52 protein-coding genes, 1 tRNA gene and 4 pseudogenes (1 of these 57 running past the window's edge) are annotated in these 56,036 nt (G+C 73.5%); 30 read left to right on the top strand and 27 right to left on the bottom strand.

Annotated elements, in window-relative coordinates:
* The 4 genes and pseudogenes from HS99_RS16975 to HS99_RS16960 all read right to left on the bottom strand — a co-directional run.
* Positions 1-605: the 5' portion of a glycoside hydrolase family 15 protein gene (locus tag HS99_RS16975; RefSeq protein WP_030278928.1), read on the bottom strand. It extends 1,219 nt beyond the left edge of the window; only the first 605 of its 1,824 coding nucleotides appear in the window; it begins with the start codon at positions 603-605; its stop codon lies beyond the left edge, outside the window.
* 468 nt (positions 606-1,073) lie between these two features.
* A pseudogene (locus tag HS99_RS16970) lies at positions 1,074-2,362 on the bottom strand (dihydrolipoyl dehydrogenase family protein); the annotation flags it as partial.
* Between the two features lie 149 nt (positions 2,363-2,511).
* Positions 2,512-3,345, bottom strand: a complete 834-nt coding sequence (locus HS99_RS16965) for an SDR family NAD(P)-dependent oxidoreductase (protein ID WP_232543013.1) — start codon at positions 3,343-3,345, stop codon at positions 2,512-2,514.
* Positions 3,346-3,811: 466 nt separating this feature from the next.
* On the bottom strand, positions 3,812-4,426 hold the full coding sequence (locus tag HS99_RS16960) for an isochorismatase family protein (protein WP_167344923.1): 615 nt from the start codon (positions 4,424-4,426) through the stop codon (positions 3,812-3,814).
* Between HS99_RS16960 and HS99_RS16955 the strand changes: the two genes are divergently transcribed.
* On the top strand, positions 4,404-5,357 hold the full coding sequence (locus HS99_RS16955; protein ID WP_232543012.1) for an SDR family NAD(P)-dependent oxidoreductase: 954 nt from the start codon (positions 4,404-4,406) through the stop codon (positions 5,355-5,357). The genes HS99_RS16960 and HS99_RS16955 overlap by 23 nt on opposite strands.
* 62 nt (positions 5,358-5,419) lie before the next feature.
* The gene (locus HS99_RS44985) at positions 5,420-5,596 is read left to right on the top strand and encodes a hypothetical protein (RefSeq protein WP_157846554.1); all 177 of its coding nucleotides are present in this window, start codon (positions 5,420-5,422) and stop codon (positions 5,594-5,596) included.
* Positions 5,597-5,668: 72 nt separating this feature from the next.
* On the opposite strand, the gene HS99_RS16945 is transcribed toward HS99_RS44985, so the two are convergent.
* The gene (locus HS99_RS16945; protein WP_030278939.1) at positions 5,669-7,129 is read right to left on the bottom strand and encodes a carboxylesterase/lipase family protein; all 1,461 of its coding nucleotides are present in this window, start codon (positions 7,127-7,129) and stop codon (positions 5,669-5,671) included.
* 120 nt (positions 7,130-7,249) lie between these two features.
* Between HS99_RS16945 and HS99_RS16940 the strand changes: the two genes are divergently transcribed.
* Positions 7,250-8,227 (top strand): Lrp/AsnC family transcriptional regulator, encoded by a 978-nt coding sequence (locus HS99_RS16940; RefSeq protein ID WP_030278942.1) that lies wholly within the window; start codon positions 7,250-7,252, stop codon positions 8,225-8,227.
* Between the two features lie 261 nt (positions 8,228-8,488).
* On the opposite strand, the gene HS99_RS16935 is transcribed toward HS99_RS16940, so the two are convergent.
* From HS99_RS16935 to HS99_RS16915, 5 genes and pseudogenes are all read right to left on the bottom strand, one after another.
* Positions 8,489-8,695: a hypothetical protein gene (locus tag HS99_RS16935; RefSeq protein ID WP_030550754.1), complete on the bottom strand. Its 207-nt coding sequence runs from the start codon at positions 8,693-8,695 to the stop codon at positions 8,489-8,491.
* A 225-nt stretch (positions 8,696-8,920) separates the two neighbouring features.
* Positions 8,921-9,538 (bottom strand): PASTA domain-containing protein, encoded by a 618-nt coding sequence (locus tag HS99_RS16930; protein ID WP_030278944.1) that lies wholly within the window; start codon positions 9,536-9,538, stop codon positions 8,921-8,923.
* A complete protein-coding gene (locus tag HS99_RS16925) occupies positions 9,538-10,071 on the bottom strand; it encodes a SigE family RNA polymerase sigma factor (protein ID WP_267885510.1) in 534 nt (177 codons plus the stop codon). Before HS99_RS16925 ends, HS99_RS16930 begins: the two co-directional genes overlap by 1 nt.
* A gap of 296 nt (positions 10,072-10,367) precedes the next feature.
* Positions 10,368-10,649 (bottom strand): annotated as a pseudogene (locus HS99_RS46745) (response regulator); the annotation flags it as partial.
* A gap of 60 nt (positions 10,650-10,709) precedes the next feature.
* Entirely contained in the window at positions 10,710-11,258 is a 549-nt protein-coding gene (locus tag HS99_RS16915) for a MarR family winged helix-turn-helix transcriptional regulator (protein ID WP_232543011.1), read from the bottom strand.
* 31 nt (positions 11,259-11,289) lie between these two features.
* On the opposite strand from HS99_RS16915, the gene HS99_RS16910 reads away from it, so the two are divergent.
* The 5 genes from HS99_RS16910 (at position 11,290) to HS99_RS16890 (ending at position 14,301) form a co-directional block, all read left to right on the top strand.
* On the top strand, positions 11,290-11,670 hold the full coding sequence (locus tag HS99_RS16910; RefSeq protein ID WP_030278953.1) for a cupin domain-containing protein: 381 nt from the start codon (positions 11,290-11,292) through the stop codon (positions 11,668-11,670).
* Positions 11,671-11,686: 16 nt separating this feature from the next.
* Entirely contained in the window at positions 11,687-12,280 is a 594-nt protein-coding gene (locus tag HS99_RS16905) for a nuclear transport factor 2 family protein (RefSeq protein ID WP_030278955.1), read from the top strand.
* A 145-nt stretch (positions 12,281-12,425) separates the two neighbouring features.
* Positions 12,426-13,145 carry a signal peptidase I gene (gene lepB / locus HS99_RS16900; RefSeq protein ID WP_046385901.1) on the top strand — a complete coding sequence of 240 codons (720 nt, stop codon included), beginning with the start codon at positions 12,426-12,428 and terminating at the stop codon, positions 13,143-13,145.
* 428 nt (positions 13,146-13,573) lie between these two features.
* Positions 13,574-13,873, top strand: coding sequence for a DUF4193 domain-containing protein (locus HS99_RS16895; RefSeq protein WP_030278960.1), 300 nt, complete (start codon positions 13,574-13,576; stop codon positions 13,871-13,873).
* Positions 13,874-14,224: 351 nt separating this feature from the next.
* Positions 14,225-14,301 (top strand) — tRNA-Met (locus HS99_RS16890).
* A 304-nt stretch (positions 14,302-14,605) separates the two neighbouring features.
* Here the strand turns inward: HS99_RS16890 and HS99_RS16885 are convergent.
* Positions 14,606-15,091, bottom strand: a complete 486-nt coding sequence (locus HS99_RS16885) for a hypothetical protein (RefSeq protein ID WP_030278962.1) — start codon at positions 15,089-15,091, stop codon at positions 14,606-14,608.
* A 1-nt stretch (position 15,092) separates the two neighbouring features.
* Positions 15,093-16,376, bottom strand: a complete 1,284-nt coding sequence (locus HS99_RS16880) for a molybdopterin-dependent oxidoreductase (RefSeq protein WP_046385906.1) — start codon at positions 16,374-16,376, stop codon at positions 15,093-15,095.
* Positions 16,377-17,353: 977 nt separating this feature from the next.
* Here HS99_RS16880 and HS99_RS16875 point away from each other — a divergent pair.
* A complete protein-coding gene (locus tag HS99_RS16875) occupies positions 17,354-18,409 on the top strand; it encodes an NAD-dependent epimerase/dehydratase family protein (RefSeq protein WP_030278967.1) in 1,056 nt (351 codons plus the stop codon).
* A 2-nt stretch (positions 18,410-18,411) separates the two neighbouring features.
* Here HS99_RS16875 and HS99_RS16870 read toward each other — a convergent pair whose 3' ends face one another.
* Positions 18,412-19,569, bottom strand: coding sequence for a sensor histidine kinase (locus HS99_RS16870; RefSeq protein ID WP_030278969.1), 1,158 nt, complete (start codon positions 19,567-19,569; stop codon positions 18,412-18,414).
* Positions 19,566-20,321: a response regulator transcription factor gene (locus HS99_RS16865; RefSeq protein ID WP_063737868.1), complete on the bottom strand. Its 756-nt coding sequence runs from the start codon at positions 20,319-20,321 to the stop codon at positions 19,566-19,568. The genes HS99_RS16870 and HS99_RS16865 overlap by 4 nt, the downstream gene beginning before the upstream one ends.
* Positions 20,322-20,473: 152 nt before the next feature.
* Between HS99_RS16865 and HS99_RS16860 the strand changes: the two are divergent.
* A pseudogene (locus tag HS99_RS16860) lies at positions 20,474-20,827 on the top strand (glycosyltransferase family 2 protein); the annotation flags it as partial.
* Positions 20,828-20,993: 166 nt separating this feature from the next.
* On the opposite strand, the gene bla reads toward HS99_RS16860, so the two are convergent.
* Positions 20,994-21,941, bottom strand: a complete 948-nt coding sequence (gene bla, locus HS99_RS16855) for a class A beta-lactamase (RefSeq protein ID WP_030280630.1) — start codon at positions 21,939-21,941, stop codon at positions 20,994-20,996.
* A 134-nt stretch (positions 21,942-22,075) separates the two neighbouring features.
* On the opposite strand from bla, the gene HS99_RS16850 reads away from it, so the two are divergent.
* The 3 genes from HS99_RS16850 to HS99_RS16840 all read left to right on the top strand — a co-directional run bounded on the left by HS99_RS16850 (position 22,076) and on the right by HS99_RS16840 (position 25,104).
* Positions 22,076-23,023, top strand: coding sequence for a LysR family transcriptional regulator (locus HS99_RS16850; protein WP_030280628.1), 948 nt, complete (start codon positions 22,076-22,078; stop codon positions 23,021-23,023).
* Positions 23,024-23,124: 101 nt separating this feature from the next.
* Complete coding sequence (locus HS99_RS16845) at positions 23,125-23,973, top strand: serine hydrolase (RefSeq protein ID WP_030280626.1); 849 nt, start codon at positions 23,125-23,127, stop codon at positions 23,971-23,973.
* 264 nt (positions 23,974-24,237) lie between these two features.
* Entirely contained in the window at positions 24,238-25,104 is an 867-nt protein-coding gene (locus HS99_RS16840) for an NAD-dependent protein deacetylase (RefSeq protein WP_030280624.1), read from the top strand.
* Here the strand turns inward: HS99_RS16840 and HS99_RS16835 are convergent.
* From HS99_RS16835 to HS99_RS16815, 5 genes are all read right to left on the bottom strand, one after another.
* Positions 25,091-25,927 carry an ATP-grasp domain-containing protein gene (locus HS99_RS16835; protein WP_030280622.1) on the bottom strand — a complete coding sequence of 279 codons (837 nt, stop codon included), beginning with the start codon at positions 25,925-25,927 and terminating at the stop codon, positions 25,091-25,093. The genes HS99_RS16840 and HS99_RS16835 overlap by 14 nt on opposite strands.
* Before the next feature lie 74 nt (positions 25,928-26,001).
* Positions 26,002-27,126 carry a mechanosensitive ion channel family protein gene (locus HS99_RS16830; RefSeq protein WP_078867149.1) on the bottom strand — a complete coding sequence of 375 codons (1,125 nt, stop codon included), beginning with the start codon at positions 27,124-27,126 and terminating at the stop codon, positions 26,002-26,004.
* A gap of 474 nt (positions 27,127-27,600) precedes the next feature.
* Positions 27,601-27,996 carry an SsgA family sporulation/cell division regulator gene (locus HS99_RS16825; RefSeq protein WP_030280618.1) on the bottom strand — a complete coding sequence of 132 codons (396 nt, stop codon included), beginning with the start codon at positions 27,994-27,996 and terminating at the stop codon, positions 27,601-27,603.
* Positions 27,997-28,205: 209 nt separating this feature from the next.
* Positions 28,206-28,574 (bottom strand): PRC-barrel domain-containing protein, encoded by a 369-nt coding sequence (locus HS99_RS16820; RefSeq protein ID WP_030280616.1) that lies wholly within the window; start codon positions 28,572-28,574, stop codon positions 28,206-28,208.
* Positions 28,575-28,664: 90 nt separating this feature from the next.
* Positions 28,665-29,099, bottom strand: a complete 435-nt coding sequence (locus HS99_RS16815; protein WP_030280614.1) for an SRPBCC family protein — start codon at positions 29,097-29,099, stop codon at positions 28,665-28,667.
* Between the two features lie 225 nt (positions 29,100-29,324).
* On the opposite strand from HS99_RS16815, the gene HS99_RS16810 reads away from it, so the two are divergent.
* The 5 genes from HS99_RS16810 to HS99_RS16790 all read left to right on the top strand — a co-directional run bounded on the left by HS99_RS16810 (position 29,325) and on the right by HS99_RS16790 (position 34,364).
* Complete coding sequence (locus HS99_RS16810) at positions 29,325-30,278, top strand: RNA polymerase sigma factor SigF (RefSeq protein ID WP_030280612.1); 954 nt, start codon at positions 29,325-29,327, stop codon at positions 30,276-30,278.
* A 172-nt stretch (positions 30,279-30,450) separates the two neighbouring features.
* Positions 30,451-30,915 (top strand): STAS domain-containing protein, encoded by a 465-nt coding sequence (locus HS99_RS16805; RefSeq protein WP_050366363.1) that lies wholly within the window; start codon positions 30,451-30,453, stop codon positions 30,913-30,915.
* Positions 30,916-31,064: 149 nt separating this feature from the next.
* Positions 31,065-31,535 carry an ATP-binding protein gene (locus tag HS99_RS16800; RefSeq protein ID WP_030598248.1) on the top strand — a complete coding sequence of 157 codons (471 nt, stop codon included), beginning with the start codon at positions 31,065-31,067 and terminating at the stop codon, positions 31,533-31,535.
* 358 nt (positions 31,536-31,893) lie between these two features.
* Positions 31,894-32,595, top strand: a complete 702-nt coding sequence (locus tag HS99_RS42595; RefSeq protein WP_141763742.1) for a hypothetical protein — start codon at positions 31,894-31,896, stop codon at positions 32,593-32,595.
* A 128-nt stretch (positions 32,596-32,723) separates the two neighbouring features.
* Complete coding sequence (locus HS99_RS16790; RefSeq protein ID WP_078867145.1) at positions 32,724-34,364, top strand: multicopper oxidase family protein; 1,641 nt, start codon at positions 32,724-32,726, stop codon at positions 34,362-34,364.
* A 264-nt stretch (positions 34,365-34,628) separates the two neighbouring features.
* Here HS99_RS16790 and HS99_RS16785 read toward each other — a convergent pair whose 3' ends face one another.
* Positions 34,629-35,837, bottom strand: a complete 1,209-nt coding sequence (locus tag HS99_RS16785; RefSeq protein ID WP_046385512.1) for a 4-hydroxybenzoate 3-monooxygenase — start codon at positions 35,835-35,837, stop codon at positions 34,629-34,631.
* A 154-nt stretch (positions 35,838-35,991) separates the two neighbouring features.
* Here HS99_RS16785 and HS99_RS16780 point away from each other — a divergent pair.
* The 5 genes and pseudogenes from HS99_RS16780 to HS99_RS16760 form a co-directional block, all read left to right on the top strand.
* Positions 35,992-36,825, top strand: a pseudogene (locus tag HS99_RS16780) (SIS domain-containing protein); the annotation flags it as partial.
* Positions 36,826-37,003: 178 nt separating this feature from the next.
* Complete coding sequence (locus HS99_RS16775) at positions 37,004-37,762, top strand: DeoR/GlpR family DNA-binding transcription regulator (RefSeq protein ID WP_030554831.1); 759 nt, start codon at positions 37,004-37,006, stop codon at positions 37,760-37,762.
* A gap of 200 nt (positions 37,763-37,962) precedes the next feature.
* Positions 37,963-39,048, top strand: coding sequence for a peptidoglycan recognition protein family protein (locus tag HS99_RS16770; RefSeq protein ID WP_030554829.1), 1,086 nt, complete (start codon positions 37,963-37,965; stop codon positions 39,046-39,048).
* A 260-nt stretch (positions 39,049-39,308) separates the two neighbouring features.
* Positions 39,309-40,034 (top strand): aggregation-promoting factor C-terminal-like domain-containing protein, encoded by a 726-nt coding sequence (locus HS99_RS41305; RefSeq protein ID WP_078867144.1) that lies wholly within the window; start codon positions 39,309-39,311, stop codon positions 40,032-40,034.
* Between the two features lie 91 nt (positions 40,035-40,125).
* Complete coding sequence (locus HS99_RS16760) at positions 40,126-40,890, top strand: D-Ala-D-Ala carboxypeptidase family metallohydrolase (RefSeq protein ID WP_232543089.1); 765 nt, start codon at positions 40,126-40,128, stop codon at positions 40,888-40,890.
* A gap of 100 nt (positions 40,891-40,990) precedes the next feature.
* On the opposite strand, the gene HS99_RS16755 is transcribed toward HS99_RS16760, so the two are convergent.
* Entirely contained in the window at positions 40,991-41,464 is a 474-nt protein-coding gene (locus tag HS99_RS16755; RefSeq protein WP_051746684.1) for a helix-turn-helix domain-containing protein, read from the bottom strand.
* A gap of 368 nt (positions 41,465-41,832) precedes the next feature.
* On the opposite strand from HS99_RS16755, the gene HS99_RS16750 reads away from it, so the two are divergent.
* Positions 41,833-42,852, top strand: coding sequence for a DUF2690 domain-containing protein (locus tag HS99_RS16750; protein ID WP_030554824.1), 1,020 nt, complete (start codon positions 41,833-41,835; stop codon positions 42,850-42,852).
* 39 nt (positions 42,853-42,891) lie between these two features.
* Here HS99_RS16750 and HS99_RS16745 read toward each other — a convergent pair whose 3' ends face one another.
* From HS99_RS16745 to HS99_RS16730, 4 genes are all read right to left on the bottom strand, one after another.
* On the bottom strand, positions 42,892-43,857 hold the full coding sequence (locus HS99_RS16745; RefSeq protein ID WP_030554822.1) for a phosphatidylinositol-specific phospholipase C: 966 nt from the start codon (positions 43,855-43,857) through the stop codon (positions 42,892-42,894).
* Positions 43,838-44,131 (bottom strand): hypothetical protein, encoded by a 294-nt coding sequence (locus HS99_RS44980; RefSeq protein ID WP_030554820.1) that lies wholly within the window; start codon positions 44,129-44,131, stop codon positions 43,838-43,840. The genes HS99_RS16745 and HS99_RS44980 overlap by 20 nt, the downstream gene beginning before the upstream one ends.
* Positions 44,132-44,269: 138 nt before the next feature.
* Positions 44,270-45,613 (bottom strand): glutamate-cysteine ligase family protein, encoded by a 1,344-nt coding sequence (locus tag HS99_RS16735; RefSeq protein ID WP_050366362.1) that lies wholly within the window; start codon positions 45,611-45,613, stop codon positions 44,270-44,272.
* On the bottom strand, positions 45,610-47,142 hold the full coding sequence (locus HS99_RS16730; RefSeq protein WP_046387193.1) for a flavin monoamine oxidase family protein: 1,533 nt from the start codon (positions 47,140-47,142) through the stop codon (positions 45,610-45,612). The genes HS99_RS16735 and HS99_RS16730 overlap by 4 nt, the downstream gene beginning before the upstream one ends.
* 115 nt (positions 47,143-47,257) lie before the next feature.
* On the opposite strand from HS99_RS16730, the gene HS99_RS44105 reads away from it, so the two are divergent.
* From HS99_RS44105 to HS99_RS16720, 3 genes are all read left to right on the top strand, one after another.
* The gene (locus HS99_RS44105) at positions 47,258-47,572 is read left to right on the top strand and encodes a hypothetical protein (RefSeq protein WP_141763741.1); all 315 of its coding nucleotides are present in this window, start codon (positions 47,258-47,260) and stop codon (positions 47,570-47,572) included.
* Between the two features lie 265 nt (positions 47,573-47,837).
* Positions 47,838-48,242: a hypothetical protein gene (locus HS99_RS16725; protein ID WP_030554815.1), complete on the top strand. Its 405-nt coding sequence runs from the start codon at positions 47,838-47,840 to the stop codon at positions 48,240-48,242.
* A gap of 158 nt (positions 48,243-48,400) precedes the next feature.
* On the top strand, positions 48,401-49,024 hold the full coding sequence (locus HS99_RS16720; RefSeq protein ID WP_232543088.1) for a sigma-70 family RNA polymerase sigma factor: 624 nt from the start codon (positions 48,401-48,403) through the stop codon (positions 49,022-49,024).
* A gap of 48 nt (positions 49,025-49,072) precedes the next feature.
* Here the strand turns inward: HS99_RS16720 and HS99_RS16715 are convergent, their stop codons facing one another.
* Entirely contained in the window at positions 49,073-51,919 is a 2,847-nt protein-coding gene (locus HS99_RS16715; protein WP_050366361.1) for an AfsR/SARP family transcriptional regulator, read from the bottom strand.
* Positions 51,920-52,387: 468 nt separating this feature from the next.
* On the opposite strand from HS99_RS16715, the gene HS99_RS44975 reads away from it, so the two are divergent.
* The 3 genes from HS99_RS44975 to HS99_RS41295 all read left to right on the top strand — a co-directional run.
* Complete coding sequence (locus HS99_RS44975) at positions 52,388-52,858, top strand: hypothetical protein (protein ID WP_143174682.1); 471 nt, start codon at positions 52,388-52,390, stop codon at positions 52,856-52,858.
* 52 nt (positions 52,859-52,910) lie between these two features.
* Positions 52,911-55,622, top strand: coding sequence for an AfsR/SARP family transcriptional regulator (locus HS99_RS16705; RefSeq protein ID WP_051746681.1), 2,712 nt, complete (start codon positions 52,911-52,913; stop codon positions 55,620-55,622).
* Between the two features lie 238 nt (positions 55,623-55,860).
* Positions 55,861-56,036, top strand: a 176-nt coding sequence (locus HS99_RS41295) for a helix-turn-helix transcriptional regulator (RefSeq protein ID WP_141763740.1), incomplete at its 3' end; no start/stop codon positions are given.

Here is a 56,036-nt window from a genome sequence, read left to right as displayed (position 1 = left end):
CCCGCCCGCCAGCCCACCGGCTCCCTTTCCCACGCCGGTTCGACGTGCAGGGCGAATTCGAGGCGGTGCCCCGCCGAGAGCGGGATTCGGCCGTGCGCTGTGGAGCCGCTCACCCGCAGGTCGACGGGGCTCGACAGCAGCAGAACATGGGCGCCCCCGTATGCCGCGAGCCCGCCTCGCACGGTCGAGAGCAGTGGGTGGACGAGTCCGAACTCCGGGCGCGGGGCGTAGGCGATCTCGATGTTCACCCACCCTTCGGTGCAGGTGATCTGCCGCAGGAGCGTTCCGGGGGAATTGGTGCCGAGCGCGTGCCCGCGTTCGCGCCGCCCCAGGGCAAGGGCATCGTGCAGGACCGCCGTACCCGCGGTCGTGCGGAAGGTCGTCTCCAGAACAAGGGTGTCTTCGACGTAGCGGCGGCTGATGTCGACCGAGCCGGTAGGGCGGATGGACCAGTGGCCGGCGTCCTCGTCGAGGAGTCGGGCGAAGATCGCCGCGCTGTCGAACCGGGGCAGGCACAACCAGTCCACCGAGCCGTCGCAGGTGACCAGCGCGGCCGAGCGGCAGTCGGACAGCAACGCGTGGTCACCGATCGGTCGCGCACTCATGCGTCGCAGCCCGTCCACCTCGGACCGGACGCGGCCCCGCCGGGACGACGTGAGCAGTCGCCTGCGCCGCAGAGCTCTCCAGGCGCCTGACGAGTGTCATTGATCCCAGCCTCCCTGCACGGCGGATTCACCCCCACCCAATCACCACGATCGGTGGATCGCACGTGCCGGCCGCCGACGGCTGCCCCGACCGGGTGGCACGACCTGGTGCCGCGCCCCACTCTCGGTGCCGGGCCGGCCTACGTCGTATCTCCTCAACGTCATGGTGCGGCGTCACGACCCGCTGCGGGTCGTTTTGGTGGCGCGGGCGGCTCGATGGACGCGGCGGAGTTTGAGTGCGAGGGCCAGTGCGGAGGCGGCGAAGAGCACGGCGGTGATGGCCAGCCATCGGCCGAGGTAGACGTCTTCGGGCAGTCGTGCGGCACCGGCGTAGGGGATCGACAGGTCGAGGATGAGGGGGAACCAGACGAGCAGGACCTCCCGATCGAGGTCGACCACCATCCGCGCGTGACCACGGTAGTCGTCGGCGTGGAGATTGGCGCCCTGGGCGGCGGTGAAGTCGAGGTCGACGACCTTGACGCGGTGGCCGGACCGGGCCGCCTGCTCGGCGGTCAGGCCCACGGCGGCCGCCTCGGGGTCGGTGAAGAACACCTGGGGCACGGCGTGCTGGTCGGCGGTGGTGGCGTGGTCACCCCACGGGCCGTCGTCCAGGGGCGGGCCCGCGGCGCGGGCGCCGATGGCGTCGTCGGCGGTCCGCGCCTGGTACTTGCCCTGGTGGGTGAGCAGGGCCCGGTGGTTGACGTCGCCCACGGCGTACAGCCACGCGCCGTCGACCCCGCGGACCAGGCACGTGGTGTCCACCTCCAGCCACGTGCCCGGAAAGAGACCGACCGTGTCCAGGCCGATGTCCTCGGTGCCGGGGGCCCGACCGGTGGCGAACATGACCTCGTCGGCCCGCAGGTCGCTGCCGTCGTCGAGGGTGAGGGTGACAGGCCCGGCGGGGTCCGGGCGGCGCACGGCGGCGACCTGGGTGCCGATCCGCACGTCCACGCCCGCCTGGGTGAGGCTGTGTGCGACGAGCTCGCCCGCGAAGGGTTCCATGCGGGAGACCAGGCGGCGGCGGGCGAGCAGGGTGACCTGGGAGCCCAGGCCCTGCCAGAGGGTGGCCATCTCGATGGCGACGCCGCCGCCCCCGACGATGGCGAGCCGGCCGGGCACGGTGCTGGAGTCGGTGCCGTGCCGGTTCGTCCAGGGCCGGACCTCCCCGATGCCCGGGAGGTCGGGCAGCAGCGGCCGGCTGCCGGTGGCGATGGCGACTGCGTGCCGGGCGGTGAGGGTGAGGCGTTCGCCGTCGTCCCCGGTGACCGTGATGCGGCGAGGGCCGTCGAGGCGGCCGTGACCGCGGAAGAGGTCGGCACCGATGGACTTCACCCACTCGGCCTGTCCGGTGTCGTCCCAGTCGCTGACGTAATGGTCGGGCGGGCGAAGACCCGGTCGGTGTCGAGCGGACCGGTGACGGCCTGCCGGGCTCCGTCCACGCGGCGGGCGTCGGCGAGAGCGATGACCGGCCGCAGTAGGGCCTTGCTGGGGGCGCAGGCCCAGTAGGAACATTCGCCGCCGACCAGTTCACGCTCCACGACGGCCACGGTGAGGCCGGCGGCGCGGGCACGGTCGGCGACGTTCTGGCCGACCGGACCGGCACCCAGCACGACCACGTCATAGGCGCCGCTCTCCTGGTGATCACGTGCTTCGCTCATCGCTCCCTCACATCCGGTCGGGGCCGGCGGGGCCACATCCCCGGGTCATGTAACGCGCGGTGCGCGCACGGCCGTCATGCCTGGCCGCAGCAGCGGCCATCTGTGCTCCTCATAGCCGTACTCGGGCCGTGACCGGCCTCTGACCCGGTTCACGGGCTCGGGAACAGGGGCCCGCCGGCCATGAGGCCGCCGTCGACCAGGAGGATGTGCCCGGTGACGTAGCTCGCCTCGGCCGAGCCCAGGAAGCGGACAGTCTCGGCGATCTCCTCCGGGGTACCCGCCCGGTGCATGGGCAGCACCGAATCGACCGCGTCACGCGCCGCGTCGTCGCCGGTGAACCGCTCGTACATGGCGGTCCGGGTGAATCCGGGCGCGACCGCGTTGACGCGGACACCGTGAGCGGCGCCTTCGAGTGCGGCCGCCTTGGTGATGCCGGCGACGGCATGCTTGCTGCCGACGTAGAGGGCCGCCTCGGGGTAGCCCATCAGGCCGAAGCAGGAACTGACGTTGACGATGCTGCCGCCGCCCTGTTCCCTCATGACCCGGAACTCGTGTTTCAGGCAGAACAGCGTCCCCTTGACGTTGGTGTCGAAGATGCCTTGGTAACGCTCGTCGGTCACCTCGCCGACGGGGCACGGCGTTCCCTCGGTGCCGGCGTTGTTGACGGCGACGTCGAGCCGTCCGAACCGCGCGACCGCGCGGTCGACGAGCTCCTCCACCTCGGCGTCGAAGCGGACGTCGGCACGCACGAACTCAGCCTGGGCGCCGAGGTCGGCCAGTTCCCTGACGAGTTGCTCACCCACGTCCTCATGGCGGCCGGAGACCACCAGGTTCGCGCCCTGACGGGCGTAAGCGACGGCGGTGGCACGGCCGATACCGGTGAGCGCGCCCGTGACGAGGACGACAGGATCAGACAACGCGAGGGTCCTTTCTCCAACCGCACAGGTGAATGACGGGCCAGCGGTGCGGAACCCGGTCGACACCGGGCTCCTCTTCGGGCCGTGCTATCCCCCGGTACCCCCGTGCAAGGAAGGTGTCCCAACCGGACGACAGCCGCATCGGACCAACCGCCGCATCCGTCGAACGGCGGCACTTGATGCCCTGCATGGCCCACGGCAACCGGGGCAGAGGACCCACAGGCGGTCACCCGAGCGGAGGGAGACCGCGGCTTCGAAACGGAGCCGCCATGGGAGGCAGAGCGGGGAACGATCCGCACGCTGGAACGCGCTCGCGGGACAACTCTCCGGCTCTCTCGTTCCTCGAAGCCCGCGCGAGCGCGCCCTCCCGGTAGCGGCAGTCGCCCATCCAGCGCGGACGCGAGGGCGTCCATGAGCCCGTCACGCGCTCGCCACGTCGGCGGGATCCGCAGCGGTGAACTTTCCGCTCCGCGCGCGGGAGTACCGGACTCGCGCGAGCCCTGCCGGTCCTACATTGCTGCTTCCGTGGCCTCTATGCCTGGTAGGCCGCGGAGATCTGGCCGACCAGGACGGCGAACGGCATGTCGAGGGCGGCGTAGACGGCGCCGGACTCGGGGGCGGCGTTGTCGGCCAGCGCCTCGACCATGAGGGTGGCGTAGTCGCTGACGACCACGCCCGCCTGCTGCATGCGCAGCAGTCCGGCCTCCCGCTTCGTCCGGCTGAAGGTGCCGGAGGCGTCCACGGCGACGTACGCGTCGTGCCCGGCCGCTGTCGCGGCGATCGCCGGCAGTGCCGCGCATACCTCCAGGGACACCCCTGCGAAGATCAGTTTCTGCCGTCTGGTGGCCTCGACGGCCTCGCGGACCCTGCCGTCGTGCCAGGCGTTGACCGTGCTCCGGTCGATGATCTTCTGCCCGGTGGGCAGGGCCTGGACCAGTTCGGGGAAGGTCGGCCCCCACATGCTCTCGGCCGCGGTGGTGGTCACGACCAGCGGAACGTCCAGCGCGGTCGCCGCCTTCGCCAGCGCTACCACGTTGTGCTTCAGCTCGCCCAGGGGGATGTCCCGGACGCCGGACAGGAGGCCCACCTGGTGGTCGACCAGCACCACGGCGGCGTTCTCCCGGGTGATCGGTTCCAGGAACTTCACCACGCTTTTCGGCGCCGAGTCGACCGCCGCCGAGGTCATCGCGGGCGTCGACCTGACCGGCCGCCGCGCCGTCGTCACCGGCGGGGCCTCCGGCATCGGCGTCGAGACCGCGCGTGCCCTCGCCTCGGCGGGCGCCCAGGTCACCCTCGCCGTCCGGGACCTCGCCGTAGGCGCCCGCACCGCCGAGGACATCACCGCGACCACCGGCAACAAGGACATCCACGTCCATCCCCTGGACCTGGCCGACCAGGCCTCCGTCGCCGCGTTCACCGCCGCCTGGGACGGGCCGCTGCACATCCTGGTCAACAACGCCGGCGTGATGGCCTCACCCGAGCTCCGCACACCGGAGGGCTGGGAGCTCCAGTTCGCCACCAACCACCTCGGGCACTTCGCACTGTCCACCGGCCTGCACGCGGCCCTGGCGCAGGACGGCGGCGCGCGCGTCGTGGCCGTCAGCTCCAGCGCCCACCACCGCTCCCCCGTCGTCTTCGACGACATCCACTTCCGCGAGCGCCCCTACGAGCCCTGGTCCGCCTACGGCCAGTCCAAGACCGCCAACGTCCTGTTTGCGGTCGAGGCCGCCAAGCGCTGGGCCGCGGACGGCATCACCGCCAACGCCCTGATGCCCGGCGGAATCCGCACCAACCTCCAGCGCCACGTCTCCGACGAGGAGCTAGCCCGGCTGCGCGCCCAGGCCGCCGGCGGCACGGAGCTGAAGTGGAAGACCACGGAGCAGGGCGCGGCGACCTCCGTCCTGCTCGCGGCCTCGCCACTGCTGGAGGGCGTCAGCGGCCGCTACTTCGAGGACTGCAACGAAGCCGTCCGCGGCGAACTCGGCGCCCGCACCGGCGTCGCCGAATACGCACTCGACACCGAGGCGGCCACCCTGCTCTGGCAGGTCTCGCACGACACCCTGGGCACCCGCGACTGACTCCCCCTGCCCCGAGAAGGACGGCGGACAAAACCGCCCTGGTCGGGGTGGCGCGGCGGGCCATGGCCGCCGTCCACCGCCAGGCCGACCACCAGTCGTCCCTGTTCCCGCCGGACGCGCCACCGGAGGGGCGCGTCTTCGCCACCGTCGACGGCGCGCCGCTGCGGCCCCAGCACAGCGGTGGGGATCCGCAGCATCAGGTGGCCACGCACTGGCCGGTCTCGCGCTGGAGCCACTGAACCGGCAATGAGCCGCTGTCGGCACCAACGCCGGCCTCCTGGGACCCGGGAGGCCGGATGGCGAGGCGCGTATCAGGCGAAGTGCCGGATACTCGTCGGGTCTGCGGATGCGTACGGCTGCCACCCGTCCGTGGCGGGCCGCCCGGTGGCTGTGAAGGCCGCTGCCGCGCGGGAGAAGGTATCTCCGAGAGTGCGGGCGGCGGCGGTGGCCTCGCCGAGCATGGGGCTGTCGGGGTAGGCGTCGAAGGTGTTGAAGAAGAAGGGGAGTTCGACGCAGTGCGCGGCCCCCAGATGCGCGGGGTCGCCGGCCGGGGCGTGGTCGAACTGGTAGACGTAGGCCGGGTTGTCGGCCGCGGCATGGTGGTCGGCGATGGCGATGGTCCCGTCACGGAAGACGAGTTCCGTCGCGACCTCGGTCAGGACCTCGCTCGGTGCCGCGCCCGGGAGCCGGGCGGCGGCGCGGTCGAACCGCTCGGCGCCGCCGCCGGTCTGTCCGGCCACGATCGAGCGGGCCTGGCCGGCCGTGATGGCTCGGATGCGCGGGTCGAACGCGAAGAACGAGGTCATCTCGTTCCTGGTGGTGCCGGTCAGCAGGTCCTTGCCGTCGAGCCGTCCGGTGGCCACGGCCTGCTGCCAGGCCACCGGCATGCCGGTGGCGCCGAGGACGGGGTACATCGGCGGGGCGACGTTGCCCGGGCGGGAGAGGTCCTGGGAGAGCTGTTGGTAGGCGGCCAGGAGCTGCACGACCGGGACGGCGCGCAGCGCGGCGCGCGGGTCCGGGCTGCCGTTCAGCCCGAGGAGGTCGAGGTAACTGCGGGCGTGGTCGGCGGCCTCCTCGGGGTCTTGCGGGCCGAGCCCGAACGGGCCGCTCTGCGTGATGAGGCGGTTGATGTGCGGGCCGGTGACCGGGGAGAGGGCGAGGTAGAGGGCGGAGAACGCTCCGGCGGACTGGCCGCCGACGGTGAGGTTGTCGGGGTCGCCGCCGAAGGATGCGACGTTGCGACGCACCCAGGCGAGGGCGGCTGCCTGGTCCTGCACGCCGAGGTTCTCGATGCCGTGTTCCGGCAGGTAGAGGTAGCCGAGTGGGCCGAGACGGTAGTTGGCGGTGACGACGACGATCTCGCCGGCAGCGGCCAGGTTGCGGCCGTCGTACCAGTCCCAGCCACCGGATCCGCTGGTGAACCCGCCGCCGTGGAACCACAGCAGGACCGGCAGGGCGCGCGGGGCTGCGCCGTCGGCCGGCAGGCTCGGGGTCCACACGTTGAGGGTGAGCGAGCCGTCCTCGTTCCAGTCGGGCGTGCGCCGTCCCATGACCGCTTCCAGACGGGAGGGGCTCTGCGGGACGGACGGGCCGGGGCGGTCGGCGTCGCGCAGGCCCGGCCATCTCGGGTGCTGCGCGGGGGCGGCGAAACGCCGCTCTCCCACCGGCGAAGCCGCGTAGGGGACGCCGCGGAAGGCGGCGACGCCGTCCTCGGCAGTGCCTCGGACGCTGCCCGACTCGGTGGTCACCACGGGGCGCTCGATCAGGTTCATGGGTATCGCCTTCCTTGCCGGAGCGGGGATGGCTCTGGTCTATCGTCGAGCAACGGAAAGCCGCGATAGACCCTGCATCGCTGCGTGATGTACGCCAGAAGTCATGGGATTCTGCTGGATATGGGACATGTCAGAGCGGAGCTGGACGAGACGGAGCGACGGATCGCCGCGGTGCTGATGGCGTCGCCGCGAGCGTCCTGGCGAACGGTCGCCAGGACCCTCGGCCTCTCCGAGCGCACGGTCGTGCGCCGCGCGACGCCGCTGCTGCACGACGGCACGCTGCGGCCCACCGCGGTGCGCAATCCCGACCGCTTTCCGCACCTGATCCCGATGGCTCTGCGGATCCGGTGCCGCCCCAGCCGCATCAGGGCGATCGCCGCGGGACTCGCGCGCCGGGCCGACACGGTGTGGGTCGACATCCTCGGCGGAGGGGACGAGATCAGCAGCGTGCTCTTCCTCGACGGACCCCAGGCCCGCACCTCACTCCTGCTGCGCGACCTGCCCGCCACCACCGACGTCCAGTCCTGGGACGCCTACGACCTGATGAAGGTGTTCCCCGCGGGGTTCGCCTGGAGCGGGGGACTGCTGACCACCGATCAGTTCGACTCCCTCACCCCCATCCTGCGCGAGCCCGGCGCCGCGCCCGAGATCCAACCGCTGGACGAGGCACTCATCGACCAGCTGGCCACCAACGCGCGCGCCGGCTACGACGACCTGGCCACCCGACTGGGCACCTCGGCCTCGACCGTGCGCCGTCGCCTGGACCTGCTCACCTCCGGGCACATGGTCCGACTGGCGTGCGAACTGGACCTGAGACTGCTGGGCATCGGCACCGAGGCGCTGCTGTGGATCGCCACCGGCCCCGGCAGCCTGGAAGCGATCGGACACGAGCTGAGCCGGCATCCGCAGGTACGGTTCGCCGCGGCGACGACCGGAGCGGCGAATCTGCTGGTGGCCGTCGCAGCCGAGGACCTCGGCGGGCTCTACACCTTCCTGACCAGGACCGTCGGATCGATCGACGACATCCGCAGCCTGGAGGTGACCCGGATTCTCAGCACGGTCAAACGGACCGGTCGGATCCGCCCGCCCGACGCCTGACGACCGCCGCGCAGCCGATCTCGGGGCACGTGCGGCACCTGGGTGACGCGGCCGTCCGCCTGCTCCCACCTCGTCTACGACGGTGCGATCAGCCTGCCGTGGCCGGCGAGTTCACGGGGGGTGCGGAGGATGAGCTTTCGGAAGATCTCGCGCGGGCCCCCTCCAACGCGGTGCGCCGGTGGCCCGTCATGAGGCGTCCGCAGCGAGCCGGTTCATGAGCGCGGTGGCCTGCAACGGGGTCTTGCGTGGCGTCGTTCGTCTTCAGCTCGCGGTCGGTGGACGGGATGCGGGTAGCTTTCCGTGCCGCACGGTGAGGTATCCGGCTGCGAGGAGCGCCAGCACGGTTGCGCATTCGGTGACGATGCTGATGAGCGCCTGCGGCGCGGGTTGCAGGCCATGCTCGATGCCGTCACCACTCTCCCGGCGTCCGACCCCGGCGACGGCGACCGGGCCTCCGACCTGCCGCACCGGCCGTACGGCTCCTTGCCTGGTCCGGACAAGGAGCCGTACGGCACCTCCGCCCGCACCTCCACCAGCCCGCCGGGCAACGGGCCCGATTCGGCAGACCAGCGGCCCCGGACAAGGGGTCGCCGCCCCTTGGGCGCGGTGGGTACGGGTGGGCACGGGTCGGCAGAGACGGCCCGGGGCCCGCCGGGCACCGGGCCCGGCCGGGTCGGCGCCGGTTGAGCCTGCTCAGGGCTTCCCCTTCGAGACGAAGAGGACGACGGCCGAGTCCGGGGCGACGGCGGCACCGGGCCGTGGCTCCGTGTTGATCACCGCTCCGGCCGGGGTGTTCCAGTCGGTGAAGTCCTGGACGCGTCCGATCTTCAGTCCGGCCTCCGTGAGGATCTTCTCGGCCCGGTCCTGGGTCATGCCGAGGACCGCGGGGACGGTGACGGAGGCGTCGCCCGGCCCCGGTTCGCTGTGGGCGCTGGGCGAGGGCGTCCCGCTTCCCATCGGGACGCCGGGGGACGCGGTGGCGGTGGTGCCGGGGACGGGCGAGGGGGTGTTCGGGACGGCGGACGCGGTCGCGGAGACACCGGAAGCGGCGGCGTTGCGGCCGGTCGGCCGGCCGGAGTCGTGCAGGGCGAAGGCCGTGCCGGCCGTGAGCACGATGGCGGCCGCCGATGCCGTGACGGCGACGAGGCCGCGCCGTCGGCGAGTACGGTGCAGGATGGCGGTGCCGTCGAAGGCGGGGGGGTGTGCGTCGTTCGCGAAGTCGTCCATGGCCTGGATCAGTGCCTCTCTGAAGTCGGGGCCCGGCATGGGGCCGTGGTGTCCGGTCTGGTCGTCGGGCGGGAACGGGGTCATCACGCACCTTCGAACTGGGGCAGCGGGGCGGTTCGGTGGCCGTCCGGTGCGGGCGGAGGCGGTTCGGGCTGGGGCACCGCGGTGCGCAGTCTGGCCAGCCCGCGGGCGAGTTGCGAGCGTACGGAGCCGGGTGAGATCCGGAGCGCCTCGGCGATCTCCCGGTCCCCCATGTCGTGGAGGTAGTACAGCACCACGACGCTGCGCATCCCGATCGGCAGGGCGTGCAGTGCCTGCACCAGCTCGTCACGGAGATCCACCAGCCGGTACGGATCGCGGGGGTCGGCGTGCTCCACGTCGTGCGAACGCTCGCCGATCCGGCGGAGCCTGCGCCACCGGTCGTTGGCCAGGTTCACCACGATCCGGCGGACGTAGGCCTCCGGCGAGTCCGCGACGGCGACCCGGTTCCAGTGCCGGCACGCCTTTTCCAGGGCCTCCTGCAGCAGGTCCTCCGCACTGTCCTGACTTCCGGTCAGGATGTAGGCGGTCCGGAACAGCGCCGCCGAGCGCTGCTGGACGAACTCGACGAAGTCGATCCTCCGGGCATCCCTGCCGCGCCTGCCCAGCCTCACCAGCTGCACGCCGATGCACTCATGCTCTCCTCCTTTGATGTTCCCGCACCCATGACGGCCTTCCACCGCTGCATGCTGCACGGGCCCGCCCGAAGTGACACACATCACCCGCCCCAGTGGCCGGGACGGGAGCGGGAACGCCGACGCCCCCGCCGGGAACCTGTCAGGGTCGGGGGGGCGTCGGGCCGCTGCGGCAGGCTGCACTCGCCCCGGTCCGGCGCGACGCCGACCGGGGGACGGCCGATGGTCGAGCGGCGGCCCGGCTCGGGCATCCGGGCGAACTGCTCGATGAGGCGCTTGGTGATCCCGGGCTCCAGCAGCGCCTCGCCCCGGGCGATCACCCGGATCGCCGCGACGAGTTCGGCGGGTGGGGTGTCCTTGAGAAGGAAACCGCTCGCTGCGGCGCGCAGGGCGTCGTGGACGTATTCGTCGAGGTCGAAGGTCGTCAGGACGAGCACGCGGACGTTCTTGTGGGCCGCGACGATCCGGCGGGTGGCCTCCAGCCCGTCGAGCTCGGGCATGCGGATGTCCATGAGGACGACGCCGTCCAGCACGATCGGATCTGGGGCATCGCCTGCGCGGGGCCGCCGCGCGCAGTCCGCTCACCACACGGGTCTGAACGAAACTTCCTGATCCGCGTGAACTGCGGCGATGTAAGTCCGCAGGTCCCGGTCGAGGGCGGCCAGGCGCTCGGTGCCGATGACGTCGGCCAGCTGTCCCTCGACCGTCGTCCACAGTTCGTCGGCCAGTTCCAGGTACTCGCGTCCGCGGGTGGTCAAAGCGAGCACCTGGGCCCGTTTGTCGGTGGTGTGCGGGCGCCGTTCGACGTAGCCCCAGTCCTCCAGCTCCGCGACCGCCTTCGAGGTCGCCTGCTTCGTCACCCCGAGATGCGCCGCGAGGTCGACGGTCGTCGCATGCGGATGTGAGGCCAGATACCGGAAGGTGTATCCGTGTGCCGGACGCAGCGGCTCCCGGCCCCGCTCGGCCAGCAGGGCGTGGAACCGGTCGGTCATCGCGCGGTACGTCACGGCCAGCAGCAGCGGTACCTGGCCTGGGCGCGCTTCGGTGAAGTCGGGACTGGGCGGCACGGCGGCTCCCCAAACAAAGTAGTCAATCCAGTTGACCGATTCCTGAGATCGGCCTATCTTCATATGGTCAAGCTAGTTGACTATATCTCTGGGAGTGACCGGGCCCCTGACCCCCCTCGCCGACGCGCCCACATTCGAGCGCGACGGCTTCACCTTCCGCCCGCTTGCCGTCCCCTCCCGCGGCAGCACCGAGCTGGCCATCTGGGCGCTGGAACTGGCACCCGGCGTCCACAGCGAGACCCACAGCATGGACCGCGAAGAAGTCTTCGTGGTCATCGAAGGCAAGGTCTCGGCGACTGTCGCGGGCGAGGACGTACTCGCCGAGGCGGGCGACGCGATCATCGTGCCCGCTCACTCGACCCTGCAACTGCGCAACGGCTGCCCACACGATCCCGCCAAGCTCACGGCCGTGACCAGCGCTGGCATGAAGGCGACCGTCGGCGGGGTCACCTTCGCGCCGCCGTGGGCCCAGTGAACCGGCAGGAGCAACCATGAACGACGTCACCGCCGTGGCCCAGCTGGTCCTCCACGAACGCCGGGCTCGCGACCGCGGCTGGTGGGACCTCATGCGAGAGTTCCTGGCCCCGGATGCCGCAATACGCCTCAGCTGGTTCCGCGGACGGGGAGCGGCGTTCATCGCCGCGTCTCAGGAGATGGCCGCGCGCGGTGACGCCGCGACACATATCCTTTCCCCGGCGACGGTCGACGTCGTCGGCGACCGCGCAGTCGTCGAGATCGGCGCGGCCATCCACCTGCGCGGCGATCTCCACGGCGTCGAAGTGGACCTCACCTCACATGCGCGCCTGCTGTACCGCGCCGAACGCCGCGGCGGGCGCTGGCTGATCACCTCGCTCGATCCCGTATACGAGTACGACAGCCTCGCGCCCAGCACCCCTGGCACGGCCGTGTGGCTCGAAGCCGACGTTCTGGCACGGGCCCGACCCTCGTACCGCATGCTGACGTGCCTGCTCAGCGCCAAGGACTACACCATTGCCGACGACCTTTACGGAGACGACCGACCCGAACCGGTTCGCCAGCTGTACCGGACGCTGTTCGACTGGCTTCGCGCCGACACCAAGAAATGAACAACATCCCGGAAGCCTTGGCGCACGGCAGGGCCCCTGCCGCCTTCGCAGTCGAAGCCATCGCATCGGTCCTTACGGCCGGTCGACAGGCGGCCCTGGATACTCGCCGCGACCGAGACGGGGACGGCACGGAGGGGAGCCAGCGATGAGTGCTGGGTTGGAGATCGCGCCGGACGAGGGGCGGGAGAGCGGCCGGCGCCGGCGGCGGGAACGGAAGAAGCGCCCGTGGTGGCAGGAGATGCTGATCCTCGTGGCGGTGGCGCTGGTGCTGGCCCTGGGGCTCAAGACCTTCTTCGTGCAGGCGTTCTCGATCCCGTCCGGCTCGATGCGGAACACCCTGCAGGTGGGTGACCGGGTGCTGGTGGACAAGTTCACGCCGTGGTTCGGGGCGAAGCCGGAGCGCGGGGACGTGGTGGTCTTCCGGGATCCCGGGAACTGGCTGAGGGACGAGCCGACGCCGCGGGTGAGCGGGGTGCAGAAGGCGCTGAGCTTCGTCGGGCTGGCGCCGGCGGCCGACGAGAAGGACCTGATCAAGCGGGTGATCGCGGTCGGCGGCGACACCGTGGACTGCGAGGCGGGCGCCCCGGTGCGGGTCAACGGGGTGGCGCTGGACGAGCCGTACCTCTACCCCGGGGCGACGCCGTGCGGGGATCGGCCGGTGGGGACGGTCAAGGTGCCCAAGGACAAGCTGTGGGTGATGGGCGACCACCGCAACGATTCCCGGGACTCGCGCTACCACACGGACGAGCCGGGCGGCGGGTTCGTGCCGGTGCAGAACGTGATCGGGCGCGCCTTCGTAGTGGCCTGGCCGCTGTCGCACTGGGGGACGCTGCCGGTGCCGGCCACCTTCGATCGCCTCGGCTGAGCCAATCGCCTCGGCCGAGCGCTGGTACTACCAACGCCAGCTGCACACAGGCCTGCTCGCCCTCGCTGCCGGGGATGATTTCGTGGCTGCTGGCCTGCTCGATCTGGTCGGCCGTGATGTCCAGTAGCCTGCGGTGGAGCCGGTACTTCTGACGGGCGGCGAGCTGGCGCGCCCAGCTGGCCGCGGCCTGCCTGGTGTAGGCGGCGTGGTGGAGGGCGGCCGGTTCCTTGGCGCTCCCCGGCCGGTCGTTGTGCCGGGGCTCGGCGTTACGGGCGGGGATCGGCAGCCAGGACGGCGTAGGGTCGGCCCCAGGCGCGGTACTGGCCTTGCGACCGGCCCGTTCAAACTCGCGGCGTGCCGGCACTCCGCCACCCGGGCAAGCGGTACGACTCGCCCTCCGGAACCGACCCTTGACGAGAAGGTACGCCTTGGCAACCGACTACGACGCCCCGCGCAACACTGGTGACGACGCCAGCGACGACAGCATCGAGGAACTGAAAAGCCGGCGTGATGACAAGCAGGGCTCCGCAGTCGACGTCGACACGGAGGCCGCCGAAGGCCTCGAGCTTCCGGGTGCCGACCTGTCCGGCGAGGAACTCACCGTCCACGTTGTGCCCCTTCAGCAGGACGAGTTCACCTGCATGACCTGCTTCCTGGTCCACCACCGCGCCCAACTCGCCGGTGAGGACGGGAACGGCCGGCCCATCTGCCGCGACTGCGCGTCCTGACTGCGAAGAGAGGCAGAGCTGACCGCATCCTGAACGGCGCACAGCCCAGACACCGCGCTCCTGGACGCCCTGCAGGCCGTCCGTGAGGCCCATGCGAAGCGGCCACCGTGCCGGACGTGCAAGGGCCCGCTCGGCGGCCGTCCGGGCTCCGAGCCGGAGTTGCGTGAGGAGGCAACGGCCGAGGCCGCCGAGTTCCCGGACTGCGACGCGGAGCGCGCCACCGCGTGCGGCGAGCCGCTGATGCTGCCACTGCCCACCGACCGTGGGCGTCCAGTGTGGGCCGGCCCAGCGGCCCAGCGCGGGAAACCGATTTCGTGTTGGCACGGTCATCGCTTAGAGTGATCTCACCGACGCGGGGTGGAGCAGCTCGGTAGCTCGCTGGGCTCATAACCCAGAGGTCGCAGGTTCAAATCCTGTCCCCGCTACCACCAGGGCCGGGGCCGGCGCACGATTGCGCGGGCCCCGGCCCTGTTCGTTGGTCAGCGGTGGGGTGCGCCGCGCGGCACAAGACGTGGCGGCTGGAGGGAGCGGCCGGGGCCGCGATGGGGTGGCCGATGAGCAGCGGTCGGGATGGCGACGGGCAGCGGGCGCCGACGTAGACGTGCGAGGCGTCCATCACCTGGTCGGTCCGGGCCCTTGGCCGATGGCTGCTGGTGGGATGCCTGTGTCCGGTTCTCGGTGACGGGTGAAAACGGTTCAGGCACGGATTTCGTGAAGGGCACGCCGAAGCAGTTACGTTCTGTAGTCCGTCGAGTCGGCGTGAGCGGCCCGCCGGGCGCGGCGAAGCTTGAGGGCGAAGGCCAGTGCGGAGGCGGCGAAGAGCACGGCGGTGATGGCCAGCCATCGGCCGAGGTAGACGTCCTCCGGCAGCCGCGTGTCGCCCTGGTAGGGGATCGACAGATTGAGGATCAAGGGAAACCACACGAGCAGCAGGACACCGGACAGGAAGGCGGGCACGCGCAGATAGTTGATCCACGGCACCGCGGGAGTGCGTTCCGGGCGGTGGCGCAGCACGGACTGGGCCGAGAGGTCCGCGAGTGAGTACAGGGGCAGCAGGATCAGGTCGTGGCCGATGGCCGCGCCGACGAACCAGATCGCCACCCCGAGCGGGCGCTCGGCGAACAGGCGCACCAGGGCGTAGCCGGTGAGGGCGAAGGAGCAGATCAGGACGAGGAGATGCAGGGGCCCGGAGCCGTACCAGCGGACGAAGCGCGCCATGTCAGGTCCTGAAGGTGAGTCGGTGCACCCACTTGGTGTTGTTCACGCCGGGGTTGGCCGGGACGATGATGCGGGCCGGGTAGCCGTGGTCGAGTGAGAGGTCCGCGCCGTTGACGCGCAGGGCGAGCAGTGATCGGGGGTCGTGGATCTGGTTGCCCCGCAGTACCACCGAGCTGTAGGGGCCGGGTGGTTGGACGGACTCCACCAGGACGCTTCCGGCGTCCGGCAGGCCCGCCAGGGCGGCCAGGTCGGCTAGCCGAAGGCCGCTCCAGTGCTGGTCGGGGGTGGACCATCCCTCCACGCAGGCGATCGGCAGGGCGGCGGCTTGCTGGGGCATCGCGAGGAGCTGTGTGCGGGTGAAGACGAGCATCGGTCCGAGGCCGTGGACCTCCAGCCGCCAGTCCGGGCCGACATGCGCCGGGTTGATGCCGACAGCGGCGGCCGTCTTGTTGATCTGGAAGCCGTTCGGTCCACTGCCCGGTTCCCGGTTGTGCGGCGCGAGCAGGGCGGTGCCGCGCAGCCGACCGCCGATGCTCTGTCCCGCGGTGACCGCCAGGAGGAGCAGCGAGCCGCCGCCCACCATGGCGAGCGTGCCGCGCCGGCTCATGGTCGGCGCGGCGGAAGCGGTCGGGACCAGGCCATCCGGGTCGGGGAGCTCCGGCCGGGTGTCGTCGAGGCCGGTGCGCAGCTCCGTCAGCAGGTTGCGGGAGCGCAGCGCGCGGGTCATCCGGCCGAGTTTGAGGCACACGTGGACGATGAACGCGGCGATGAACACCCAGGCGCCGTAGAAGTGCAGGGTGTAGAAGGAGCCCGGGAAGACGTAGTAGAGCTGGGTGTTGAGGATCCCGGTGACGAACTCGAAGACAACCCCGCCCACCAGCGCCAGCAGCGACAGCCGCTCCAGCGCATGGGCGGCGCTGCGGGCCGGCGGCCACTCGAACAGCTTCGGGATCACCGACCACAGTTTCGCCAGCACCACCGGCACCAGGACCACGCCGAGGGTCACGTGCACGCCCTGGGTCAGCCGATAGAGCCAGTAGGGATGCGTGGGCCAGTCGAAAAGGTAGAAGCCCAGCAGGCCCTTGTCCGGTGTCTGGTCGTTGAGCCGTCCGAGGCCAGGGTTGTAGGCGGCGTAGGACAGCGCGCCGGTCACGAAGAGGACCGGGATGCCGAACAGCAGCACCAGGCCGAACACCGAGGTCAGCCAGGGGCCGCGGATCGGGCTGCGCCAAAAGCCGGGACGGAACGGCCCTGGGGGCGGAGGGGTCTGCTCGATTCGCCGCACGAGGGCCCGGGTACGAGCGGCCCCCTTGGTGGCCCGCGCCGCCGCGGCAGCGCGAACGCGCCCGATGCGCCCCCGCGCGTGCTCCTCCTCCGGTCTCGGGCGCTGCGGCCCGTCGGAACCCGGGGCCGGCGGCCGTCCGCTGCTGCCCATCCGCCGTCTCCTTGTCCGCGTGTCGAATCTCAAAGGGGCGGATCGAACCTCACCGCCCCATCAGTGCCTGTCACGCCGCCAGCTACAAACTGGCACAGATCGGGCCGGCTTTCCCTGCCTGGTGGGCATGCGGGTGTCCGTCGCCAGCCGAACGGTCGAACTGGCGCTTCGCACTCACGGATCCCCGCACGGTGGCCCCATGACGCTGGGGTGCGACGCCGCAGCGCACCCAGTTGACATCGAAGTTCGGCGACATCGGTGCTCTACTCCTGTGGAGCTGAGGCCGTCAGATGACGCGGCCGAGAGCTTGAAGGTCGATCATGGTGGGGTCGCCGTGGTAGGCGGTCAGGGAGCCGTCGATGGTCAGCAGGCGGCCAGGACGGTCAGGGCCAGGACCGCCACGAGCGCGATAGCGCGCTGGGCAAGCGAGGCCTGTCCACTGCGCCTCCTTCTTGTTGTCGCCTGTTCGTACCCGTGTCGTCGACGTCTGCCCTGCGACAGGCACGTAGGCGCGGTTTCAACCGGCCTGTACGGGACGCTACTCGGCGGGCCGCACGCGATGAAGGAGTGCGGTGCTTAAGGAAGTATGACGGCCGGTTCGTGGGCCAACCTCGTGCGGGACGTGCGCCCTGTGGGGCGTGACATATCGCCAGTGTGTGCGGGTGGCCGACAGCAAGGTGCTGGGCCGCCTGGCCCGAGCCGGTGGCCAGGTCCACCAGGTCCTGCTGGTGGTCGTGGTGACCCTCGATCACCGACGGGTCCGCAGACCCGTCGGGCACGGATCGTCCGTGACGCGATGCCCGCGTCGGCCGGTAGGGTCTCCGGCCATGAGGATTCTGGTCACCGGCGGTGCCGGGTTCATCGGTTCGACGGTCGTACGGGCCCTGGCGGCGGCCGGTCACGAGGTCCGCGTCCTGGACGCGCTGCTGCCCGCCGTCCACCCCTCCGGGGTAATGCCCGTACTGCCGGACGACGTGGAACTGCGGCGCGGGGACGTGCGGGACGCGGCGGCGGTCGGGCAGGCGCTGGCCGGAGTGGACGCGGTATGCCACCAGGCCGCGATGGTGGGCCTGGGGCTGGATCTCGACGACGCGCCCGCCTACGCGGGCTGCAACGACCTGGGCACCGCCGTCCTGCTCGCCGCGATGGCGCGATCCGGGGTACGGAACCTCGTGCTCGCCGGGTCGATGGTGGTCTACGGCGAGGGCCGGTACCGGTGCCCTGTGCACGGGGACGTCTCGCCCGGTCCGCGCCGCCCGGACGAACTGGACGCCGGCCGGTTCGAGCCGCCGTGCCCGCGGTGCGGCGCACAACTGCGCCCCGGGCTGGTGACGGAGGACGCGCCGACCGATCCGCGCAACGTGTACGCGGCCACCAAGCTGGCCCAGGAGCACCTGGCGGGCGCCTGGGCCCGAGCCTGCGGAGGCCGCGTTCTGACGCTGCGCTACCACAACGTCTACGGGCCGGGGATGCCGCGCGACACACCGTACGCCGGGGTGGCCTCGCTGTTCCGCTCCGCCCTGGCCCGGGGCGAGGCGCCCCAGGTGTTCGAGGACGGCGGCCAGCGCCGGGACTTCGTCCACGTCGAGGACGTCGCCGCCGCCAACCTGGCCGCGCTCAAGGCGGTCGTCGGTCGGCCGCCGGGCGACGCCCGGGCCTACAACGTGGGCAGCGGCGAGGTGCACACGATCGGGGAGATGGCCCGGGCGCTGGCCGCCGCTCACGGCGGTCCGGCCCCGGTGGTGACCGGCGAGTACCGGCTCGGCGACGTCCGGCACATCACCGCGGACTCCTCCCGCCTGCGCGAGGAGCTCGACTGGCGTGCCCAGGTCCCGTTCGCCGAGGGGATGGCGGAGTTCGCGGCGGCGCCGCTGCGCGCGTGACCTCAGGTTCGCGCGGCGGGGAGGACGATCTCGAAGCAGCAGCCCCCGGCGACGTTGCGGACCCGGGCGCGCCCGGCGTGCGCCTCGACGATGCCGCGGACGATGGCGAGCCCGAGCCCGGCACCGCTGCCCCCGCCCTCGCTCGGCCGACGCGGATTCGCCTGGTCGGCCGGCCGGGGCGTGCGGGCGGCACTGCCGCGCCACCCCGTTTCGAACACCCGGGGCAGGTCCTGCTCCGGGATGCCGCCGCAGCCGTCGGTGACCGAGAGCACCACCTCGTCGGCCTCCCTGCGGGCGGAGACCGCGACCACGCCGTCCTCGGGGGTCGAACGGATCGCGTTGACCAGGAGGTTTCCGAGTACCCGGGTGATCTCGCCACTGTCCACCTCGACGGGCTCGGCGGCGACCTGCCGGCCCTCCAGGCGGACACCGCGCTTCCGGGCCAGGGGGTGGGCCCCGGCGAGCGCGTCGTCGACGAGGTCGTAGACGGACACCCGGGACAGCGACAGGGCCAACGCCCCCGCCTGGATGCGCGAGAGCTCGAAGAGGTCGTCCACCATCCCGGTCAGCCGCTCGACCTCGGTCCGCATCCGCTGCAGGTACCGCTGCGGGTGCTCCGCGACGCCGTCCTCCAGCGCCTCGGCCATGGCTCGCAGCCCCGCCAGCGGAGTGCGCAGGTCGTGCGAGATCCAGGCGATCAGCTCCCGGCGGGAGGTGTCCAGGGCCTGCGCGCGGGCCCTGGACTCGGCCAGTCGGGCGCTGGTGGCGGCGAGCTCCTCGCTGAGCTGGGCCAGTTCCAGGCCCAGCGGGGGCTCCGGCGCGGTGAACCCGGTGTCGCTGCCCACGGTGCGGGCGGCCACGGTCAGCGCCCTGCCCCCGGCCACGACCTGGCGGCCGAGCAGCGCGGCGGTCGCCAGCGACACCACCGAGGCCATCACCAGCACCGTGATCACGACCCCGAGGTCGTGCCGGGACAGGAACATCGCCTGGGCGACGGCGAAGGTGCCGGAGGTGACCGCCAGCACGGTGACGGCGGCGACGCAGAACAGGGCCAGCGCGAGCGAGCGCCGGCGCAGCAGCCGGACGGCCGCCCAGCCGAGCAGACCGGCCCCGCCGGCGCCGAGCGCGGCGAACAGGGCGATCAGCAGCAGGTCCTTCACGCCGGGCCGCCCTCCTGCCCGGCCGCCGGGTCGTAGCGGTAGCCGACGCCCCAGACGGTGGTGATCAGTACCGGCGCGGCCGGGTCGTCCTCGATCTTCTCGCGCAGCCGGCGGATGTGGACGGTGACGGTGGACAGGTCCCCGAAGTCCCAGCCCCACACGCGTTCCATCAGCTCCTGGCGGGAGAACACCGTCTGCGGGTGCCGGAGGAGGAACGCCAGGAGGTCGAACTCCCGCAGGGTGAGGAGCAGTTCACGCCCCCCACGGTGGACACGGCGGCCCTGCGGGTCGAGCGCGATGTCTCCGGAGACCACCGGGCCGCCGACGGGGGACGCGGGAGCGGCGGCCCGGGAGCGGCGCAGCACGGACTGGACCCGCAGGACGAGTTCCCGTGGGCTGAAGGGCTTGGTGACGTAGTCGTCCGCGCCCAGTTCCAGGCCGAGGATGCGGTCGGCCTCGTCGCCCTTGGCCGTGAGCATGACGACCGGCAGCCCGGCGCCGTACTCGGAGGCGCGCAACCTGCGCAGGATCTCCAGGCCGTCGATGCCGGGGAGCATGAGGTCCAGAACCAGCAGGTCCGGGCGATGGGATCGGGCCAGGGCAAGGCCCCCGTCGCCGTCGGCGGCGCGGTCGACCCGGTGGCCGGCCCGGGTGAGGTAGCCGGCGACGACCTCGGCGACGGTCGGGTCGTCGTCGATCACCAGAATGCGGCCGGGGCACGGCGGTCCTGGGGTGGCGGGGCTTTCGTTCACCCCGCCGAGGATACGAGCCCCGGCGAGCGCCGAGCGCCACGCCAGGTCCGACGTCCGGGTTCCGTAAGATCCCCCGAACGGGCCAGCGGTGCCCGGACGTCGCACTTCTGTAAGGGCGCGGTTCGGCTTCGACGGGCCCGACCGCGGTTAGCGTGGCCGACGTGACCCCTCCCCTTGTCGCTGATGTCGTCCTGCCCTGCCTCGATGAGGCCGAGGCCCTCCCCTGGGTGCTCGCACGCGTCCCCGCCGGTTGGCGGGCGATCGTCGTGGACAACGGTTCGCGGGACGGCTCCGCGGAATTGGCCCGCTGCCTGGGCGCGACCGTCGTCGAGGAGAGCCGGCGCGGCTTCGGTGCCGCCTGCCATGCCGGACTCCTCGCCGCGACGGCCGAGTTGGTCTGCTTCATGGACTGCGACGGCTCGCTCGACCCGGCCCAACTGCCGCGGGTCGCCGCGCCGGTCGCGGAGGCGGTGAGCAGGCGGCGGCGGGACAGGCGGTCGGCGGCGGGGGCGATCTGTCGGCGGTTCATTCGGCGGGGGTGCAGGGGCATCGTCAACTACCTCCTCGGACTGTTCGGTGCGGTGCGGTGCGGTGCGGTTCCGTTCGGTTTCGGACGGACGGTCGTGGGCGGGCGGTTGTCGCTGTCGGTCGTGGACCGGCCGTCCCGGCCGGTCAGCCGAGGGCGGTGACGACGGCCTTGGTGGCCTCGGCGATCAGGGCGTCGTCGGAGGTGGCGTCGGCCTTGCCGCGGTCGGACATCACGACCAGGACGACCGGGCTGCGCCCGCCGGACGGCCAGGCGACGGCGACGTCGTTGCGGGTGCCGTAGCCCCCGTTGCCGGTCTTGTCACCGATCTTCCAGTGGGCGGGCACGCCCGCGCGGATGAACGGGGCGCCGGTGGTGTTGCCGACCATCCAGTCGGTGAGCATCCGGCGCCGGTCCTCCGTGAGGACGTCGCCGAGGACGTAGCGCCGCAGGTCGGCGGCGAAGGCGCGGGGTGTGCTGGTGTCGCGGGGGTCGCCGGGGGTCGCCTCGTTCAGGGTGGGTTCGTTGCGGTTGACGTTGGTGGTCGGGTCGCCGAGCTCGCGCAGGGTCCGCTGGAGGTTCTCCGGGCCGCCGAGTTCGGTCATGAGGAGGTTGGCGGCCGTGTTGTCGCTGTACTCGAGGGCGGCGGCGGCCAGGTCGCGCACCTTCATGCCGGTGTCCACGTGCCGGGAGGTGATCGGTGCCCAGGTCAGCACCTCGTCCTGGCGGTAGGTGACCACCTTGTCCAGCTCCTGGTCGCTCGCCGTGCGCAGCAGGGCGCCGGCGAGCAGCGACTTGATCGTGGAGGCGAAGGCGAAGCGCTCGTCGGAGCGGTAGGCGACCTCCCGGCCGCTGCCGGTGTCCACCGCGTACACGCCGAGCCGGGCGCCGAAGTGCTGTTCGAGGTCCTTGAAGGCGCCGTCGGTCGGACCGGCGGAGGACTGGCCGGCGGAGGTCGTGGCGGTGGTGGGTACGGCCGCTGCCGCAGCGCCGGTGCCGCCGGAGGTGCCGTGGCCGCAGCCGACGGCCAGGGCCGCCGCGAGCAGGGCGACGGCGGGCAGCGCGGTCCGGGGGCGCCGGAACGACGACGTCATCGGTGGTCTCCAGATCAGACGTACGGGAAGGCCGCGTGGTCGGCCCGTGGCCTCAGCTAAACAGGCCGTCAGGACTCCGGTCCAAGACCATGATGGTGAACGGATCCATATCGGATTGCCTATGATTCCTGTTCATGGACCTGCTGGGGCACCTCCGCCACTTCCGTGCCGTCGCCGAGGAACGGCACTTCGGGCGCGCCGCCGAGCGGCTGCGGATCGCCCAGCCCTCGCTCTCCCAACGGATCCAGCGGCTGGAGCGCGAACTCGGCGTCACCCTGTTCGACCGCGGTCCGCGCGGGGTCGCGCTCACCCCGGCGGGCCGGCTGCTGCTCGACGAGGCGGAGGAGGTGCTGGAGAGCTCCGCCCGCCTGCTGGCCGTCGCGGCCGACCTGCGCACCGGCCGGGCGGGCACCCTGCGCGCGGCCGTACCGCCCGACCTCGGACCGGCGGCCCTGGCCGCGCTGCTCACCGGCTTCGAGAGCTCCTCCCCGGGCACCCGGCTCGACCTGCGGGAACTGCCGGTCGCGGCCGCGGTGCGCGAACTCGCCCAGCACACGGTGGACGTCGCCGTCGTCCGCCACCCCTGCCCGGCCGCGGGCCTGGCCTTCGGGCCGGTCCTGCACCAGCCGCTGGGCGTCCTGCTCGCCGCCGACGGCCCGCAGGCCGACCGACCGGAGCTGGCCGTGGCGGAGCTGACCGGGCGGCGCCTGGTGCTCTTCCCCCGCGCCACCGCCCCGGCGCTGTACGACGAGATGCTGAACACCCTGGCCCGGCACGGCTGCACCCCGGAGGCGGTCGTCGACCCGCCCGGCCCGGACGTCGCGGGCGCGCTGGTGCTCACCGGCAGCGCCGTCGCCCTGGTGCCGCGCACCGTGGCGCCGCCGGGTACGGTCTGGCGTCCGCTCACCGGCATCCCGCTGACCTGGCGCACCTCCACCGCCTGGCCGGCCGGGCGGGACGGGCCCGCCGTCCGCCTGTTCGCCGAGGCCGCCCACCGGGCGCTGACCGAACCCGGCGGGCTGGTGCCCCAGCTGCCCAACCGCCCGCTCTTCCCCCGGCCCGCAATGGAGTTCCCGCTGTGACCAGCGAACGTACGAAGGGTGACCGAGCCCGCAGGGACCATCCGGGAGAGGACGCCCCCGCCCCTCGCGAACCCGCCGGCACCCGCGCCGCGCGCGCCCGCATCGCCGCCGCCTTCGCCGAGGCCGGAGTCACCGGCCTGCTGCACGCCCGCGACCTCGACACCGGCGCCGAACTCGCCCTCGGCGCCGACACCCCGGTCAGCACCGCCAGCGTTCACAAGCTCTGCCTCCTGGTCACGCTGTACCGCGAGGCCGCCGCCGGACGGATCGACCTGACCCGGCCGGTGGACCTCCCCGCCACCGGCCGCACCCCGGGGCGCACCGGCCTGTCGGCCATGCTCGACGCCGCCCGGCTCTCGCTGCGCGACCTCGCCTACCTGGCCCTCGCGGTCAGCGACAACGCGGCCGCCGACGTACTCTGGGACGAGATCGGCCTGGACACCGTCAACCGGACCATGGCCGAGCTGGGCCTGACCCGCACCATCGCCGTCCACACCGTCCGCGAGCTGTTCGCCGCCCTCGCCGAAGACACCGGCCAGGACTCCCCGGTCGACCCCGCCGTCGTCGCCCGGCTCAGGGTCCTCGACCCGGCCTTCACCAACCGCAGCACCGCCCGCGAGATGACCGCCCTGCTCGCCGCCCTCTGGCACGGCGACGCCTGCCCCGGCGAACCCGGCGCCGCGCTGCGCCGCCTGCTCGGCCTCCAGGTCTGGCCGCACCGGCTGGCCTCCGGCTTCCCGTTCGACGACGTGCGCGTCCACGGCAAGACCGGCACCCTGCCCACCCTGCGCCACGAGGTCGGCGTCGTCGAGTACCCCGACGGCGGCCGCTACGCCCTGGCCGTCTTCACCCGAGCCGCCGCCACCAGCATCACCCTTCCCACCGCCGACGCCGCCATCGGCACCGCCGCCCGCCTCGCCGTCGACGCCCTGCGCCTCACGTCGCGCTGAAGGAGGGAACACCCGGCCGCCCGGACTGCTCTCCGGCCGGCACGATCCGAACGCCGCCGATCCGAGAGAGGCGAGCCCGCACGGCCCAGCCGCAGCGGCAGCCCCGACCACGGCCGGAACCCTGGTCATTCGGCGCGCACCGTCCGCGCCGACTGCACTGAAGCCCCTCCGCCACCGACTTCGGCGGGGTGCCTCCCGGCCGGAGGCCGGGAGAGCGTCGCGGACCCGGCAGGGATCCGCAGGACACGTCCTAAGCTGGGCGGCATGGGTGTGCCGGTGGTGGGTCTCGGCGGTACGGCGGCGGATGCGGTCGGGCTGGAGGTGCTGGTGCGGCTGCTGGCCGGGCGGGGGGTGGTGGTGCTCAGCGGGGCGGGGTTGTCGACGGAGTCGGGGATCCCGGACTACCGGGGGGAGACGGGCAGTCGGCGGCGCGGGGTGCCGATGACGTACCAGGAGTTCACCGGGAGCGAGGAGGCCCGGCGGCGGTACTGGGCGCGCAGCCATGTGGGGTGGCGGGCGATCGCGGGGGCCGAGCCGAACGCCGGGCACCGGGCGGTGGAGCAGCTGCGGCGGTCGGGGCACGTGGCGGCGGTGATCACCCAGAACGTGGACGGCCTGCACCGGGCGGCCGGGACGCGCGGGGCGGTGGAGCTGCACGGCGGGTTGCACCGGGTGGTGTGCCTGGGGTGTCGGCGGACCGGTTCGCGGGAGGAGTTGGACCGGCGGCTGGAGGAGTTGAACGGCGGCTTCCGGGACGGCCCCGCGCGGGTCAATCCGGACGGTGACGCGGAGCTGTCGCAGGAGCTGGTGGACGGGTTCCGGGTCGCCCCGTGTGCGGTGTGCGGGGGAGTGCTCAAGCCGGACGTGGTCTTCTTCGGTGAGAGCGTTCCCCGGCCGAGGATCCAGCGCTGCTACGAACTGGTGGACGCGGCACAGGCGTTGGTGGTGCTCGGTTCCTCGCTCACGGTCATGTCGGGGCTGCGTTTCGTGCGTCACGCGGCCCGGGCCGGCACGCCCGTGGTGATCGTCAACCAGGGCGCGACCCGCGGGGACGAGCTGGCCGAGGCCCGGGTCGCCCTGCCGCTGGGCACGGTGCTGACCGAGGCGGCCCGGCGGGTCAGGGCCGGGTAACGAGGGTGTGCAGCGAGGCCTTGAGGGCGGCGACGAAGCGGTCCCGGGTGGCCTCGTCGACCAGGTCGAGGGACAGGTAGGGGTTGAGGTCCTCCAGCTCGACGAGGAGGAGTCCGCCCTCGGGGGTGCGGCAGGCGTCGACCCGCTGGATGCCGTGCTCGACGGTGTTCCAGGCGATGAAGCGCCGGGCGAACTCCAGGTCGGCGGCGGTGGGTTCGTAGGGTTCGAGGCGCCAGCGCTGCTCCGGGTCGGGGGCGTGCAGGGCGTACTGGAAGGCGTCGTCGACGAAGTAGAACGAGACCTCGTAGGCGAACCGGATCAGCGGCTGGACCAGGAGGTCCTCGTCGTAGCGGACGGTGCCGAGCTGCTCGAGGGGGACGATCCGCAGGCCGATCGAGTCGGCGCCGAGCTTCGGCTTGACGACGTACTCGGGGACGACGGGCAGCCGGGGGAGCTCCTCGGCCCGGTCGACGGTGGGGATGACGGGGTACCCGGCGGCGGTGAGGTCGAGCAGGTACTGCTTGCCGGCCATGTCGCCGCGCCCGGTCAGCTGGGTGTACACCCGGGCGCCGCGTTCCAGTGCCCGGGCGCGGAAGTCCTCGTACTCGGCGCGGTAGTTGAGCACCGGGCCGCTGTTGCGGACGAGGACCACGTCGAAGGAGTCCAACAGCGCGGCGGCGTCCAGCGGGTGGCACAGGGCGACGTCGAAGTCCTCGCGCAGCCGGGCGGCGAGCTGGATGTCCTCGTCGCAGTACCGGCGGCCCCGGGCCTGGTAGGCCAGGTCGGTGACGAGCAGGACGCGGGGCTGGGCACCGGCAGGCATGGTTCTCCTGAAGATCATCTGATCGGATCAGCCTACCTGGTGGCCCCTGCCTCGCGTCCTGCCCCGCGGTGCCCCTACCTCGCGTCCTGCCCCCTGCGGCCCTGGGACGGCGGGCGGGGGCTGTGCGGGGCGTGGGAGGCGCGCGGGGCCTCCGGGCAGTCCGGGCGGCGCACCGGCGCCTCCGCCACCGGGATGCGCGGCAGCGCGTACGGGTGCTCCTCGCGCAGGTAGTCGATGAGGTGCTCGCGCAGCCTGCAGCGCAGCTCGAAGGCGTCACTGCCGTTCGCCGCCGTGGCCAGCACCCGGACCACGATGGTGGTCGGGGTGGTGTCGACCACCTGGAGGGCGCTGCCCTGGCCGTCCCACAGCTCGCTCTTCGCCAGGTAGTCGTCGAACTCCTGCCGCAGCAGCCCGACCGGGGCGTGGTGGTCGAGGTGGAGCAGAGCGGTACCCGTGATCCGGCTGGAGCGGCGGGACCAGTTCTCGAACGGGCGGCCGACGAAGTACGACATCGGCATGATCAGTCGGCGCTGGTCCCAGGTCGCTATCACCACGGCGGTCAGGGTGATCTCCTCCACCGTCCCCCACTCACCGGCCACCACCACGACGTCGCCGATCCGGGCGAGGTCGCCGAAGGCCATCTGCACCCCGGCGAACACGTTGGCGAGCGTGCTCTGCGCCGCCACGCCCGCCACCACGCCGACCAGCCCGGCGGAGGCCAGCAGGCTGGTACCGATGCCGCGCACCGCCGGGAAGGTCATCAGGACGGCACCCAGGGTGACGACCGCGACGACCGCCTGGCAGATCCGGCCGAGCAGACTGGCCTGGGTCCGGGCACGGCCCGCCCAGGCGGGCTCGCGCCGGTACACGGCGAGCCGGGTGGCACCGTCCACCAGGATCGCCACCAGGCGGCCGCAGAGCCACCCGCCCGAGGAGATCGCGAGGATCACTGCCAGGTGCCGCAGCCCCTCGCGGGCCTCGGACGGGGCGTTGATCCACGGCTGGGCGGCGGAGAGCAGGAGGCACCCGGTCAGCGCCAGGACCGGGCGACGGCACTTGCGTAGCACTTCCGGGACGCCGTCCGTGCCCCGGGGGGCCGTCAGGCGCCGCGCCAGCACCTGGACGGCCCGGTCCAGGCCGTAGGTGAACAGGGCAGTGGCGACGCCGGCGACGGCGAGGCGGAGCAGGCTCCACCACATGTGCTGCGCTCCTTTCGGGTTCGGTGACGGGTGCCGGGGGCCGACGCGGGCCCGGACCCCGGCGACACCGACGGGAGGCGGGCGTCGGGAGGCGGGCGACGGCGCGGGGTGGTCGGCGACGGGCCGTTCAGTCGGGCGGCTCCACCGGATGCGGACGGCCCGGCTGCGGGGTGGCCGGTTCGGGGACCGGGCCGGGCGCGGGCCGCGGCTCCGGCGGAGGGACGGGCGAGCCGGGCGGCGGCGGGGGATCGGGCACCAGGGGCGGGGCGGGCGAGGGCGTCGGCCTCGGCGGCGCCTCGGGCTCCGGCGCGGGCGACGGAAGGCCGGGCTGGGCGGGGGCGGTCGTCATGGCGAGAACTCCTCTTGGTGCGGTGGAGATGTTGCGGTGGAGCGTGTTTCGGCGGACGCGTTCCGGTGGGGCGCGTTCCGGTCGGGCACGCTCCTGGTGGGGCGAGCTTCGGCGCGGCGTGCGGATCAGGCGGCCAGCAGGTCCTCCAGGCCGCGGTCCCAGTCGATCCGGGCGTGTTCCTGCCCCGGCGGGACGAGCCTGACGGTGGCGGCCAGGAACCGCGCGACCGCCCCGGCGGGGACGGCGAGCAGGGCGACGCCCTCCTGCCCGGCCAGCGCGATCAGCAGGCGGGTGTCCTCGTACGGCGTGATGTGGACGTCCCCCTCGCCGGAGGGCTCGTGCAGGCCGGACAGGAGCAGGTCGCGCGAGAGCGCCCAGACCGCCCCGGCCTGGTAGGACGTGAAGTCCAGCTCCACCGCGTGGGGTTCGGTGGCCCGGTAGGACCAGTCGACGTCCAGGTCCCGGCTGCGTTCGTCGCCGGTCATCAGTCGCATGGTGATCCGGGTGGTGACACGTTCCATGGCAGGGGTTCCCCTTTTTCCCGGGATTCGTCGGGCGGGGACGGCCACGGGCTGTCCCCGCCCGTTCTTCTGTGGTGCCTGTTCGGTCCGTTGTGCTGTGGTGCCTGCTGTGCTGTGGTGTCTCGTCCGTCGTGCTGTGGTGCCTGCCGTGCTGTCCCGCCGTCCCGTTCTCGGGTCCGGTCCTCCCGGCGGCTCCTCCGGCTGCCCGGTCAGAGGATCCGGCCGCCGTAGAGGCGGTCGTAGTAGGGCCCGAAGCGTTCGCGGGTGTCGTTCTCCTGGTGGGGCTCGGCGTCGTCGAGCTCGGGGCTGTGCTTGATCTCGTCCTTGGAGCGGTCGACGTAGACCTTCCGCTCGCCGAGCTCGATGCGCGTCACGGTGCCTGCCGGGAGCAGGACCCGTCGGCCGAAGATCCACGGCCCGGTGTCGACGACCAGGTACTGCTCGCCGACCTCCTCCGACAGCTTGTCGACCTTGCCGATCGCGCCGTCGGTGGCCTCGACGTGGAAGCCGACGAGGTCGGTGCCGGCGGTGTGCCCGGCGGCGGTGCGGAACTCCCAGATGTTGTGGCGCTCGTTCATGTCTGCCTCCGTTCGTCCGGGTGGGTCGTACGGGCTCGGCTGCCCCCGATGTCGCGGTCCATGCCCACGGATTCGCGATCCGGCGGCAGTTCAGCCCGCGGGCAGCCCGCTGCTCCGCTCGACGTGGTGCTTGAAGTCGTTCAGGTCGTCGATGACCCGGCGGTCGACGAAGCCGAGCGCCTCGGCGAGGTGCGCCCAGAGCCCGGGCGGCTCGACCTCCAGCTGGAGCATCACCCGGGTCGTACGGTCGTCGACGTGGTGGAAGGTCACCACGCCGCTGTGCCGCACCGGGCCGCTGCCGCCGTCCCAGGCCACCCGCTCGCCCTCCACGACCTCGGTGGTCACGGCCTCGAACTCCCTTCGGCCGCCCGCGGTTTCGACCACCCAGCTGCTGCTGCCGCGGCCGGACACGTCGACGCTGACCACGCCGCGCATGAACTGTGGGAAGTCCTCGCAGTGCACCCAGTGCCGGTAGACCTCGCCGAGCGGCGCGGCCACCTCGACCGATTCCTCGATCCGTCCCATCGTCCCGTCCTCTCCTTCTCCTCCTCGGTCTCCGCTACTGCACGGGGTCCGGGTGCCCCGATCCCCGCCGGGCATGCACGATCCGCGACGGGTACCGTACGGAATGCGCCCACTGTTTCCCCGGCCCAGCCGTTCGTTCACGCAACCCTCACAGTCCGAGCAGGCATGCCATCGGACTGGGCGGGTATCCGGGGACGGACCGTACGCCGAGGGGAAAGGACCGACATGGCCACGACCAGTGACGAACTCCTCCACCGCGTGACAGCCCCGGCCCCGGACGAGGCCCCGACGGTCGACGCGCCCGGTGCCGACCGGGCTGCCGCCCCGGGCCTCCCGGGGCCCAGAGGGTTCTCGGGACCGTCAGGACACCCGGACCTCCCGGAGCTCGCCGACATCGAGGATCCGCGGCAGGTCGCGCCCGCCGACGCCCGCGAGCTGACCAGGGTGCTGCTGGCCAGGCTGTCCATGCTGGAGGAGGGCACCGCCGAGTACTCGTACGTGCGCGCCACGCTCATCGAGCTCAACCTGTCCCTGGTGCGGTACGCGATCCGCCGGGTCGGCAACCGCCAGGAACCCGAGGAGGACCTGATACAGGTCGGCTCGCTGGGCCTGATCAAGGCGATCGACCGTTTCGACCCCGGCCACGGCGCGGAGTTCGTGACCTTCGCGCTGCCGACCATCCTGGGCGAGATCCGCCGCCACTTCCGCGACGCCACCTGGGCCGTGCACGTGCCGCGCCGCCTGCAGGAACTGCGGATCACCCTGGCCAAGGCCCGCGACGTGCTGTTCCAGCGGCTCGGCCGCTCGCCGACGGCCGCCGAGCTCGCCGACCACCTCGACCTGCCGGAGGAAGAGGTGATCGAGGGCCTGGCCGCGGCCAACGGCCACACCGCCGGCTCCCTGGACGCCTCCGGAACCGAGGGCGAGGAGGACCTCGGCCCGCTCGCCCAGCGCCTCGGCGAGGAGGACCGGAGGTTCGACACGATCGAGAACCTGATCGTCCTCAAGCCGCTCGTCGCCGCCCTGCCGGAGCGCGACCGGCAGATCCTGTCCATGCGCTTCGGCGAGGAACTCACCCAGTCCCAGATCGGCGCCCGTCTCGGGCTGTCCCAGATGCACGTCTCCCGGCTCCTCAACCGCACGCTGACCAGGCTGCGGGCGGACCTCACCGCCCCCTGAGACGACCCCACGGTCACCAGGGGCAGCCACGACGCCACACACGCCACCCGCGGCCCGGTCACGGCCTGGCCCTTCGCCGGGTAGCGTGCGTAGGCTCGTGGGGCACACCCCGCGGAAGGGGAACACGAAGATGATGCCAGCCGAGAAGACGATGCCCGCAGAGAACGAGTCAATGACCGTGCCGTCGACCACCGCACCCTCCGACCCCTCCCGGACGGAAGCCCCGCCCGGACCCGCCCCGGCCGGATCCGAACCGACGGGGCTCGATGCGGCCAGGCTCGACGCGGCCGAGCTCGACCTGGCCGTGCGCACCTGGTACACCGACACCCGGGCCGCCGTCTGCACGCTGGCGGGCGATCTCGACATCGAGACCCTGGAACCGGCCCGCAGTGCCCTCGACGGCCTGGTGGAGCAGCATCCGCCACTGCTCGTCGTCGACCTCGCGGGCGTCGACTTCTGCGACTCCTCCGGCCTGAACCTGCTGCTGCAGACCAGGATGGCGGCCGTCTCGGCGGACGTGGAGTTCCGGCTCGCGGCGCCCTCCGTCACCGTCCAACGGCTGCTGGAACTGACCTGCGCCGACACCGTGTTCTCGCTCCACCCGACCGTGGGCGCCGCGCTCGCCGTGCCCCGGTGAGTGCCGCCACCCCGCGGGGCACGCATAATTCGGCAGTGGTCGGGAAACCGAGCAGACGAAGCGGAACGACAAAGCGGAACGTCGAAGCGGAACGTCGAAGCGAGACGACGCAGCGGAACACAGCGCCGGAACCGAAGGGGAACCCGCACATGACGACCAGCCGGGCAACCCTCGACGGCGACCGGCCGGGCATCGGCCCCACACTGCCGCCCGGCGGCCAGCGCCGCCGCCTGCACCTGGCCGGCCTGCCGAAGCCCGTCGCCCGCGCCCGCGCGTACACCGCGCAGGCGGTCGCCGACTGGTCGTGGCCGACCGGCGACTCCGGCGGGGAGGACGACATCGTGCTCCTGGTCGCCGAACTGGTCGCCAACGCGATGCTGCACGCCGGAGGCCCCGTCGACCTCGTGCTCGACGCCTCCGAGACGCGCCTGCGGATCGAGGTCAGCGACCGCTCCACCGTCCTGCCCGAGCCGCGCCGCCCCCACCGCCCGGGCCTGCCCGGCGGACACGGGCTCTTCATCGTGCAGAAGGCCGCCGACCGCTGGGGGGCGCTGCCGCACGCCGACGGCAAGACGGTCTGGGCCGAGATCGACCCCCGGCCCCCGCACCCCGACCGCTGACCGGGGCCCGACTCGACCGGCCGCCGAACTCCCGACCCCGTCGGGCGGTGGGCCCCAACTCTGCCGGGCGTCCAGCCCCCGAGTCCGTCGGGCGGCGTGGGGGGAACTCGGAGGGGCTCCCGCGCCCGGTGCGGGAGCCCCTCGACGGTTCACGGTCAGCTGCCGTGCCCGGGCCGGGGCGCTGGAGCTGTCGGGCGCAGGGCCGGCCCGCGGTCGCGGCCGTCGGCGGTGCACCGGTTCGGGGCCGGCTCCGGGGCCGCTTCCGGGCTGTGGTGAATTGGCCTGCTGTCACGTCAGGCAACCGGTACCATCTGCGAGTTCCATCTCAGCGGAACGGGTGTGACAGGGGGACGGAGCCATGGCAGGAACCATCACGTTATGGGTGTTCGGGCTGCTCTGCTTCGTGGTGGCCTTCGCGAAGGAGGCCGCGAGCGGGGCGGGGATCAGCCTGCCCGGCCCCAAGAGCGGGGGCGCCCGGGTCGGGGTGGTCGCGGTCGGGATCCTGGCGCTCATCCTGGGGACGGCGATCCGGCCGCAGGGCGGCACGCCCGCCGAACCGGCCCCGGCGGCGGGCGCCGCGGTGTCCCCGCAGGGCGCGGCCGCACCAGGGGCGGCCACTGCCTCCGCCGGCGCGGGAACCACCGCCACCGCTGCGCCGGCCCCGCCCGCGCCGTCGCCGACCGGGCTCGCCGCGGTGTGGACCGGCCAGGTCGGGATCCCGTTCGAGGGCGGCATCGACTTGGACCTGACCCCGCCGGGGCGCCACCCCGGGTTCCCGCAGGGCATCTACGCGACCGGGTTCAGCAGCACCGAGGCCGTCCTGCGGGACGAGATCCAGATGGACCACGACACCTTCGGCCTCTGGACGGGCCAGGCGCCGCCCTCCGGCCCCGCCTGCGCGGACTGGGCTGCCAGCCATGCGGGCGACTCGGTGCACGTGAAGGCCGGGTCGCTGGTCTGCCTGAGGACCCCGGGCGGCCGTACCGCGCTGATCAAGGTGGACTCCATCGCCCCGGCGGACTACCAGGTGGAGGCCACGGTGACGCTCTGGGCGGGCTGAGCCGCAGCGAGGCGGCGCGGCGTCAGGAGTGGCGCCGGCGCCAGGGGTGGTGCGGAAGGCCCAATGTCCGGCGGACGTGCGGTGTGCTTTCCGAGCGGCGCCGGTGAGTTGACCTAGATTGCCCGACCATGAGCGAAAATGTCGGAATCAGTCGTCGGTCGATGCTCAGGGCGATCCCCACCGCTGTCCTCGCGGCGGCGTCCGACGGGATCCTCTCCCGGCAGTACGCCGCCGCGGCGCCCGCACCCTTCCCGCAGCCGGCTGTCCGGGCCAGGCGGCGGGTGCCCGGCACACCGCGGGCGGTGCTGGAGCAGACGCTCGACGTGCGGTTCACGGACACCGTCGTCCCCGGCTACGGCACGGCCACCACCCGCACCTACAACGGGACGATCCCCGGACCGACCCTGCGGGTGCGCGGCGGGGACACCCTGCGGCTCACCCAGGTCAACGGCCTGCCGCCGAACGAGCCCCACAGCGGCGGCCACAACCTGCCGCACAACCTCAACAGCTTCAACCTGCACACCCACGGCCTGCACGTCTCCCCGTCCGGGGACGCCGACAACGTCCACCGCGAGTTCGCGCCGCGCACCGCCGAGGAGGTCGAGGCTGGCGACCCGGAGCCGCGGTACGTCACGACCGTCGACATCCCGGCCGACCACCCGGCCGGCACCCACTGGTACCACCCGCACCTGCACGGGGCCACGTCCGTACAGATCGTCGGCGGGATGGCCGGGGTCCTCATCGTCGAGGGCGACGTCGACGAGGTGCCCGAGATCGCGGCGGCCGCCGACGTCGTCGTCTGCGTCAACGAGCTCAGACTCAAGGACGGCAAGGTCCCCGAGTTCACCTCCGCGAACGCGCTGGCGGCCGTCCCGGCCACCCTGACCGTGAACGGCCACGTCAACCCCACCCTGACGCTGCGCCCGGGCGAGGTGCAGCGCTGGCGGCTGGTCTGCGCGACGGCGTTCACCGCGCTGCCGCTAAGGCTCACCGACGGCGAGCGGAACCTCACCTTCCACCAGATCGCCCAGGACGGCGTGACCTTCCCGGCCACGGTCGCCACCGACAGTCTGCGCCTGGCCATGGGCAACCGGGCCGACGTGCTGGTCCGCGGCGGCGATCCCGGCAGTTACGCACTGCGGGCCGACGGGGTGTCCGAGCCGCTGATGACGGTCGAGGTGACCGGCCCGGCCGTCGAACCGCCGATGGACCTGCCGACCATCCTGCCGGCCGGCAAGCCCTTCCTCGACGAGGACGACATCGCCAACCCGGACGCCGACCGGGAGGTGGTCTTCCACGTCGACCCCGGCGTCTTCGGCGGGTCGTTCCCCAACGCCTTCCGCGTCCTGGGGAGCAACCCGAGCCCCGCGGCCGACCCCGACGGCGACCTCACCCGGGACCCGGCGTACGGACTGTTCGACCCCGGCTACGTCAACCACACCCTGGAACTGGACACCGTCGAGCGGTGGACCGTGCGCACCGACGAGACCCGCCCGGCCTTCAGCCACCCCTTCCACCTGCACACCAACCACGTCCTGGTCACCCACCGCAACGGCAAGCGGCTCGACCCGCCGGTCTGGCAGGACACCGTCGACCTGGCCGGCGGCAGGCCCGGCGACACCGTCACCTTCCTGGTCCGGTACGAGGACTTCACCGGCAGCACCGTCGCCCACTGCCACCAGCTCCAGCACGAGGACCTCGGGATGATGCAGACCGTCGACTACGTCGAAACGAGGCGGCCGGGCCGGCGTACCCCGCGCCGGTCCTGAACCGGGCCCGGGGCGGCCGCCGGGCCCGCCGGAGCCGGGGCGGTGGCCCTGCGGGCGTGCAGTACGGCGGCGTCCAGGGGGAGCGGGGAGTGGCCCAGCAGCCGCGGCCCGGCCTCGGTGACCAGCCGCGCGTAGTGGTCGGCGCAGCGCTCGCGGCCGCCGGTGCTGCCCGGGGTGGAGGTCCCGGGCGGTGGCCGGTGAGCCCCTGCCGGCGGGCCGGTCGGCCGCGGACCACCACGCTGGGTCGATCCGGTGGGAGGACGGTCAGATGCCGACGTAGTTCTCGGCGAACCAGTCCTGGTGGGTGCGTGAGGTGCGCAGGGATTCGACGCGGGAGCGCCGCATGGCCTCATGGAAGAACGATTCCGCGTCCGCTCCGGCCGGGGCGTGCAGGAGCTGGATCATCCAGTGGGCGAACTCCTGCGCCCGCCATATGTGGTCGAGGCAGCGCCGCGAGTACCGGTCGAGCGCCCGGGAGTCGCTGCGGGAGAACTCGTCGATCAGCGCTTCGGCGAGCAACTCTGCCTCCAGCACGGCGAGGTTGGCACCCTTCGCGGCGGCGGGGGCGGGCAGACTGGCGGCGTCCCCGGCGAGCAGCAGCGAGCCGTGCCGCAGTGGTTCGACCACGTCGGACTCCAGGTTGATGACGGAGCGTTGGACGATCCGGCCGTGGTGCAACGGCCCGTGCTCCGCGGTGTACATCCGGCGGTCGAGCGCCGCCCAGATCCGCTCCTCGGACCAGGCGTCGCCCGGGACGCCGGGCTCGTACTGCAGGTAGTAGCGGGTGATGTCGGCGGTGCGGGCCATGTGGCCGGCGAAGCCGTCCGGGTGCATCGCGTAGCCAACGGCGTCCAGGCTCGGGGGTGCCTCGGCGAGCAGTCCGAGCCAGGTGACGCCGTGGTCGCGGTGGTGGCGGAGGGCGCTGGCGGGCAGGGAGCGCCGGGCGGCGCCGTGGCGGCCGTCGCAGCCGGCCACGTAGCGGGCCCGCCACCGGCCGGGGCGGCCGTCCGCCTCGCGGACGTCGACGGTGGGGCGGGGGCCGGTGACCTCCCGCACGGACCGGGCCTCGGTCTCGAAGCGGATCCGGCCGCCCGCGTCCAGGTAGTGGGTCAACAGGTCGGTGACCAGGTCCTGCTGGGGGTAGACGGTGTGCCGCTCGCCGCGGCCGAGGGTGCCGTAGTCGAGTCGGAAGCTGCCGTTCCCGGTACGGAACTCGCAGGTGCCGTGCGGGTGGCCGCGCCGGTGCAGGCCGTCGGCCAGGCCGTGGCGCTCCAGTATTCGGACGGTGTTGGCGGCGAGGAAGCCGGCCCTGGCCCTGGTCCGGACGTGGGCGCGGTCGGCGCGTTCGAGGACGACGCAGTCGATCCCGGCGGCGTGGAGGAGGTTCCCGAGGGTGAGTCCGGCCGGTCCGGCGCCGAGGATGACGACGTCGGCGGATGTCTCTGCTGTTCGGTTCGTCTGACGTTCGGTCACAGTACGGGGAGCTTAGCCACCGCTGGATGCGCCGACCACTGGACGGGCTGCTCGAAGCTGATCGGGGATGCGCACTATTGCGCGATACGTTCGATCTGGACTACAAGGCGATCATCTTCACGCATGTTGGTGCAGTCTCGCGCAGGAGGACTTCATGGCTCACGTCGACGAAGAGATCGCCAGCCAGCCCGAATGCTGGCAGCGCGCCCTGGAACTGACCCCGCGACACCTGCCCGAACCCGGCGAGCGGGCCGCCGTCATCGGCTGCGGCACTTCGCTCTACATCGCCCAGGCCTACGCGGCGCTGCGTGAGTCGCTCGGACTGGGCGAGACCGACGCCTTCGCGGCTTCCGAGTTCCCGGCCGACCGCCGGTACGACCGGGTGGTCGCCCTCACCCGCTCCGGCACCACCACCGAGGTGCTCGACGCCCTCGCGCGGGTCGGCACGACCGAGACGGTGGCCGTCACCGCCGACCCGCGCACCCCGGTCGGCGCCGCCGCGCGCCACCTGGTGGCACTGGAGTTCGCCGACGAGAAGTCCGTCGTCCAGACCAGGTTCGCCACCACCGCCCTCGCCCTGCTGCGCGCCCACCTGGGTGCCGCACCGGCGGACCTGCCCGCCCAGGCCCGCGCCGCGCTCGACGCACCGCTGCCCCGAGGCGCCCTGGAGGCACGGCAGTTCACCTTTCTCGGGGCGGGCTGGAGCTGCGGAGTGGCGCCTGGCCGCCCCGCATCCCGCCGCCGCCCCCTGAGGCGGCGGCGGTGGCGCGGTGGCGGGGCGGGTTGGAAGGGACGTGGCGGCCCGGCCGGTGGGCGACGTCGGGGTGCCCAGGGGTGGTCAGGCGGACTTGACGGTGGGGAACCTGTCGCCGCCGATGACCCAGCGGCCCCGGCGCATGACGGCGACCGGGTCGTAGCTCGAGGAGTCGACCACGACGAGGTCGGTGAGGCGCCGGACAGGGTGATGCGGTCGGTCACGGTCAGGGCCTCCTCCGTCTCGGCGATGAGCAGTGTGATGCGCAGTCGTGCTTGTGCCTGTTCAAAGCGACACGAGTCCAAGCAGCTGTACGCAGGTATACCGGGCCGCCGGCCGGAGCGGCCCGGCAACGGCCGAGGAAGGGCGCACAGTCGCCGATCGTCGGCGCGGGCTGAACTACACTCCGTCCATGCTCAAAGCTGATCGCGCCGCCAGGATCGTGTCGCACATCGCCGAGGCGGGGAGCGCGGACGTGCGCACGCTCTCCGAACTGCTCGGGGTGTCGGACGCGACCGTGCGCCGGGACCTGCAGGAACTGCAGGACCAGGGGCTGCTCCAGCGCACCCGCGGCGGAGCCGTGACGGGCGCGGTCAACCTGGAGATCCCGCTGCGGCACCGGGGCGACCAGCAGCAGGAGGAGAAGCGCCGGATCGCCCGGGCCGCCGCCGAACTGGTGCCGGACGGCGCCGTGGTGGGCCTGACCGGCGGCACCACCACCACCGAGCTGGCCAGGGTGCTGGGCGAGCGCGGCAAGGTCACCGTGGTGACCAACGCGGTCAACATCGCCGCCGAGCTGATCGTGCGGCCCGAGGTCCGGCTGGTGGTGGTCGGCGGACTCGCCCGCTCGGCCAGCTACGAACTGGTCGGCCCGGCCGCCGAGCGGATGCTCGACCAGTACCACCTCGACCTCGCGTTCATCGGCGTGGACGGCCTGACCGTTCAGCAGGGCTGCACCACCCACGACGAGATGGAGGCGCAGACCGACCGGGCCTTCCTGCGCAGCAGCGCCCACGCGGTGGTGCTCGCCGACCGGACGAAGGTCGGCCGGGTCACCTTCGCCACCATCTGCCCGCTCGCGGACGTCCACGACCTGGTGACGGACTCCGGGCTGCCGGACGCCCAGGAGCACGCGATCGCGGAGTGCGGGGTCCGGGTGCGGCGGGCCTGAACCTCCGGGGGAGAGCCGCGGACGGCCCGTCCCGGGACGGGCCGGGACGGCGGAGCGACACCGGAAGGGACGCAGGCGGGACACAGGAGGGGACACAGGAGGGGACACAGGAGGGACGACGAAGCGTGGTGGACGGGACCACCGCGCTCCTAGCGTGGCAGTCGTTCGCCCACCACCCGTGAAGGGCCAGGTAGTCCCGCATGAACCACGTCGACCCCGCCAACTCCGCCGGCCCCGGCCGACGCTCCTTCCTGGCCGGCGCCTTCGCCGTCGGCACCGGCGCCCTGCTCGGCTCCGCCCTGACCGCCGGGGTGGCCCGGGCCGCCGCCGGACCGGTGATCGCCGACACCGGAGCCTGGGGTGCCCGGCCCGCGAGCAGCCCGCTCAACTTCGTGGCGGGCGCGCCGGACAAGGTGATCGTGCACCACACCGCGACGCCCAACGTGACGGACTACTCGCAGGCCGCCGCGTTCTCGCTGGCCCGCTCGATGCAGAGCTACCAGATGGACTCCGAGCACTGGATCGACACCGGCCAGCACTTCACCGTCAGCCGCGGCGCGTACATCATGGAGGGCCGGCACAGCAGCCTGGCCACCCTCCGCAGCGGCACCCAGCACGTCGAGTCCGCCCACTGCACCGGGCAGAACACGGTGGCGATCGGCATCGAGAACGAGGGCACGTACAGCACCGTCGACCCGCGCAGCCAGCAGTACGCGGCGCTGATCGACCTGATCACCTACATCTGTCAGCGGTACGGGCTGCGCGCCTACCAGGTCTACGGGCACCGGGACTTCAACAACACCGAGTGCCCCGGCGACCGCCTCTACGCGCTGATCCCGCAGATCCGCCGCGACGTCGCGGCGCGGATCGGCGGGGACCCGACCGGCCCGGTCTGGCCGGTGCTCAGCAGCGGCGCCTCGGGCGAGAACGTGAAGACCCTGCAGTACCTGTTGGTGCAGCGCGGCCAGTCGCTGACCGTGGACGGGGCGTACGGCCCCGCCACCCAGGCCGCCGTGACGGCCTTCCAGAACACCAACCACGCCTCGGCCGACGGCGTCGCGGGCAACCAGACGTGGTCCCAGGCCGTGGCGCCGCTGGCGCGCGGCGCCACGGGCAGCGCGGTGCAGGGCGTGCAGAGCCAGCTGGTCGCGCACGGCATCCAGGTGAGCGTGGACGGCGCGTTCGGTCCCGGGACGCAGGCCGGGGTGACGTCCTTCCAGTCCTCGGCGGGGCTGCCGGCCGACGGCGTGGTGGACGCCCGCACCTGGAGCAGGCTGCTCGCCTGATCTCCCGGACCGTGCACCGGCGGCTGGCCCGTTCACCACGAACGGGCCGGTGACCGGCCGTTCCCGTCGGCGTCAGCAGGTGTCACCGGTGTCTCGTACGCCGTCCCACGGCTGTCCCACAGCCGTCCCAACACCGTCCCACGGTGTCCCTGGTGTGCACCGGGACGTCCCCGGTGCCGCCGATCCGTGGCGGGACGGCCGCGCGGCCCCCGAGAGTGGGCGGCACCGCCTGATCACCCGACAGGCACCGGAGGAATGGGATGACCGTGAAGACAACCCCGGCCCTGCGCGGGCTGGCCGTGGCCGTGCTCGCCTTCGTCGCGCTGGCGCTGCTGCCGGCGCAGGCCCAGGCACTGGACAGCACCACCTGGGTCCAGCGCAACCTGGTGGGCATCGGTTACCTGGCGAGCAGTGGCGTCGACGGCAACTACGGCCCGCAGACCACCGCGGCCGTCCGCAGCTTCCAGCACGACAACGGCCTCGACGAGGACGGCGCGTACGGCGCGCGCACCGAGCTGGCCCTGCACAACAAGGTCGCCGAGGTCCAGCGCGCCGCCGGCGCGGGCGCGGACGGCGCCTACGGCTCCGGCACGACCGGCTCGGTCACGGACTGGCAGCGGGCGCACAACCTGAGCGCCGACGGCATCGCCGGCCCGGCCACGATGAACGCGATGGGCGTCGCCCGCACCGTGCAGATCACCGCCCAGTGGAAGTTTCCCAGCCACGGCTGGAGCGTGAGCGGCCAGTTCGGCTGCCTGGACCAGATCTACATCCACGAGAGCGGCTGGAAGGTCTACGCCACCAACCCGTCCTCCGGCGCCTACGGCATCCCGCAGTCGCTGCCGGGTGACAAGATGGCCGGCGCCGGTTCCGACTGGCAGACCAACCCGGCCACCCAGATCCAGTGGGGCCTGGACTACATCAAGGGCCGCTACGGCGACCCGTGCTCGGCCTGGAGCTTCTGGCAGGCCCACAACTGGTACTGACGGGCCCCCTGACTCCTCCGACCCCGTTCTGTTCACCCTGTTCGTCACCGATCGACGTCTTCCCCGTGCCGACTCCTCGAAGGAGCACATAGTGAACAGCTCTTCCCTCGACCGCCGATCGCTCCTGCGCTTGGGCACCGGCGCCGTGGCCGCGGCCGGGCTCGCCGCGGTCGCCGACATCGGGTTCGCCCGCCCCGCGGCCGCGTACGGCTGGTCCGGCAACCTCGGCCAGGGCTCCTCCGGTTCGGCCGTGGCCGAGCTGCAGATCCGCGTCGCGGGCTGGGCGGCGGACTCAGCCTCGCAGACCTACGTGGCCGTGGACGGCTCCTTCGGGCCGGGCACCGCGGCCGCGGTGCGCCGGTTCCAGGCCGCGTACGGGCTGAGCGCGGACGGCGTGGCCGGTCCGCAGACCTTCGGGGTACTCAACTCGCTGGAGAAGTCGGACGGTTCCACGGCCCACTTCAACTGGTCGGAGTTCACCAGCCACGACGGCTCGGGCTTCGGGGGCGGCAACGTCGGCTCCGGCGAGGTGCAGGAGAACGTCCGGCGCACCATGTACAAGCTGGAGGCGCTGCGGAAGAAGGCGGGTGACCGCGCGATCACCGTCAACTCCGGCTTCCGCAGCACCTCGTACAACGCCCAGGTCGGCGGGGCGTCGAACTCCATGCACACCTACGGGGTCGCCGCCGACATCGCCGTCTCGGGCCTGTCGACGCTCTCCGTCTACCGGATCGCCGAGACCTGCGGCTTCTCCGGCCTGGAGACCTACACGGTCTCCTGGCAGCACGTGGACAGCCGGATCGAGCACTCCAACTACGGCTCGGGCTTCTGGTGGTGGCAGGACGGCGTGGCGTAGCGGCGGGGCCCCTCCCCACGTGCCGCGGCACCGCGCCCTCCCCACCGGGCGCGGTGCCGTGTCGCTCGTGTCCTGTCCCCCCTTCTCGTAGTGCGGCCGGTCAGGCCTCGCGACGGAACGGACGGCGGCCGGCGGCGGCCAGCACCCCGCCCGCCCCGAGCGCCAGCGAGACCAGGGCCACCCGCCGCAGCAGGGCGGCCTCCCGGCGGTGGCGGCATGCGGAGTCCGCTTCCCCGAGCGGGCCCCCGTCGGCCGGGCCGGCCACGGGGGCCGTCGTGGCGGGCGCCGGGGCGCCCAGCGGGACGAACGTGATGCGGCGGCTGTCCGCGAGGCGCCACAGTTCCAGCAGGCGCTCGGCGTCGCCTCCGCAGACGGACGCGATGCTCTGCACCGCGTCCCGCGGGGGGAACTGCTTCCCGTTGACCCAGCGCTCCCACGAGGACTTCGCGTAGTGGGTGCGTTCGCTGAGCCGGGCGTAGGTGAGGCCCGACCCGGACTTCAGCGACTGCAGCTCGCTGGCGAGCTGGTCGGCGGGCGACGGTGATGTGGTCTCGGACGTGTGATGGCGGCCCATGAGGTATCTCCCCGAACTTCCTCTGAGATGACCGTTGTGGTGCGGAGTACTGGGTGTGCACCCGGGCGCCCTCGTCTGCTCCGACTCGCCGAGGTCTTTACCCGGACCAGAACCGGTGCTGACCTCGGGGCTACCCGGCGAGGCCAACTCTGCGCGATCGCGGGCCGATCTTCGACCGTCTCCGAACTTTCTGAGACGATGGGCCCCGTTCCAGGGCCCCTGAGCTGGGGCTTGGGACGCCCGGGTGGAGACGGTTGAGACGGAGGGACGGATTCCGCAGGGGCTGAGGGCGGAGCGCGACTAAGCTGATCATCCCAACGATGACCAGTTCATGTCTGCCGTCGACCCGCCAGAGGTGCACCCCCACGATGAGCCAGTCCTGGAAACCGCTTCCTGACGGTCTTTCGGAGCCTGCCAGGCGCCTGGCCGAGGAACTGCGTGCGGTCAAGGACGCGCACCGGATCTCGCTCGCCGAACTCGGGAAGCGGACCTACCTCAGCAAGGCCTCCTGGGAACGCTGGCTGAACGGCAAGCGCCTGATTACCCCTCAGGCGCTTGCCGGGATGATCGCCGCCCTGGACTGCGACGGCGAGCTGCTGACCTCCCTGCTGAGGCAGGCCGAGGCGGCGCGGGACGCGGCCGAAGGGGCCGCGCCGGTGTCGGAACCCGTGCCAGCGCCGGTGTCAGAACCCGTGCTCGCGCCCGTGTCGGAACCCGTGCTCGTGCCCGCGCCCGTGCCGGTCGCCGTTCAAGCGTGGCCGACCGAAGCGCCGGTCCGGTCCGCCGTCCTCGGCCGCGCCGCCGGGTGGCGCCGCCCGTCGGCCCTGCTCGCGGCCGCCGTCGCCGTCGCGCTCGTCCTGGCCGTGAGCCTCTACCTGCACGGTCTGAACGGCGGCACCGACGCCGCCGCGGCCGGACTCCCCGCGACGAGTGCGGAGGCCGGGGCCGCCCCGCTCTGCCAGGGCATCGGCTGCGCGGGCAAGGACCCCCAGCTCATGGGGTGCGAGAACGACGACCACACCCTGCTGACCGGCAACGTCGGCCAGGTGGTCCTGTACCTCCACTACAGCCCGCGCTGCCGAGCCGCCTGGGCGGGGATCACCGAAGGCGCCCCCGGGGACACCGTCACCATCACCAACAGGACCGGCTGGCAGGAGACCGCCCTGATCCACTGGGGCTACGACAACTACTCGGCCATGGTCGACGCCGGACCGGCCGACACCACCCTGCGGGTGTGCGGCCACCAGCCGGGCGGGGACGGGTGCCTCCCGCTCGTCACCGACCCCGCCGCCCGGGCCGCCACCATGGCCGCCCCCTCCCCGAAGGCCCCGAGCCCGGTGGCCTCCGTCCCGGTAACGGAGTCCCCGACGCCGAGCGCGACCTCGTGAGACCGGCCCGGTGGCCGTGCCGCCGGCCGGTCACCGGGCTCAGACGAAGTTCTTGTCGATGAGCATCTGCAGCACGTTCACGTGGAAGTCCGGGAAGTCCATCGGCACAATGCCGAACCGGGCCCGCTGCCGGGTGCGGGCGACCAGGTACGGGTAGACCGTCCGGTCCATCAGGGTCTGCGAGCTGCTCTTGGGCCAGTAGCCACCCGCATAGCTGAGGAAGTTCACGAACATTCGCGGGTAGGCCGGGTTGAGGAATGCCTTGTCGAATTGGGCGGTGATGTACCGGCCCTTGTCGCCCAGCGCGTCGGTGCCGCCGATCTGCCAGACGTCCTGGGTGTCGAACCAGTCGTTCTGGCCGCTGGACCAGTCGATCAGGCCCCACGGGTTGGCGAAGTCCGCGAGCAGGACCACCTTTCCGCGGGCCGTGCCGAGGGTCGGCCAGCCGTAGAAGTGGAACATGCCGCGGTAGCCCAGGCCGTCCAGGTAGTGGTTGACCCGCCGCTGGAACTCCGGGTCGTCGAGGGACTGGCCGCCGGCGCGCTCGTTCCGGAGGCGCATCAGGACGGTCTCGCCCGGGTGCGCCGCCAGGAAGGACCGGCACTGGTCCAGCACGTCCTGGAGCCGGATGTGCTGGTAGTTGTCGGCGTGGTAGATCCCGAGTTCGTCGGGCGCACCCTCCAGGCCGTTGCAGCGGATGTCGAGGAAGCGGACGCCCTCCTGCAACTGTTGCGGGATGCCCCAGTTCTGGGTGTGCGACCACTCGGTGCCGTACCACGGGTTCTGGCAGCAGGAGTCGTGGGTGCCCGGGACGGTGAGGTCGAGCAGCGACAGGCTCCCGTCCAGCCGGCTCATCCAGCTGTCCGTCGGCAGCCCGCCCGGGGTGGCCGAGGAGGCCGCGGTCCGGGCGGTGGCGGAGGAGACCGGTCCGAACAGGCTTCCGACGGCGGCCGCACCGCCCGTTCCGGCTCCCCACCTGAGAAGGTCACGACGTGCGATGCCCATGGTCCGGCTCCCTCCAACCCGTGCGCGGCTTCGGTGACTCGCCCTGACACTGGTCCAACGGGGCCGCCGCGTCAACGGGTTCAGCGCGGGCCCGTGCCCTGACCGTCCAGCCGTCCGGGCTGTCCGGGCTGTCCGGGCCGACCACCGGCCACCGGGCGGACAGCTCTGTCCGAGCGCCCTCGGCGGTGAACTCGGTGAGGGACAGCGGCATCTCGCCGGTGGCGAGGACGGCGAGGACGGCGAGGACGGCGAGGACGGCGAGGACGGCGAGCACGGCCGAGCGGAAGAGCTCGTCGAAGGCGGCGTCGGCGACCTGGGCGGGGGGCGGGGCCGTGTTCGAAGACCGGGCGCAGCTTCGGGGGCGGCCCGGACGGGGACCGCGCCAGCTCCTTGCGTTCGGATCAGGTGCGCTTCAGACCCGGTGCGCGGCGACGTAGCGGGCCGGATCCTGGCGGAACTCGCCGTGCCAGCGCCCGAGGCACTGCTCGGCGAAGGTGAGGCCGGTGGCGACGATCTCGTCCAGCGGGTCCAGGTAGCCGGGGACGTGGGGCGGTTCGAGGCCCGCCGAGACGCGCGCGTCCAGCCCGGCCCGGGCGAGGCGGAGCAGTTCGGCGGCCAGCGGGCGGACGGGGTCGTCGCCCAGTCGGGTGTCGAGGCCGCGGACGGGCAGTTCGGCGAGTGCGGCGCGGTGCTGCGCCACGGTGTGGTGGCCGAGCAGCTTCCAGGCGGCGGCACGGGATTCGGCGTGGTAGGTGAGGCCGGTCCACAGGGCCGGGACGGCGGCGATGAACGGGTACGGCGGACCGTCCGAGCCGCGCAGTTCCAGGGTGTTGCGCACCCGGGTGTGGGTCCAGAGCTGGTTGAGGTGGGAGGCCCAGTGGGCGGGCGTGGGGCGCGACCCGTCGTCGTAGCCGTACCGGAGGAGGTCGGCGAAGGGGCGGTCGGGCGCCGGGTGGTAGCGGCCGTCCGGGGTGCGGTAGTGGATCAGGGGGAGGTCGAGGGCCCAGTCGATCACGTCGTCCACGTCGACGTCCGGGCGCAGCGCGGGCGCGAGCACGCCGCACCGGCGCGGGTCCATCCGCAGCCAGGCCCAGCTGCGGTGGGACAGCAGGCCGTCCGCACGGCCCTCCTGGATCGGGGAGTTGACGAGCAGGGCGGCGACCACCGGTGCGGCGGCCATCTGGGTGCGCAGTTTCTCGGTGAAGTCCCCGGGCGAGAGGTAGTCCAGCGTGACCTGGGTGGAGAGCGACAGCGCCATGATGTACCGGGCGCGGTCGCCCGCAGGGCCCAGCGCGGCGAAGTAGTCCCGCATGATGGCGCCCCTGGTCATCGGCACCCACTGCACGTCGGCCAGCCGGTCGAACGGGAGGTTCCCCCCGGGCACCAGGGCCAGGCCGAACCGGCCCACCAGCTCGGCGAGTTGCTCCAGCGCGGTGCGCATGTCGTGCACCGCTTCGGCCACGCTGGGGACGGGCACCGAGGAGTACTCGAGCTGGCCTCCGTGTTCCAGGGTGATCTGGCTGCCGTCCGGGCGCAGCACTCCGGTCAGCCGTCCGGCGTCCTCCTGGCGCTCGCCGCCCCAGTGGGCCAGCACCGCCTCCAGGACGGCCAGCACGCCGCGGTCGCCGAAGTAGCGGGCGGCCAGGCCGGTGGCCGGGTCGAGCAGTCCGCACTCGACCTCGATGCCGACCTGCTCGCTGCGGGCGGGCCGGAACGGGGCGCGCAGGTCGTCCCGGGTCAGCTGCCGGTCGGTCACGCGGTGCCCACCCGGGTGGCGATCCGGGGGTGGCCGGCGCGGTCGAGTACGGCGGCCACCGCGTCGAGGGCGGACCGGGCGGCGCCCTGGCACCAGGCGTGGGCGCCGGAGAGGTGCTCGCCGGCGAAGAAGATCCGCGGGTCGTCGGCCGGGTGCGGCGAGCCGAGCACCGTCAGGTAGCGGGTGTGTTCGCCGGGTGTCAGGTGGGCGAAGGCGCCGCCGCCCATGCCGGTCTGCACGTCCCAGTCGCAGTGCAGGATGTCGTCCACGTCGGCGGAGATGCCGGGGTGGAGCCGCTCCAGGCAGTCCAGCACCAGGGCGTCGCGGTCCGCCGGGGGCAGCGCGGCGAAGCGCCGGGCGTTCGCGCCCCACTGGTAGGCGCCGAGCAGGGCGGTCGGCTCGGCCGAGCGCAGCGGGTCTCGGGCGGCCCAGCGGTGGTCGGCGCTGCCGTTGACGCCGTCGGTGACCGGCATGGCGTTGTCCGACGGGTACCAGCACTGCTGGATCGGCAGGTCGGTGAAGCTTCCGCCGCCGTGGATGCCGTCCTCCAGTTCCCAGCGGCGGCGGGTGAGGTGGAGGACGGTCTTGCTGCTGCTGGCGTAGCTGATGCCGCGCACGGCGTGCCGCTGGGAGTGGGGCAGGCCCGGACTGACGGCGATCTGGTCGAGTGCGGGCGCCGGGACGCAGCAGACCACGTAGTCGGCGTGGTCCTCCAGCGGGGCGCCGAGCCGCTTGCCGTGGATCCGGACGCCGTCCGTGGTGAGGGTGAGTTCGTCGATCCGGCTGGACAGCCGGAGGGTGCCGGGGCGCAGGGCCCGGACGAAGGCGTGGACCAGCGCTTCCAGCCCGTCCACCAGCTCGACCTGCCCCTCGTGGAACAGTCCGAAGTAGTCGACCAGGACCTCCAGCAGGGAGGACTGCTCGTAGTGGGCGAGCCCGCTGGCGTGGCCGATGAGGTCCCAGGCGTCCTGCGACAGGTGCTCGTGGACGAACTGCCACAGGGACACCGAGGCCGCCCGCTCCAGCGCCGGGTCGTCCCAGTGGCCGGCCAGCGTGTGCTCCTGCTGCTCGACGGTGAGCGAGCGCCACACCGGGCCGAGCAGGCGGTCCAGCACCGGCGTCGGGGCCTGCCGTTCGCCCGGGCGGAGCGCGTACGCGGGGTAGAGGACGGCCACGTCCTGGACCCGGACCCGCTGGCCGCGCAGGTGGTAGTAGGCGCGCGGGTTGGCGTTGACGAACGGGCGGGTCTCCAGGTGGAACTGGGAGACGTAGTGCAGCACGCAGTGGTGGTTGCCGGGGATGCGCATGGCGCCGAGGTCGACGTGGGTGCCGTCCCAGAAGCGGTGGGTCCGCACCCGTCCGCCGGGCCGGTTCGACCGTTCGTGGACCACGACGTCGAACCCGCGCCGCTCCAGCTCGTACGCGCAGACCAGGCCGGCGATTCCTGCGCCGATGACGGCGACCCGCCCTCGGGCGCCCGCCACCGGGTTCAGCAGGGCACGCGGGAACGCAAAGCTCGTATCGAACATCGGCACCGCACCCCTCTGGCGACCGGACTTCGCCTCAGCCTGGTCCAGGCCTGGTTCGTGTGCCACTCGGCGGCGCCGACGCGAGTGAGGGGACGGTGTCGGACATGCAGGGCCAATGTTGCTACTCGGAGCGCTGGGGCGGGCCTCGCCGAGGGGCCCGGAAAATGACCTGACCGGTATTCCGGCGGCGGGGTGGCGTGTTCGGCACCGCCCCCAGCGCCGGTGCGACCCGAGCACCGGGATCGCGCTCGCCTCCTACTCGATCGGCTCGCCGCACGAGGTGCGCCGCAACGGCAACGCCGTCACCGTCACCGACCCCTTCGGCACCCACGTGCTGCCCGGGATCGCCGGCAAGCCCGCCGAGGAACTGCACATCGGCGGCACCCACCACCACCCGTACCAGACCCCGGTGGCACAGACGAAGAAGTAACCCGCACCGCATGAGACCGGCCGGTCGGGGGCAGACACCCACGGCCGGCCGTCGACCGTTCTCACGCCGGACGAGGACAATGCGGTCCAGGGCGTGTCTTTCGGATCACGTCGGATCAGCGGGCGGAACGGTCGCCTGCGTCGTGGTGGTGGGCGGCTCCCGGCCGCACCCCTACTGACGGGTCACCACCGCCGGGCTGCGGCTGAACCCCGCTCGGCGGAAGCCACGTAGAGCGGGACGGAAAGGGACGGGGGAGGAACAGGGGATGGAAGCGGACGGCCCGGAGGTGCGTGCGTACATCGCGGCCCTGGTGCGGATGGGCGCTCCGGAGGTGCCGGGCCCGCCCGCGCTGGCGGTCCCGGCGGGCACCGCGGCCGAGGTGACGGCCGTCACCCGGCGGCTGGCGCTGCGGGCGCTGCCCGACCGTCAGCGGCGGCCGGAGCCGACGCCGCGACTCCTGGCCGTGGCGAGGGGGCTGGTGGTGGACGTGCACCCCTGCGCGCCGGGGTGGACGGTGGCCGAGCGGGAACGGCTGGCGGGGTGGGTCGCGGTGCTGATCGAGCACCGGGGCGAGGACGGCGTCCAGGAGCTGGTCCGGGAGCTGTGCCGAGAACCGGGCCGGGAGGGACCGGGCCGGGACGGTCCGGGCCGGGAGATCGACGGGGACTGAGCGGTGGCACTCGGTGGAGCCCCAGATGCCCGCAGGTGGGGGCGTTGGCGGATCGTTGGCAGGTCCTTGGCGGCGCCCGGCAGTCTGGTCCAGACCGCCACGGGGGATGTACGGCGGAAGCCCTGCCATGTGCCCTTGCCCGACCTGAGAGGTAGCGCGTGTCGAAGCCGTCCGTCGCCCGCCCCACACCCGTCGCCCAGCCGCCCGCGGGCCCCCCGGCCGCCACCGCGGCCACCCCCGAGCCGGCCCCGGCCCGACCGACCCTCGACCCCGACACCCTGGCCGAGATCCACCGCCTGCACGGCGGCTACCTGCTGCGCGCCCTGATGCGCACCACCGGCGGCGACCGCGGCAAGGCCGAGGACATCCTCCAGGAGACCCTGCTGCGCGCCTGGCAGCACCCGGAGGCCCTGGCCGCCGGCCCCGAGCAGGCCCGCCCCTGGCTGTTCACCGTCGCCCGGCGGATCGCCATCGACCACTACCGGATGGCTGCCGCCCGCGCCAAGGAGGTGATCGGCGAGCCGGTCGAGGACCGTCCGCTCGCCGACGACCCGTACGAGCAGGTGGTGGTCGCCCGGGACCTCGCGCTGGCGCTGCGGCGGGTGCAGAAGCACCACCGCGAGGTGCTGGTCGAGCTGCACCTGAAGGACCGCTCGGTGGTGGAGGCCTCGGCCCGGCTGGGGGTGCCGCCGGGGACGGTCAAATCCCGGAACTTCTACGCGGTCCGGGCCCTGCGGCCGGTGCTGGCGGCCGAGCACGGGTACGCGCCGGTCACGGGCTGAGCAGAGGGACGCGCCGGCCACCGGCTGAACGCCCGCCCGGGCTACGGCTCAAGGGGTGCGCAGGCTGAGCGAGGACTCCAGGCCCGCGGTCAACTCGCTTCGGTGGCCTGCCAGCCGGTCGTGCCGGCGGAAGCGCTCCAGCGCCGAGGCCAGCCGCGCCCGCACCTCCGGCGCGCGGCCCCGGGCAACCAGGTGGGCCGCGTAGGACTGCTCGGCGACGGCGTGCAGGTAGAGCAGGCCCGCCTCCTCGCAGGCGGCCAGCAGGCGGTGCCAGGCGAGGTCCGCCGTCTCCTCCCGGACGGTCGGCGGCAGCGCCTGGGCCTCGGTCAGCAGCGACCACAGGTGCACCTGGGTGACCGGACGGGGCGGCAGCAGCTCCCGGGCCTCCCGGGACCGGCGCTCCGCACCCGCCGGATCCCCGGTCGCCAGGCTCACCCAGCCCTGGTGCACCAGCGCGTCGACCAGCCGCTCGCGGTTGCCGGACTCCACGGCCAGCGCCGTCGCCTCGGCCGCCAGCCGCCGCGCCTCGGTTGGGTCCCCGAGCATCGCGGTGACCAGGCCCAGGGTGGCGAGCGACCGGACCCGCGCCGAATCGGCGGCGGGCCCCTCGGCGGACTCGGCGGCGGCCACCCCCTTTCGGGCCGCCTCCGCCGACTCGTGACGGCGCTCCAGGGCGACCAGCGCCTGCGCCCGGCAGTTGTGCAGGAAGGCCACCGCGACCGGGTCGGCGCAGCGCTCGGCCGCCGCCAGGCCGACGTCGGCCCGGGCCAGCCAGTCGGTGAAGCGGCTGGCGCCGTAGTAGAGCGAGCCGGTGGTCAGGGCGAGCCGCCAGGCCCGGTCGGGGTGGCTGACGGCGGCCCGGTCGATCAGCATCCGGACGGCGGGCTCCTCGGCGCGGAACCAGTCCAGTGCGGTGCGGATGTCCACGACGGGCGGCAGGGGCTGCGGCGGGAGGGCGGGCGCCCCGGGGTCCTCCTGGCCGGGGTCGAGGTAGCTGCCGCAGCGCTGCAGGGCGCCCCGGTAGTGGTCCAGCAGGCGCAGCAGGGCGTGCTCCCGGCGCTGTTCGGAGGGTGCGGACTGCTCGGCGAGCAGGTCGGCGCTGAACAGCCGTACCAGGTCGGAGCGGTGGTAGCGGCCGCGGGCGGCACCGGTGAGCAGGTGGTGGGAGGCCAGCTCGCCGAGCGCCCGGTGGGCGGTCGCGGTGTCGGTGCCGAGCAGCGCGGCGGCGGCCTGGCCGTCAACCTCCCGGCCCGGGTGGAGTGCGAGCAGTGCGAGCAGTTCCACTGCCTGCGCCGAGACCTGATGGAGGGACAGGCGAAGCTGCTGTCGCAGCCCGGTGTGCGCGTCGAGTTCCAGGGCGGCCAGCCTGGTCCGCTCGTCGGCGAGTTCGGCGACCAGGTCGGTGGGCGTCCAGCTCGGGTGGGCGGTCAGCCGGGCGGCGGCGATCCGCAGGGCGAGCGGCAACTGCTCGCAGAGCCGGACGAGTTCGGCGCCCGCCTCCGGCTCGGCGCGCAGGCGCCCGGGCGTCAGCAGGTGCTCCAGCAGGCCCAGGGCGTCGGCCTCGGGTAGTGCGGTCAGCCGCAGCAGGGCGGCGTCCTCGGTGGCGACCAGCTTCTCCAGCGAGCCGCGCGCAGTGATCACGACGGCGCAGCCCGGGCCGTCCGGCAGCAGGTCGGTGAGCTGGTCGGCGTCGGCGGCGTCGTCCAGCACCACGAGCAGGCGGCGCCCCCTGGTGTGCTCCCGGTAGAGCGCGGCGCGGTCGGCGGGGTCGGTCGGGACGGCGTCGTCCGGGACGCCCAGGGCGCGCAGGAAGCGGCCGAGGACGGCCCCGGGCTCGGCGGGGCCGGCCGGGTCGAGGCCGCGCAGGTCCGCGTACAGCCGGCCGTCCGGGAAGCGCTCGGCGGCCCGGTGCGCCCAGGCGGTGACCAAGGCGCTCTTGCCGATCCCGGCCGGGCCGACCACGAGGGCCGGCCCGTCGGAGGCCCGGTCGGGGGCGCAGGCGCGGTCCAGCCACTGGGCCTCGGCGGTTCGTCCGATCAACTCCCCCCGCTGGCGAGGCAGTTGCTGGGGCGCCTGATAGCCCGACCGGGCGGCCGGGGGAGCGGCGGCGGGGGCCTCGGCGGGGACGGCGGCGGGGGCGGCCGGGGGCGCCTCCGGGCGGTCGTCCGCCAGCACCTCGGCGAACGCGGCCCGCAGCGCCGGTCCGGGGCGGATGCCCAGCTCCCGGTCCAGCCGCAGCCGGGCCCGGTGGTAGGCGTTCAGCGCGTCCGCGGTCCGTCCGGCCTGCTGCAGACAGCGCACCAGCAGCGCCACCAGCTCCTCGCGCAGCCCGTCCCGCCGGACGCTCTGCTCCAGCACCGCCACGGCCGCCGCACCCGTGCCCTGGCGCAGCCGCAGCCCGGCCCAGCGCAGCAGCGCGGCGGTGGAGGACTGCTTCAGGTGTTCCACGGTGGCGGCCCGCAGCGGGGTGTCCGGCAGGTCGGCCAGGGCCTCGCCGCGCCACAGCTGCAGCGCCTCCTCCAGCAGCGCGATCGCGCCGGCACCGTCACCGCGGTCGGCGCGTTCGCCCGCCCGCTCGGCGAGCGCCGTGAACCGCAGCGCGTCCACCTCCTCGGCCGGCCCGCTCAGCAGATAGCCGCCGGCCCGGGTGTGGAGCTCGAACGGGGTGTCGGCGAGCACCTTGCGCAGCGCCGCGACGTGCCCCTGCACCGCCGCCCGAGCGCTGGCCGGGGACCGCTCGCCCCACAGCAGCTCGCAGAACTGGTCCATGGTGACCACCCGGCCCAGCCGCAGCGCCGGCAACGCCAGGACCGCCCGCCGCTGCGCCCCCGCCAAGGTGGCGAGACCGCCTCCGGCGACCTCCAGCTCCACCGGCCCGAGCAGCCGAATCCGCACCCGTACCCCCACCTCACCGCACCCGAGACCTGGAGGCGGCCGCCGGGGTGGAGCAGTGTAGTGCGCACACGTGTCCGATCCGCACTCGAACGCTCGCAACCGTCGGAGCCGCCACGGGTACAGAGGCCCCGGGGGTGGTAGATGGTTGCCTCTAGAAACCAGATCGCCCCTGGGGCCCCGGGCACCGAAGCCCCGCCCGGCCACTCGGCGAGGGATCGCCGCCGGCACCCCGGCCCGGACGTCGCCGCCGTCGGCCCAGGTCCACAGCCGGTGGCGCGGCGAGGAGGTCGCGTGCACCAGGCCGGGTGCCCCGGTGAGGGCGCGGATCCGGTCGAGCAGGAGGTCGTCGTCCGCGGCGGTGCGGTGCGGTGGGCGGGACCGGTGACGGGGCGGACCGTAGGCGCGTGGGCCGACAGTGTGGTGCGGGAGGGGTGCGGGAGGGGTGCGGCGGGCCGGTAGCGTGCGGGCATGGACGAGACTCTCGGGAGACACGTGAACGCCCGGTTCGAGCGGCTGGCCCAGCGGGTCCGCGACGAACTGGCCGCCGCCGGACTGCCGGTGGTGGCCCCGGGCCTGGACGACGAGCTGGCCGTCGGGGCGGCGGTGCGGATCAGCAGCTGGAACCAGCACTTCGGGGAGGACCCGGAGGTGCTGGTGAGCTGGCACACGAGCCCCCGACTGCGGAGCAGGGCGACGGCGGACCTGCGGCGGTACGCGGCGCCGACGCCCGCGGTCGTCCTGGGCGACCAGGTGCACCGGGCGATGTCCGCCGCGGTGACCGCGATCCTCTCGGCGGCCGGCTTCACCGTCCGGGCCTCGGGGAACGACTACGCGCCGTTCGACGTGCTGGTCGTCGAGGGACCGGACTTCAGGACGCCGCCGGTCTGGTCCGAGCTCGCCGAGGGCCCGGACCGTACGGAGGACGAGCCCGCGAAGTGAACCGGCCCGGTCCGGTCCGGCGTACTGTCCCACGACGAGAGGGAAGGGGAGCATGGACATCGAGCTGCTCGGGCCGATGGTGGTCCGGCGGGAGGACGGCACGGTGGCCACGCCCTCGGCGCCCAAACGGCGCGCGCTGCTGGGGGCGTTGGCGGCACGGCTGAACCAGCCGGTGGGCGCCGAGGAGCTGATCGAGCTGGTCTGGGAAGGCGCCGCGCCGCCGACCGCGCGGGCGGCGCTCCAGGGCCACGTCGCGGCGCTGCGGCAGCAGTTGGACGACCCCGGGCTGGTGCTCGGCACCCGGGGCGGCGGGTACGTCCTGGAGGGTGACGCGGACCGGGTGGACCTGGTGCGCTTCAGCACGCTCTGCGACCGGGCGGGGCTGCTGTCGCCCGATGCGGCGGCCCGGGTCGGGACGGACGACCCGGCCGTTCCGCTGCTGCGCGCGGCCCTGGACCTGTGGCGGGGCCCGGCGCTGGCCGACTGCGGGTCCGCCCTGCTGCGCGAGCGCACCCTCCCGTTCCTGACCGACCTGCGGCTGTGCGCGCTGAACCGGTTGGCGCAGGGGCTGGTGCTGGCCGGTCGCGGCGGCGAGCTGGTGCCCGAGCTCACCGAGGCGGCGGACGCGCACCCGGGCCGGCAGCCGCTGGCCGCCCGGCTGGTCGAGTGCCTGGAGCAGGCCGGGCGCGGGCTGGAGGCCCGGGAGCGGTACGAGCGGACGGTGGCCCGGCTGTCCGGCCCGCCTGGGCCGGAACTGCGGCAGGCGGGCGAGCAGTTGGCGCGCCGCACGCCGCCGGACCGCCGCTTCGTCGGCCGCGCCGCCGAACTCGCCCGGCTGCACGAGGCGTTGGCCGTGGCCGCCCGGACCGCCCGCCCGATCCTGGTCACCGGCCCGGCCGGGGTGGGCAAGACCGGTCTGGTCCAGCACTGGGCGGCGCAGCGTTTCCCCGAGCGCGTCCTGCACGCCGACCTGCGCGGCTCCGACCCGGCCGGCCCGCGCCGGCCCGCCGACGTCCTGGCCGGCTTCCTCACCGACCTCGGCGTCGCGCCGGAGGCCGTCCCCGCCGGCCTGGAGGAGCGCGCGGCCCGCTACCGCGCACTCCTCGCCGACCGCCGGATCCTGATCCTGCTGGACGACGCCGCCTCCTACCGGCAGTTGGCCCCGCTGCTGCCCGACCGGCCCGCGCCGACCAGCACCGCGCTGGGCCCGGTCGCCGTCGTCACCAGCCGCGACCGGCTGCGCGAAGTGCTGCTCCACGAGGACGCCCTGGTGCTCCCGCTCGGTCCGCTGGACGCCGAGGACGCCCGGGACCTGCTCGCCCGCGGACTCGGCCCGGACCGTCCGGCCACCGACCCGGAGACGGCCGCCGAACTCGCCGAGCTCGCCGAGCGCTGCGACCGGCTGCCGCTCGCCCTGCGCCTGGCCTCCGCCCGGCTTGCCGCCCGCCCGGACTGGTCCCCGGGCGACCTCGGCGCCGAACTCGCCGACGAGCAGACCGGCCTCGCCGCCCTGGCCGGGGCCGGCGCCGCGCGCGGACCGGTCGGCGTCGGCGCCGCCCTGGACCGCACGTACCGGACCCTGCCGCCCGCCGCCGCCCGGCTGTTCACCCTGCTCGGGCTGTACCCCGGCGCGGAGATCGACACCGCCACCGCCGCCGCGGTCGCCGACCTGCGACCGGCCGCCGCCCGCACCCTGCTGACCGCGCTCGACGCCGTCCACCTGCTGGCCGAGACCACCCCCGGCCGCTACACCCGGCGCGAACTGGTCCGCCGCTACGCCGCCGGACAGGCCGCCGCGCTGCAGTGCGAGGAGCGGTTCGGCGCGCTCGACCGGCTGATCGCCCACTACCTGGAGCTCACCGCCCCGTGGGCGGGGGAGGGCGGCGAGGGCGGAAGGCCCCCGGCGGCCTGGTTCCGCCGGGAGGAGAGCGCGCTGCGCGCCGTGGTGCTCTGCGCCGAGCAGTACGGGCGCACCCGCGCCGCCTGGCAACTCGCCCACCGGATGAGCCTGTTGTACGAGCGCTCGGCCGAGCGCCCGGACGGGCCCGTTGGCCGGGACCGGACGCACTGGCGGACCGTCGCCGAGATCGGGCTGCGCGCCGCGCACGCCGATCGGGACGACGCGGCCCTCGCCCGGCTGGGCACCGACCTCGCCGTCCTGCACGTCCGCCGGGCGGCCCACCGCACCGCCCTGGAGCACCTGGACAGGGCGGCCGCGGCCGCCGACCGGGCCGGTGACGCGCTGCTGCGCCACCACTGCCGCAGCCGGGTGGCCGCCGCGCTGGTGCGGGCCGGGCAGTACGACCGGGCGCTGCCGCTGCTCACCGACCTGGTGGCCGCCGCCCGGACCCCGGCCACCGGGCACCTGCTGGTGCGCGCCCTCACCGACCTCGCCGAGGTCCTGGTCCTGGTCGGCAGCCCGGAGCGGGCGCTCGCCCACGCGGACGAGGCGGTCCGCACGGCCACCGCCCGCAGCGCCGACGGGCGTCCGGACGGCGGCGGCCCGGACCGCGGCCGCCCGGACGAGGTCGAGACGGTGCTCGCCACCCACAGCCGGGCCCGCGCCCTGCACGCCCTCGGCCGCCGGGAAGCCGCGCTGTCCTCGGCCCGGCTCGCCGTCGCGCTCGGCCGCACCGTCGGCGACGCCACCGTGGAGGCGCGCTCGCACGGGCTGCTCGCCGACCTGCTCCTCGAGCTCGGCCGCAGCGTCGAGGGAGCGGAAGCCAGGCGGCGCGAAGAGGCACTGGTGGCGGGGGAGCGCTGACGGCGGGCCCTGCGGACCGGTGCACAACTGCCTCCCGCACCGGCCCGTACAGGCGGAACTATCGGCGGTTCTGCCACGCGGAACCGCCCGCCGGACCGCCTCCGTCCCGGGCATCCCCGCAGGCGGAGGGCTGGTGTGCGCGCTACTTCCGCCAAGGCATACTTCTGCCTGAGGGGAACTGCCCGGCCCGGCGCCCGGCAGAACTGAGGGCGTACGAAACCAGGGGTGGGGCGGGGAGATGACGCTGGCGAGCGGAACCGGGGAGTTCGGCCACCTGCTGGCCGGGCACCGGGTGGCAGCGGGCCTGACCCAGGAGGACCTGGCCGCCACCGCGGGCGTCAGCCTGCGGGCCCTCGGGGACATGGAACGCGGCCGCACCCGCGGCCCGCAGCGGCGCACCGTCCGGGCCCTGGC

The sequence above is a fragment of the Kitasatospora aureofaciens genome (genome assembly GCF_001188955.3).
Classification (GTDB): Bacteria; Actinomycetota; Actinomycetes; order Streptomycetales; family Streptomycetaceae; genus Kitasatospora; species Kitasatospora aureofaciens.
Note: the sequence above shows the minus strand (reverse complement) of the source record. Positions and strands in the feature narration are given on the sequence as shown.

Bases quoted from the DNA above. Each gene is read 5' to 3' on its own strand.
- HS99_RS44985 (WP_157846554.1), top strand. From the start codon at position 5,420: ATGGCCGCCGTCCACCGCCAGGCCGACCACCAGTCGTCCCTGTTCCCG.
- HS99_RS16945 (WP_030278939.1), bottom strand. From the start codon at position 7,129: ATGAACCTGATCGAGCGCCCCGTGGTGACCACCGAGTCGGGCAGCGTC.
- HS99_RS16940 (WP_030278942.1), top strand. From the start codon at position 7,250: ATGGGACATGTCAGAGCGGAGCTGGACGAGACGGAGCGACGGATCGCC.
- HS99_RS16930 (WP_030278944.1), bottom strand. From the start codon at position 9,538: ATGACCCCGTTCCCGCCCGACGACCAGACCGGACACCACGGCCCCATG.
- HS99_RS16915 (WP_232543011.1), bottom strand. From the start codon at position 11,258: ATGAAGATAGGCCGATCTCAGGAATCGGTCAACTGGATTGACTACTTT.
- HS99_RS16905 (WP_030278955.1), top strand. From the start codon at position 11,687: ATGAACGACGTCACCGCCGTGGCCCAGCTGGTCCTCCACGAACGCCGG.
- lepB (WP_046385901.1), top strand. From the start codon at position 12,426: ATGAGTGCTGGGTTGGAGATCGCGCCGGACGAGGGGCGGGAGAGCGGC.
- HS99_RS16885 (WP_030278962.1), bottom strand. From the start codon at position 15,091: ATGGCGCGCTTCGTCCGCTGGTACGGCTCCGGGCCCCTGCATCTCCTC.
- HS99_RS16875 (WP_030278967.1), top strand. From the start codon at position 17,354: ATGAGGATTCTGGTCACCGGCGGTGCCGGGTTCATCGGTTCGACGGTC.
- bla (WP_030280630.1), bottom strand. From the start codon at position 21,941: ATGACGTCGTCGTTCCGGCGCCCCCGGACCGCGCTGCCCGCCGTCGCC.
- HS99_RS16850 (WP_030280628.1), top strand. From the start codon at position 22,076: ATGGACCTGCTGGGGCACCTCCGCCACTTCCGTGCCGTCGCCGAGGAA.
- HS99_RS16840 (WP_030280624.1), top strand. From the start codon at position 24,238: ATGGGTGTGCCGGTGGTGGGTCTCGGCGGTACGGCGGCGGATGCGGTC.
- HS99_RS16835 (WP_030280622.1), bottom strand. From the start codon at position 25,927: ATGCCTGCCGGTGCCCAGCCCCGCGTCCTGCTCGTCACCGACCTGGCC.
- HS99_RS16830 (WP_078867149.1), bottom strand. From the start codon at position 27,126: ATGTGGTGGAGCCTGCTCCGCCTCGCCGTCGCCGGCGTCGCCACTGCC.
- HS99_RS16825 (WP_030280618.1), bottom strand. From the start codon at position 27,996: ATGGAACGTGTCACCACCCGGATCACCATGCGACTGATGACCGGCGAC.
- HS99_RS16820 (WP_030280616.1), bottom strand. From the start codon at position 28,574: ATGAACGAGCGCCACAACATCTGGGAGTTCCGCACCGCCGCCGGGCAC.
- HS99_RS16815 (WP_030280614.1), bottom strand. From the start codon at position 29,099: ATGGGACGGATCGAGGAATCGGTCGAGGTGGCCGCGCCGCTCGGCGAG.
- HS99_RS16810 (WP_030280612.1), top strand. From the start codon at position 29,325: ATGGCCACGACCAGTGACGAACTCCTCCACCGCGTGACAGCCCCGGCC.
- HS99_RS16805 (WP_050366363.1), top strand. From the start codon at position 30,451: ATGACCGTGCCGTCGACCACCGCACCCTCCGACCCCTCCCGGACGGAA.
- HS99_RS16800 (WP_030598248.1), top strand. From the start codon at position 31,065: ATGACGACCAGCCGGGCAACCCTCGACGGCGACCGGCCGGGCATCGGC.
- HS99_RS42595 (WP_141763742.1), top strand. From the start codon at position 31,894: ATGGCAGGAACCATCACGTTATGGGTGTTCGGGCTGCTCTGCTTCGTG.
- HS99_RS16790 (WP_078867145.1), top strand. From the start codon at position 32,724: ATGAGCGAAAATGTCGGAATCAGTCGTCGGTCGATGCTCAGGGCGATC.
- HS99_RS16775 (WP_030554831.1), top strand. From the start codon at position 37,004: ATGCTCAAAGCTGATCGCGCCGCCAGGATCGTGTCGCACATCGCCGAG.
- HS99_RS16770 (WP_030554829.1), top strand. From the start codon at position 37,963: ATGAACCACGTCGACCCCGCCAACTCCGCCGGCCCCGGCCGACGCTCC.
- HS99_RS41305 (WP_078867144.1), top strand. From the start codon at position 39,309: ATGACCGTGAAGACAACCCCGGCCCTGCGCGGGCTGGCCGTGGCCGTG.
- HS99_RS16755 (WP_051746684.1), bottom strand. From the start codon at position 41,464: ATGGGCCGCCATCACACGTCCGAGACCACATCACCGTCGCCCGCCGAC.
- HS99_RS16750 (WP_030554824.1), top strand. From the start codon at position 41,833: ATGAGCCAGTCCTGGAAACCGCTTCCTGACGGTCTTTCGGAGCCTGCC.
- HS99_RS16745 (WP_030554822.1), bottom strand. From the start codon at position 43,857: ATGGGCATCGCACGTCGTGACCTTCTCAGGTGGGGAGCCGGAACGGGC.
- HS99_RS16730 (WP_046387193.1), bottom strand. From the start codon at position 47,142: ATGTTCGATACGAGCTTTGCGTTCCCGCGTGCCCTGCTGAACCCGGTG.
- HS99_RS44105 (WP_141763741.1), top strand. From the start codon at position 47,258: ATGTTGCTACTCGGAGCGCTGGGGCGGGCCTCGCCGAGGGGCCCGGAA.
- HS99_RS16725 (WP_030554815.1), top strand. From the start codon at position 47,838: ATGGAAGCGGACGGCCCGGAGGTGCGTGCGTACATCGCGGCCCTGGTG.
- HS99_RS44975 (WP_143174682.1), top strand. From the start codon at position 52,388: ATGGACGAGACTCTCGGGAGACACGTGAACGCCCGGTTCGAGCGGCTG.
- HS99_RS16705 (WP_051746681.1), top strand. From the start codon at position 52,911: ATGGACATCGAGCTGCTCGGGCCGATGGTGGTCCGGCGGGAGGACGGC.